Genomic DNA, 50,746 nt, shown 5'->3' with positions numbered 1-50,746 from the left:
TTTTTCTTATATCCACGTCCGGTTTTTAGTGGTCTGTTTTGCATTTCTACAGGTGTTAACATAAAGTTACCTCCTCTATATGTATTTTGATATTATTATTTTGTAACGTTTTTTCTTTGTTTGTTCACTCGCTCCTTGAAAAACAAATTTTCCCATTCCTCGCACTGAAACATTATCTCCCTCTTTTAAAGAAAAACTGTTTGTTTCAACAAGTCTGTTATTTACATATACTTTCTGTCCCTCAATTAAACCAGTAAGACTGTTTCTTGATGTGCGGAATGCAACGGATAAAATAGTATCTAGTCGTAAAGAAGACACAGTACCTGTAATTTCAATAAAATTCGGCTCAAAAGCTTCAATTTTCTCATTTTGTCTTGTAACAAGAACGGTAGTATGCTTAATTCGATTCAAGTTGTCTATAATATAAGGAGTTATATCTTTTTGACAGAAAACGTAAGCTTCTTTGTCTTTTACGATAATATCTCCTACTTTTTTTCGATCAATGCCTAAATTTAATATAGCACCCAGATAATCTCTATGATTAAGTGCATCACTAAACTTTTTGTTCGCAGGCTGGATAAGTAGGCACTGTATTGGAAAGGACATAGTATTAGAAGAGTCATCTTCATAAAAACAGATAACTCTTCTTTCCGCATCATCATACCCTCCCCATAGCCTGTATTGAGAGGTTACGATATCTTTTTGATATTGCAAAAAAAGACTTATTTCATTTATGTTTAAAAAGTCCGAATATGTACGATATCCCCGCTGGTAAGAAATATGAGATAAATCTTTTAAGTGTTTTAAAAGCAAAGCTTCTTCTTTTTTTTGATTCATAATAAATCCCTTCTGTTTATTTTATTAGTTGATAAAAAAATGTTTGTAAATAAGAAAGGATAATAAGTGCTAATAGTGGTGATAAATCTATTGTTTTCACTTGAAAGACCGAATGTCTTAAACAAAATTGTATTGGCAATAACATTGGTTCTAAAAATTCAGATAAAATACTTTTCCACTGTTTAAAACCCGGAATCCATGAACTTATAATGGAAATACAAAGTATGAATTCCAAGACAAAGAAAAACAGGTATAAGCCATGAAAGATTAATTGAACCATTATCAGAACTCCTTATTCAACATTGGAACGCCAAACCCCATATCTTCTCCTACAATATCAGCATAATCTCCTGATATATCAATTGAATCCGGTGAAAAAATAAAGATATAGCGGGAAATCTGACGAAGCTTGCCATTGATTGCGTATACACAACCTGAAATGAAGTCCATAACCCGTTGTGCATCATCCGGATCAAAACCTTCAAGATTTACAACAGCAGCACGTCCGCTTAAAAGCATATCACATATATCCTGAGAATCTTCGAAAGAAGATGGTTTCATAATGCACACTTCCAATCCTCGTGGAGTAGTACGGATTGGTACAATTTTATTACTGCTTGTACGTTCCATTCGAGTAACTCTTCTTGGCTCCTCTGATTCATTGTCATTCCCATAACTCCGTTCCGAGCGGGAAGCACGCTTTGGAATGGAGTCCTCTATTTTTTCAGGTTCTCTTACCGGTTTTCTAAAATTTCGCATATTGCTTCTAGTAGAAACTTCTTCGTCATAATCCTCAATATAGTCTTCTAAATCGTCTTCATCATCACCAAGTTTTAAATAACCTAAAAAATCTTTAATTACATTCGCCATATAAAATCTCCTATCTATTTATAGCAGCTTTCCTCTGCTGTTCTTAAACTATATATTGTTAAATATTATAATTTCGTTCACCAAAAATACCAGTTCCTACACGAACTAAAGTTGCTCCTTCTTCTATGGCAACTTCATAATCACCAGTCATTCCCATAGAAAGGATGTCCATATTCACATTATCAATGTTTTTACTTTTGATGTCAATATTTAATTGATGTAATTTTCTAAAATAAATCCTGTTTTCCTCTGAATTTTCGACATAAGGAGCAATTGTCATAAGACCTTTTATCGAAACATGAGGAAGCTTGGCGATTTCTGTAATCAACGGAAGTGTTTCTTCTACTGTCACACCGTATTTTGTTTCTTCTTTTGCAACATTTACTTCGATTAAAATTGGACATATAATATTTTTCTTAGCGGCCTCTTGTTCAATCTGCTGTGCTAATCGTAAAGAATCGACAGAGTGAATCAGGCAAACTTTATCAATAATATATTTTACTTTATTTCGTTGTAAATGTCCAATCATATGCCAGTTAACTTTGTCTTGTATTACTTGCGTCTTATCAACAATTTCCTGTACTTTATTTTCTCCAAAATCAACGGTTCCATATTCAATTGCCTCTTGAATCATTTCCACCGGCTTTGTTTTGCTGACAGCAATCAAGGTTACTTCATCCCGGTTTCTTCCGACCCGTTTACATGCATCAGAAATTTTTTGTTCTACAAAAGCAAGGTTTTCTTTTACCATGTTCGTCCCCTCCTTATTTTCCGATAATCTGTAATTCATCAATTGTATCTGCGTCAAGTACAATATGGTCATAATTAGAAAGACCATATGGAGTATCTTTACTTACAATGACATATTCTTTATTTTCATAGATTTTCTCAATCACACGAAAAACAGCATATCCTTTATTAACATTATAGACACCCTCTAGTGTACCGGTTTTGCTAAGTTCGTAGTTTTTCTGCGAATCCGGATTATGGATTTTATCACCACTTTTTAATTCGCTTGCTTCGATATAAGCAAGATTATTTTCTTCATCTGTTTTGTAAATAATAGCATCAATAAATTTGTACTCTTTATCACCATTTTCTTTGTAAGTTTCTTTTACAACACCACGACTTCCATTCGATTCTGTTAAGTAATCTAATGGTACAAGCAACACTTTTTTCTTCAGAATCGATGAAGTAGGAATTTTAAGACCTTCTGCAGAAGTTAAAAGTATTTCAATATCAAGAAAGCGCTCATTTAAGTAACGAATCATATAACGGTCTAATGACAGTTTCCCAAAGTAGCTTCCTTCCTTTTTAAATGTTGTAAAGCCTGCTGTAGTAGAAATATCGTCTTTTTTAAAAACAATATTCACTGTTTCGTTTTCCTTTAGTTTACCATATTGTGCTTCATTCAATGGAATAATAATATTCCATTTTTCACTATTAATCATTTTGTAAACAGGGCTTCCAGAAGTAATCGGTTTATTTGTACGGAGCTGAACTCTTGATTCCTCCGATTCTTTAAATAGGCTGCTCGTAATATCAGACTCTTTTAAATCCTCTTTTCCGTCCATGGTATATGTTATGATACCACTCTTTTGTGCCGAAACAATGTCAAAATAATTTTTTGTATTTTTTCCTTTTTTTATTTTCGAAAGGTTAGTTAAAAGGTTAGAATTGTTTAATTCCAAAATAGCATTTTCCATTTCATATTTAAAATCGGATACTTTATGATAAGCACTGTTTTTATAATTTTTATGAAAGGAAGCAATACTATTCCTGATATGTTCTGTATCTTCTGTAGAAATCGTTGTTTCTTCTGTTTGTTCTGAAATCTGTTTGTAGATATCTCCACTTTCATCAATTGAATAAACAGTTGACTTTTTTCCTACTTTTTCTCCTTCACCAATATAATAGTTAACATAGCCGGCTTTTTCTGCGTAATATATCGTTTCATCCCTTAAGATAATTCCTCGAAACGTATTGTCATCAGAAATACTTTTTTCAGCTACCTCATAAATACTTATATGGTCTTTTTGAAAATAACTGCCTGTTATGCAGATAATATATATGAAAATAATTAAAAATACTACAACACCTACATTTAGATGTAAGGGCTTACGATATTTTACAACTTTCTTATTTCTTCTAGTCAATTAAATTGTCCTCCTAATTCCTACTAACCTATCTTTCTATTATACTGATGTTTTTCATCTTTTTAAAGTCCTAAAATAAATTTTTTAGAAAGAATGTATAATTATTTTTGAAAAGCTACATACTAGATGGTATAGAAATAGAATTCTAATGAACAAATAAATATCAAAGGAGGTACCTGAATTGAAAACGATTGACTATATTGCTTTAATTTTTGTTATCGTTGGTGCTATTAACTGGGGATTAATTGGATTCTTTGGTTTTGATTTAGTAAGAATATTATTTGGAGATATGACATTCTTATCAAGAGTAATCTATGCTATTGTAGGCATATGTGGATTATATGCGTTAAGCTATTTTGGAAGAATTAATAACGAGGGATAAAAGAAAAGGATGACCCAGAACTTGATATGAGTCATCCTTGTTTCTATTTTTTATAATGCAACTATAATGTCTTTCTGATATTCACTTGGTATTTTGTCTTTTGGCAATGATATGCTGAGAACAAAATTAATGTGGAATGTGTTAGAAACTTCGGATAACTTATTTAAAACAAGTTCGAGATTCTCTTCTGTTAAGCAGGCTATTTTAAGGAAACTATCTAAATAAACAATCTCTAAATCATGATCTTGAGATATAATACCACATATAAATCCTAAAAACTCGTTATAATTTGTTACCAAAAAATCATTTACATTAATTAGTCTTATTTTATTATTTAGTTCATACATATGCTTTGTATTTTTGTCTAAGTATACACTAGTCCCCGCTACCGACTTAATTTCGGTATTTACTTTGTCTAAAAGAACCTTTGTTTTGCCTTTCCCTTTTTCACCAGCAATAATCTGTATCATTGTAATCTCCTCCTTCATACCTTGTGAATATTCCATCTTTGTAGAATTCACAGAAAATTGTGTTAATTGCATATAATATATTTTATTATATTCTATATTATAGTATAGAATTCATGAAAAGACAATAATTATTTCTGAATTTTTTGTAGTATCATTTCGAAATAAATCGAAAAAAACAATGAATAAATTCTTAAATTTATCCACTGTTTTTTATATGTTTTCTTATGTTAAATTCTAATTATTTCGATTCATATTCTAGCAGACGAGTCATCTGAGCAAATAATTCATTTCCCGTAGAAGCATGAAAGATAATTGATATATAATCATGTCCATTGCTATTTTTACTATATAATGTAAGACAGGATCCTGCTTTACTTGTCGTACCTGTTTTACCTCCAATTACTGTTACATTTTCTGGAGCCTGCTCTCTTCCGACCAGATAACGATTGGTTGATGGAAAAAATGCTGTTTTGCTTTTACCATCTGCTCCTTTGTAATGAGCAGTAAAGCCTTTTGTGTTAATGATATCCAAAAATGTTTTATTTTTAATACACTCTTCAAAAAACAGATATATATCATAAATAGTTGTGTAATGATTATCATCATGTAGCCCATGTGGATTTACAAAATGGGAATCTACAGCTCCCAATTCTTTTGCTTTTTGATTCATTTTTTCGGCAAAAGCCTCTACACTTCCTGATATATGTTCTGCAATTGCAATTCCGGCATCATTGCCTGAATAGATTAAGAATGAATATAATAAATCTTTTAATTTAATCTGATCGCCCTCTTGGAATCCACACTTTTTTGCACCCCACTCAGTTATATTGGCAGCATTATGACTAATTGTAACCATTTCATTTAAATCACATTCTTCTAATGCAATTAAGGAAGTTACAATCTTTGTAACGCTGGCAGGATATAGTCGCTCATATACATTGTCTGCATATAATATTTTATGATCAGTTACATCAAAAATTAAAGAAGCCTTTGCAGTCATAAATGGATCTTTTTTGTTCTGATAATTTACCGGTACAACACACAAATCTTTTGCAAAAGAATCAGCATATTGAATCTCACTGCTATCAGGTGAAATAAAATCAATTATTTGTTGCCCATCTTCAAATTCATTGTACATAGTATTCGAACTGCAGCCCGTCAACAAGATTCCTGCCAGTAAAATACATAACCCTCTTTTATATTTCATTTTATTACTCCTAAGATTTATAAACTTCACGCCAGTCCAAATCTCCCCTGTCAAGGGCCTTGATTAATAATTCAGCCGTAGCCAGATTAGTCGCTAAAGGTATATTATGCGTATCACATAACTGAACTACATTATTGACATCCGGTTCATGAGATTTTGGATTTAATGGGTCTCTTAAAAAAATTACTAAATCAATCTGATTATGTTCAATCTGAGCACCTAACTGTTGTTCTCCACCTAAATGCCCTGCCAAATATTTATGAACATTTAAATTTGTTACTTCCTCAATTAATCTTCCTGTTGTTCCAGTTGCATAAATTTCATTTTTACTCAAGATACCTCTGTAAGCAATACAAAAATTTTGCATCAGTTTTTTCTTTGCATCATGTGCAATCATTCCGATATTCATAATGAAATACCTCCTTATTCTGTTATTTTATTATTATAGCATGGAGAATCCCCCGTATTTACTTCTAGATGTCTGAATTCCAACATTCAGCACAAGTCCAATTCCAAGCATACTGCTTAACATCGAACTAATACCAGAGCTTAAAAATGGTAATGGTAACCCTGTATTTGGTAAAATTCTAGAAGCTACCCCAATATTAGCAAATATTTGAAACATAAACATAGAAGCTACCCCAATTGCAATCAACATTCCTAACCTGTCACTTGCTCTGTTTGCAATTCGTAGGCACATAATAACTACAGTTGCTAATAATCCTATTATAACACAACTACCGATAAATCCAACCTCTTCTCCAATTACTGTAAAAATAAAATCACTTTCAATGACATCAACATAACGATACCCACGGCTATCAGAGGCATTATTCATAAATAATTTTCCGATTAAACGTCCAGAAGCAATCGCCTGAATAGAATAATTTTGCTGATACATAATAGAATTGTCATATAATTCAGGATTTAAAAATCCGACAATTCTCATTTGCTGATAATCAGATATAAGCTTTTGATATGGTTGCTGTATATACCAGAAAACTACTAAAAAAGCTGGTATTCCAACTGCTAATATAGGTGCTATAATCCTATAGCTTAGACCTGCAGCAAAAATCATCATTGCAAAAATAAACATCATAACTACACTAGAAGATAAATCGGATTGAACAAGTACAAAACTTGTCGGAATTGCCATAACAATTCCAGCAAATATAACAATTCGAAATTGATCCATGTAATCTTCATACTTGCATAAAAATACCGCCAGCGATAAGATTAATAATATTTTCATTAATTCTGCAGGCTGAAAATTAAGCCCGGGAAGTTTTAACCACCGATAAGAACCTGTTGAAAGGTCTGTTCCAAGTGGAGAAAATTTTGTTCCTGCAACTAATAAAGTACCAATTATATAATATACAAGTGAAAACTGCGTTATAAAATGGTAATCAACAAGCGACACGAAAATAGCAACAGCAAGTCCAATTATTAAACCAATAATCTGCTTTTTAAAATTGCTGGCACCAAATTCTGTGCCTCCGGCCTGCTTTACAAAATATGAGCTGCAAAGTCCTAAAATAATTACAACAGCAATTAAATAGAAATTATAGCGCTTAAAATTATATAGTTTAAAATTAAACATGGAAAATCATCCTTACATTTTTTGATTTTTTAAATCTTTGATTGGTATGTTAGCAAAAAGTGCAGGAACTGTTCCATTATCCCCTTCTATTTCTGTTTGGGTTATTTTAATATCTAAACCATCGACATCAATCTCCACATATTTTGAGATTACTTTGATGATATCATTTTTCATCTGTTCCATAATCTCGGGAGAACAATTTGCCCGATCGGATACCAAAACAAGTTTTAGTCTGTCTTTGGCAACATTGCTAGAAGACTTCCTTTTAAAGAATTCTGAAAATCCCATAGTACTCCCTCCTTAGTTTTTTTTGAAAATGCCAGCCAATCTTGCCATTAAACTATTTTTTGCATTTAAATCTAAAAATGGTACTTCTTCTCCTAAGAGTCTATGACAAATGTTTAAGTATGCCTGACCGGCTAAGGATTCGTTACCAACTAGTGGTTCACCCTGGTTTGTAGATATAACAACACTTTCATCATCAGGAACAACACCAATCAAATCAACAGCCAGAATTTCAACTACATCATCACTTGACATCATATCACCACGTTTTACCATATCGGATCTTAAACGGTTTACAATTAAATGTGTATTTTTAATTTCATTTGCTTCCAACAAGCCGATAATTCGATCAGCATCACGGACAGCAGAAACTTCTGGTGTTGTAACAACTAATGCTCTGTCCGCACCGGCAATTGCATTTTTAAATCCCTGTTCAATTCCAGCTGGACAATCCATTAATATGTAATCAAACTCTTCTCTTAATTCATCTGAAAGTTTTTTCATCTGTTCTGGAGAAACAGATGTTTTATCTCTTGTTTGTGCAGAAGGTAAAAGGTAAAGATTTGGATATCTTTTATCCTTGATTAATGCCTGTTTAATACGGCAGTTTCCTTCAACAACGTCAACTAAATTATAAACAATACGGTTTTCAAGTCCCATTACTACATCAAGATTTCTTAAACCTATATCTGTATCAATTAATACTACTTTTTTATTTAACTTTGCCAAACCTGTACCTACATTTGCTGTAGTGGTTGTTTTACCAACTCCACCTTTACCGGATGTAATAACTATTACTTCTCCCATTAATTTATATCCTCCTTATTCTTTCCATTTATTTGAAATATCGAATATCATTTACGACATCCTTACTAAATGGTTCTATATAAATATTTCCATCTTCTACATAAGCAATCTTTGGTTCTTTTGGTTCATGCTTTCTTGGTTTCTCATCCGAAGAGCGAGCAATAATATCGGCAATTCGAATCTGCATTGGAAGCATATCAAGCGCCATAACAAATGCTCCCTCATTGCCAGAAGCACCAGCATAGGCTGTACCTTTTAATGTTCCAAGTATTATAATATTCCCCTTTGAAACAATTTTTGATCCGGGATTTACATCCCCAAGTACAATAATACTTGTTTCTGATTCTAATACTTGTCCTGAACGAAGATTTCCCTTGTAAAATTGACCTGAATTGGTTGTCAGCTCCATTAGATGTTCATTTAAACTTTTCTTTAGTAATTCTTCTTTTTCTGCATTAGTTTCTACAACACATGCTATATTTAAATTTGAATTACTGTGAATAATGTCAATGACTTCCATCTGCTCTTTATCAGAAAGAGATTTTCCATCAAAAGTAAGTGCAAGTGTTGCATTACCAAGAAATTTGGAAGAACTTTTAAATTTCTTGGCAATTTCTGTCTTTAGTTCTTCAAAATCTGTTGTTTTATCTAAGACAAGAATGATACCAGATTTTGTTCCCTTTATCATAACTGGGCTGCTACTCATAACTACCTCCTGCTTCATTAATCTGTGTATGTCTGAGTACCCAATTCAGGTGTGTTAACTCCTTCTTCTTTTTCTTTTTCATTTTTTTCATCTGAATCGGATTTAAAATAATATTTATATACATTTCTTGCAACTTCTGCTGCATTGCTTGATGTATAACCATTTTGTATTACAACAGAAACAGAAATTTCAGGATCTTCATATGGAGCAAAGGAAACAAACAAAGCATGGTTTGGCTTTGATTTACTCTCCTGTGCAGTTCCTGTTTTACCGGCAACTTTTACATTAAGCTTACTAAATAAAGAAGAAATAGAGCTTCTTGGTCCATTTACTACTTTATAAGTACCAGAATGTACCGCATCCCATGTAGAATCCTTAATATTTACCTGATTGTGTACTTTTGCCTTATTATTTAATAAGACATTACCATCTAAGTCTTTTACCTTGTCTACAATTGTTAAATCATAACAAGTTCCTCGATTTGCTACTGTTGTAACGTAACGTGCAATCTCAGCGGGAGTATAATTGTTATTACCCTGCCCAATTGCAGAACGTACAGAATCTTCTGTTGAAATATTAGGTTTATATTCATAAAGTTCGATTCCTGATTTTGAATCAAGACCAAACATTTTAGCATATTTGCGAATTCTGGCAAGACCTTTCTTGCTATTATATTCTCCATTATCAAGACTCAATCGATACCCCATTTCATAAAAGAAATAGTTACAAGACACTTGAATTGCATCTGAAATATCTATCTTGCCGTGAGAGCTTCCACTCCAACATTTTGGACCATTATTTGCATCGATTTTTGTAAATTGGTGTTTGTCCAATATTTTTTCTGTTGGTGTCACAACGCCTTCTTCTAAAGCTACTACAGATGTCAACATTTTAAATGTTGAACCGGGTGCAGACGCTGACTGTAAAGGTCGGTTTAGCATTGGGGCAGATGAATTTGACTCTAGATAAGAATAATATTTTGCATCTACGCTGTTTGCCAATTTATTATTGTCATATCCCGGATAGCTTACAAGTGCACGAACCTCACCTGTATTTGGATCAGTCACTACAATTGAACCGGAACAAGGTTCTAATGCAAGTTGTGCCGGTGTAATTTCAAGCTTTTTAATCTTATCGCGTATAAAATTATAAGCAGAAATATTACCTGATTTTAACTTATTAATATCAGCTTCATTATATTTTAACACACCTTGGTCGTATAATAGAAGACAAATATCGGTTCCGGATAATTCAAAATTATAAATTAATGTGTGATATAACTTTTTGCTAAATTCAATGTCGGTTAATAAAAGTTCTTTCATATAATCGACAAGTTTTCCATACAGCTCTTTTGTACTATAAAATTCATCACCAATTTCAAGCTTTGATAAGTCAATCCAGTTATTGGATAACGCATACTGAAGAAATTTACTTAAGCTAATTTTAGAATCCGCATAATCCAGATACATTTTATCTTCTCTGTCAATTTTATCAGAAATTAATATTTCCTTTTTGATTAACATAGAATAAATATAGTTTAAATATTCTTCCATATTTTTACCAGAAGCTTCATTTGATTTATTATAGTCATGAGCTAGTGTTGTATTCAACTTATTTAGTACAGACTTTTGTTCCTGCTGGAATTTTTTATAAACTTTCTTTTCCAAGTTTGTAGCATCTTTATCATTTAACGTTGATATATCAATGGAATTATTGTCAATCAGAGAAAAATAAACATCATAGATTGGAATTTTAATATCTGCTCCAGAAGTCCCTTTGCTTCCGACATCCATTCCATTATTTATTTGTGATAAAAGGATACCGGCAATTTCTTTTTCCAGTATATCATAACATTGTTTTTGTAAATCAGCATCAATTGTCAGATATAAATCATTACCGGCAGTCGGTTCAACCCTCTCTTTTACACCTACAACCCGCTTACTTTCATTTACAACTACTGTTTCTTTTCCTTTTTCACCATGCAAATAGGACTCATATTCTTTTTCTAGCCCTTTTTTACCAATTTGGTCGGTAGAAGTATATTTTTTTCTCTCTTTGCTATCTAATGCCGCTAATTCTTCCGCATTTATTGTTCCAGTGTAACCAAGCATCTGGGCGAAATATTTACTGTCTTTATAAACACGATAAGTCTCTTGAGAAATCTCAACACCAGGCAAATCTGCACTATTCTCTTTGATTGCAGCAACTGTCTTATCACTTACATTTACCGCAACTGTTGTAGGATCATATCGATGATAACGATTTAAATAAAGGGAATACCGAATCGACATAATCTTCAAAGCATCCTGCTCACTGTAAGAATCATCTATTTCAAATTTAGGACTGGATTTTTCAGTAGAGCTTCGAATGTAATGAAACATTTCTTTTGCTGAAATTGAAATCTGTTCATCGCTTAATTTATCAGATGCCTGTAGAGAATATACATCTTTTTTAAACCTTAACAGAGAATTGCCCTCTACTGTAAATTCAAATTCATTATTTTCATTTAGTTTGATTGGAAAATCTGTATCTAATTTATCCCCATGCTCTTCAATCAGTTGAATTAGGTCATAAATCATACGATTTTTTTCTTCATTCGTTTCCAGCTCACCGGTATCTTCGATTGTTACCGAATACGATAATTCATCGTATGCCAATACTTTTCCTTTCCGGTCGAGAATATTACCTCTTGTGCTTTTTAATTCCCTTGGCTTTTCATCTCTATATTCACTTTCTTTTTCATATTGCTCACCATTTACAATTTGTAATACAAAGAGCTGATGAATTAAAATAGAGAACAAAAGGAAAAATATAATAGAAATAGGAAACAGGCGGGATTTTTTTACATCCTTTAGCCAGTTCATAAACGAATCAAACATTCTAAGCCTCCTTTTGTTCTGATTGTTCTAATAAGTTATTTATCGTATGTAGCAATTTATATAATAAGATAGAAATTAATACGGTATATACTAATTCCGGTATAATAATTCTTCTCAAATAAAAGAAAAAGTTTAACCGATTACGGAATAAAAATTCAATTATATAATAGAAGAAGTTATAAATCAAATCACTTAATGCTACTAGTGTAACAGTTACTGTTATGTGTTCACTATAATATAACTTATTACAAAGACCATTTAAGTATCCAACTACCATATAAATCAGACTACATATTCCGATTATATCTCCAAATACACAGTCAATGAGCAATCCACAAAAAAGACCAACGAAAATTCCTTCTTTTTCACCACGCATGTAACCAAATGCAACTGTTACTATGAGTAATAGGTTAGGAACTACGTCAGCTAAAGCAAGTGCCTGAAATATCGTAGTCTGTAATAAAAAACAGATTAATACGGTGAATAGGATTGTAATTACTCGTTTCATTTCTACACTTCCTTGCTTTAATAGTTAATTGCTTCTTTTGGTAATTCTTTTTTCAATTCTGTAATAACTAATACAGTATCCAAAGAATCAAAAGATACGGCAGGTGTTAAATATCCTGATTTTGTCGTGTTAGAAGCATCTACATCAATACTTTTAACATAACCAATTAAAATTCCCTGTAAAAATTTATCGCTAATATGAGATGTAACAATTTCATCTCCTTCTTTTATATCAGCAGCCTTATCTACAAGTTCAATTTCAATCAATCCTTTGTCAATTAATTCTAAATTTCCTTTTACATTACAAATATCAGAAGATTTTAATGACATACCACTGACGTTGCTCTGGTCATCAATAATTGTGCGTACTTTTGACCAGTTACTCCCTACCTCAGTGACAATACCAACCAATCCGTCACCGGCCAAAACATTCATGTTTTTTGAAATACCATCCTTTGAGCCTTTATCAATGCAAAATTGATTATACCAGTTATTGCTGTCTTTACTAATAACTCTTGCAGCAACTTTAGGATAGCTTGCATATTTTTTGTCAAGCTCATATAATTCTCTAAGATCTTCTAATTCATATTTTTCTTGTTTTAATATCTTATTTTCATAAGATATATTGTCTAATTCTTCTTTTAGCTTTTTATTTTCGCCAATTAATGTCTGCATAGACGTAAAGATTTCTTTTTTGTCAGCAATCCAAAGTCCGACATGGTTAATTCCTTTTTGCATTGGTGCAACAATTTCTTCTGCAAGCGTTTTGACAGGAGCAACTTTTTCTTTATATCGATAGGATATGATAATCAATCCAACACATAAAATAGAACATAGAATTAACAGATACTTTGGATTAATTGTTATTTTTGTTCTACGTCTCATTTATATTACCTCCTGCCAGGTTTATTTCTTTTTTCCATTCATAGTCTGGATAATATTAGCAGAAAGTTTATTTGTTCCCAGATTTTCAATTAATTCACCTAGACCATTTGCAACTGTATTTTCCGGATCATCAGATAGATTGACCTTTAATGCTGTTTCATGGTTAAACAAACGATCTAAATCTCTTAATTGAGAAGCACCTCCGGTCAGATATAAACCGGAACGATAAATGTCAGCTGAAATTTCTGGTGGAGTTCTTTCTAAAATAATTCTTACTGCTTCAATAATTGTAATTAAATGTTCTTTTACAACTTCATTCACCTCTTCAGAGGAAATTTCCATTTCACATGGAAGTCCTGTCACAACATTTCTTCCACAGGCAGATACCGTTTCCTTTTCACCTGGAAATGCAGAAACAAGGTTTTGTTTAATAAACTCTGCTGTTTTATTACCAATTACCAAATTATAACGTTTTTTAACAAATAATTTGATTGCCTCATCAATTCGACTTCCACCGATTGGAATAAGTTTACTTAATACAATTCCACCAAGAGAAAGAATTGAAATCTCCGTTGTTTCAGCTCCCATATCTACCGTTAAAATCCCATGGGCATTATAGATATCTAATCCCATTCCTAAAGCTGTAGCAAGAGGCTTTTCAACTACTCCGATTGTTTTTGACTTGACATTTGAATTATTGATTAAATCGTAGAAAGATTTCTTTTCTACCTCTGTAATATCAGTAGGAACTGCTATTAGGAAATCAACTGCATTACCAAAAGTTTTTTTCTTGCCAATCAGCTGATCAAAGAAATGATTGAGAAGCATCTGCATATGAGCGATTTCTGCGATAACACCAAATTTTACCGGATAAGATACCGAAATATTAACAGGAGCTTTTTCACACATTTCATATGCCTCATTACCGGCTGCAAATAAGTTCTTTTTATTTGCAATCGCAATGACATTTTTTTCATCTAAAACAATTCCTTCTCCTTTTTTATAAATCTTTAATTTACTTGTACCTAAATCTATACCAAACATCTTTTTTGACATTATAAAAATCCTTTCTCTCTTAAACTGACATATTTATTATCACCAATTATAATATGATCCATCAATCCAATTCCAATTAATTTACCAGCATCTTTAATCTTTTTAGTAATCTGTATGTCTTCTTTGCTGGGAGTCGGATCTCCGCTTGGGTGATTGTGAATTAATACAATATGCACGGCACTATTTTTTAGAGCACATACATATACCTCTCTTGGTGACAGGATGGAAGCATTCACCGTCCCAACGGAAATTCGTTCTTCTTTTACTATCTGACTTTTTGAATTCATCATAATTAGCAGTATCTCTTCATGTTGAAGATGACGCATATCTTCCATATAATAATCCGCTATTTGTCTAGGGCTGGTAAAACAACTTGTCTGATTTTTTGTTGCTTTTGATATTCTCCTAGCAAGCTCAAAAACTGCCTTTAATTGAATTGCTTTTACTCTTCCAATTCCATTAATGGTCATAAGTTCACGAATTGACATTTGATTTAAACCTAGAAGACCATTTACATTATTAGCAGTTTTTAATATTCTCGATGCGACATCAACAGAGCGTTCTCCATTTGTCCCTGTGCGAATAATAATAGCAAGCAATTCTGCATCGGATAATACTCCTGCACCATAATGTTCCATTTTCTCATAAGGTCGTTCTGAACTTGGCAAATTTTTAACTGTAATATGAACTTGTTTCATGATGTGCTCCTTACTGCACACTCAATCACTTGATATCCGCTCAAACTCCAAATTACATTTTATCACAAAACACTTTATTTGTATACATTACAATTTTATTAAATTTTCTTCATAAAGTTTCTGTAATGACATAAGTATTCCAAACTTTGCATGATACCATGTAAGTCCACCTTGAAAATAGACCGCATACGGTGGTTCAATTGGAGCATCCGCACTTAATTCAATGGAAGATCCTTGAATAAATGCACCAGCTGCCATGATAACATCGGAATGATATCCCGGCATCGCCCAAGGTTCCGGAGTAACAAAGCTGTCAACTGGAGCAGCACTTTGAATTCCTTTACAAAAAGCAATAATTGCTTCTGCAGATCCCAATGTGACTGCCTGTATAATATCATATCTAGGTTCTGTTCCATTTGGAATAACCGGAAAACCTAATTTTTCATAGGCATTTGCAGCAAAAATAGCACCTTTTAAAGCACCTGATACAACTTGTGGAGCCATAAAAAATCCTTGAAAAAGCTGACCATTTAATCCAAGGGAAGCTCCGACTTCTTTTCCAAGTCCCGGTGAAGTTAACCGAAAAGCTGCATTTTCCACATATTCTTCTTTTCCAACAATATATCCACCGATTGGTGCAAGTCCACCACCAGGATTTTTAATAAGTGAACCAACACAAAGATCAGCTCCGACATCCGTAGGCTCTATTGTTTCTACAAATTCTCCATAACAGTTATCTACCATACAAATAATATCTGATTTTATACTTTTAATGAATGAAATTAATTCACCGATTCGCTCAACGGATAAAGTAGGTCTTGTCGCATATCCTTTTGAACGCTGGATTGTTACCATTTTCGTTTTTTCATTAATTGCGTTACGGATTCCATCATAATCAAAGTTTCCATCCGGAAGTAAATCAACTTGTGCATAAGTAACTCCGTATTCAGCCAGAGAACCCTTGGAAGGATTAATGCCGATAACACCTTCTAAAGTGTCATAAGGCTTTCCAACAGGGGATAATAGCTCATCTCCCGGTCTTAAATTGGCAGACAATGCAGTACTAAGCGCATGAGTTCCACATGTAAGTTGTGGTCGTACTAATGCAGCTTCCGCATGAAAAGCCGAAGCATAAACAGCTTCCAACGTATCTCTTCCCAAATCGTTATAGCCATATCCGGTTGTAGCAGCAAAATGGACATCACTTACACGATTTTCCTGCATTGCTTTAATTACTTTAAGCTGATTGTATTCTGCGACTTCATCAATTTTTTGAAAACGTGGTTTTAAATCTTCTAAAATCTTATCGCAATAAGCCAATACTTTTTCGTCAATTGATAAATCCTTATACATAGTATTTAACTGTTCTTTCATTTTACTCATCCTTTAATATTAATTTCTTTTTTAATTCCTGTTTTAATATTGCAAGAATTTCATCTTCTGTTTTATTTTGTTTATCGACCCAAATTACTTCCTTTTCTCTTTTAAACCAAGTAATCTGACGCTTTGCAAAATGTCTTGTATCCCGTTTTAATATATAGACTGCCTCTTCTAAAGTACAATCACCTTCCAGGTAAGAAATGATTTCTTTATAGCCAAGTCCCTGTATAGATACCAAATTTTTCTGATAACCTTTTTCATACAAAGATTTAACTTCTTGAATCAAACCATGTTTTACCATATTGTCTACCCGTTTGTCAATCCGTTCATACAAAACTTTTCTATCCTGATTTAATACAAAATAGGCAAAATTATACGGAGATTCCTTACTTTGTTCTTTTTCATTGTGTTCTGAAATTTTTTTTCCAGTTAATTTATAAAACTCTAAAGCACGTATAACCCGCTTTATATTATTGGCATGAATTTTTTTAGCAGAAGCAGGATCAATTTTTTGCAACTGCTCATGAAGGTAAAAAGCACCTTTTTCCTTTGCCAGGCTCTCTAATTCCATACGATAGGTAGAATCGGTTTGGGTTTTAGTAAAATCAATATCATACAAAACCGACTGAATGTAAAAGCCTGTCCCACCAACTAAAATTGGAATTTTCCCCTTTTCATAAATTTCTTTCATTGCCTGTTTCGCAAGTGTCTGGAATAAAACAATATTGAATTCTTCATCCGGATTTAATACATCAATCAGATAATGTTTTACACCCTGCATTTCTTCTGGTGTAATTTTAGCTGTTCCAATATCCATATGCCGGTAAACCTGCATGGAATCTGCAGATATAATTTCTCCATTTACAAGCTTAGCGAGCTCTATGGAAAGTTCGGTCTTTCCAACTGCCGTTGGCCCTGTTAATACAATTAGTGGCTGTTTCATTTCCATCCTCCGCGTTCTATATAATCTATTATATAAAATAGTTTCATTTATACAATACGTTTAAATTTCTTTTCAATTTCATATTTCGACATTGATACAATTGTAGGTCTTCCATGAGGACAATGATAAGGATTTTCAAGTGTAAGCAATTCATTTATCAACTCTTTCGCCTCTGCATAAGAAAGAGTCTGATGCCCCTTAACCGCTGCTTTACATGACATAGATGCAACTTTCTCCAACAAGATATCCGGTTTATGCTTTCCATCCTCATTTGCTAAATTATCAATTACTTCAATTAATAAATCCCTTTGAGCAATATTATATAAATCATTTGGAACAGCATGTACAGAATATTCCTTGCCTCCAAATGGTTCAATTTCAAAACCTAGCTGTCTAAACATCTCCATATGTGTCATAAGAACCTCTTGTTCCCGAAGATTCAAAGATAATATAATAGGCGGTTTTAACATCTGAGAATTATGCTGTTTATTCTCAAGAGTCTTCATTGTTCTTTCGTATAATACTTTTTCATGTGCAGCATGCTGATCAATCAAAAACATTTTGTCCTGATATTCAACAATCCAATAGGTTGAAAATAATTGCCCAATGATTCGATGCTGTTTTACGGCTTCTTTACTTAACAATCTTTCTTCAAATAAATTTAATTGCTGAGGCTTTGCTTCATAAACTGCCTTATTTTCTTTTATAAGGTCTTCAGAAACATTATTAATATCCTCTCTTTTTATTGATTCTTTGGATAATATCTCAAATGGCGACATATCAAAATTCTTTGGTACATCTGAGATTTTTTCTTTATTGTTTTCCTCCATTCGTCGGTTTACCTCAAATGGTTCAGCTATTTTATTTTCTAATTTTATTTTTTCTTTTTTTTCCAAACCTAATTGAATCTCTGGTATTAATTCTCTTTGCCTTAAACACTCAGAAAGAACATCATATAGAATTCGGAACAATTCTTCCTGGTGGGTAAACCGTACTTCCATTTTCGTTGGATGAACATTAACATCAATCCGTTCACTTTCAATCTCAAATAAAAGGCAGGTAAACGGATATCGGTGAGCCATTGTATAAGGTTTATATGCCTCCTCAATTGCCTTATTTATTACAGAGCTTTTAATATAGCGCCCATTTATAAAATAATTCATGTAATTACGGTTTCCCCGGGAAATAATTGGCTTTCCTATAAATCCGGATATTTTTAAAAAGCCATCTTCAAAGAATACAGGAAGTAATTGGCTGGCAATCTCACGACCATAAATATGATAAATAACTTCTTTCATTTGTCCGTTTCCTGAAGTATGAAGCTTCAACTGATTATTGTTTAAAAATTTAAAAGAAATATTCGGATGGGAAACCGCCATACGTTCTACCAGATCAGAGATATAACTTGCTTCGGTCATCGAAGATTTTAGGAATTTTCTTCTTGCCGGCGTATTATAAAACAAATTACGCATAAGAAATGTTGTACCTTCCGGACAGCCAATTTCCTCTAACGATTTTTCTTCTCCGCCTTCAATTAAATACCGCGAACCTGTTAAAGAACCATTTGTTTTTGTTACAAGTTCAATTTGAGAAACAGCAGCTATACTGGCAAGTGCTTCCCCACGAAAGCCCAGACTTGATACAGTAATTAAATCCTCAACCGATCGTATTTTACTTGTAGAATGCCTTTTGAATGCAATAGGAATCTCACTTTTCTCGATACCAGTTCCGTTATCCGTTATGCGTATAAAGCTTATACCACCTTCTTTTATTTCTACTGTGATAACATTCGCTTTTGCATCAATTGAATTTTCTACTAATTCTTTTACAACCGCTGCTGGACGTTCTACTACTTCTCCGGCAGCAATTTTATTGATTGTATTTTGGTCAAGCAAAGTGATATGATTCATATAATTATCTCCTCTTTACCATCGTTCTTTTACTTTCTTCTGAAGCTCGTAAAGTCGATTTAAAGCATCAATTGGTGTCATTGTTGCCAATTCCAGTTCCCGAAGTTCTAATAGAATGTCTTCAGAAGCATTTTTATTATTCATTGTATCAAAAATCGACATTTGAACTCCATCTTCCAATTCATCTTCTTTTGCCATTAATGAATCATCGCTTGTATCATCCATCTCATTTTTGATATTAATTTTTTTCGCATTTCCGGCAATGTCGTTCTCAGATAATTGCTGGGCAATTTCTGTTGCACGATTTAACACACTTGATGGTACTCCAGCTAATTTTGCTACCTGTATTCCATAGCTTTTGTCGGCACCGCCTTTTACTATCTTTCTAAGGAAAACAATATCTTCTCCCTGTTCTTTTACAGCTATACAATAGTTATTTACACTGTCAATTTTTCCCTCTAGCTCCGTTAATTCATGATAATGTGTTGCAAACAATGTTTTTGCTCCAAGTAGCTTTGGATTACTTATGTGTTCGACTACAGCCCATGCAATACTCAATCCGTCAAACGTACTAGTTCCTCTTCCAATTTCATCCAAAATAAGAAGACTGTTCTTAGTTGCATTTCTTAATATATTCGCAACCTCTGTCATTTCTACCATAAAAGTACTTTGACCGGATGCTAAATCATCCGACGCACCCACTCTTGTAAAAATTCGGTCAACAATTCCAATATCTGCTTCACTTGCAGGAACAAAGCTTCCAATCTGTGCCATTAGTACAATAAGTGCTGTCTGGCGCATGTAAGTTGATTTGCCTGCCATATTAGGTCCTGTTATAATTGATACCCTGTTTTTCTCATTATCTAAATAGGTATCATTTGCTACAAACAATCCATTTACAATCATTTGCTCTACAACAGGATGTCGTCCGTTCTTTATATGTATCACGCCCTTTTGATTGATATGAGGACGGATAAAATTGTTTCGTTCCGCAACTAATGCAAGTGATGCATAGACGTCAACTGCCGCAACTGCTTTCGCAGTCTTTTGAATTCTTATCATTTCATCTGCAATCTGATCTCTTATCTGACAGAATAAATTATATTCTAAATTAAATAATTTATCTTCTGCACCAAGAATAATATCTTCTAATTTTTTTAATTCCTCTGTTGTATAACGCTCTGCATTAGCAAGGGTCTGTTTACGAACCCAGTTAGCCGGTACAAGCTCTTTATAAGAATTGGTTACTTCTAAATAATAACCAAATACTTTATTATATTTTACCCGTAAATTTTTGATTCCCGTCGCTTCTTTTTCCCGTGCCTCTAATTCTGCAAGCCAGGTTTTACCCTCTGTTTTTGCCTTTTTTAAAGTATCAACTTCTTCTGAGAAACCATCTTTTATCATTCCACCTTCCCGAATTGAAATCGGCGGATCATCAATAATCGACGCTTTGATTAACGAGCAGATATCTTCTAACGTATCTAAATTCTTATCAATTTCATGAAGCTCTTTGCTTTCCATACCTTCTAATAATAATTTTATTGGTGGTAACATTTCCAAAGAAGATTGAAATGCAATTAAATCTCTTGGATTAGCACTTTTATAACTGATTTTACTAATTAGCCGTTCTAAATCATAGATTGGATTCAAATATTCTCTTAGTTCTTCTCGGGTAATTCCATGCGTTTTTAACTCTTCAATTGCATCTAATCTTGCCGTTATCTGTTTCTTTTCAATCAATGGCTGTTCTATATAAGTACGGAGTAGTCTTGCACCCATAGCTGTCTTTGTTTTATCTAGCACCCAAAGAAGAGAGCCTCGTTTTTGTTTTTCCCGCAAAGTTTCTACAAGCTCTAAATTTCTCCTTGTGGAACTATCTAATAGCATATATTTACTTGTAATATATGGTGTCAGCTTTGTAAGATGGGCTAATGAATTTTTTTGGGTTTCGTACAGATATTGCATAATTGACCCGGCAGCAATAATACCAATCGTAAAATCTCCTAATCCAAGTCCATTTAAATGTTCTACATTAAAATGCTCTTTCAAACTGCGTTCACATAGGGAATCGTCAAAATACCATGGTTCTAAAGCTGAAATAGAAATATTTAGCCGTTCCCTTAAATCCTCAATATCAACTCCGGATACATAAAAAGAATCATTACAAATAATTTCGGATGGTACAAATTTGTTAATTTCATCAATCAGTTTTCTCTCCGAATCTAGTTCAGTAACATAATAATCACCGGTTGTAATGTCTACAATAGAAATACCATAAGCATTTGTCGTGTATACAACGCTCATTAAATAGTTGTTCTTCGTTTCATCAAGTGCCTGTGTATTAAGATTAGTTCCAGGCGTTACAACTCGGATTACTTCTCGTTTTACAATTCCTTTTACGCTCTTTGGGTCTTCAACCTGCTCACAGATTGCAACTTTATATCCTTTACTAATTAACTTACTTAAATAACTGTCTACAGCATGAAAAGGAACTCCACACATGGGAGCTCTCTCTTCTAAACCACAATTTTTTCCTGTCAGGGTAATTTCCAGTTCTTTCGAGCAAGTCAACGCATCATCATAAAACATTTCATAAAAATCGCCAAGCCGGTAAAATAGAATACAGTCTTGGTAATCTTTTTTTATTGATAAATATTGTTGCATCATTGGTGTTACTTGTGCCATATTTTTTCCCTCTTTTGTCTATTTAAATTTCATTTATTATGTCATCAATTAAATTGCAACCATCAGCTGCAGTAGTGGCAAGTTCATCACAACGTTCATTTTGTGCATGCCCATCATGCCCTTTTACCCATATAAAAGTTACCTGATGTTGTTCTTTTGCAGCAAGCAATCGTTTCCATAAATCTACATTTTTAACCGGTTCATTTTTTCCTCGTTTCCATCCTTTTTTGATCCATCCATCAACCCAATGTTCATTAAAAGCTTTCACAAGGTATTGGGAATCGGAGTATAAATGAACCGTACAAGGTTTAATGAGAGCTTCCAATCCTACAATCGCAGCCATTAATTCCATTCTGTTATTTGTCGTTTTTTTATAACCTTGGGAAAATTCTCTAATATGTTCTGTACCTTTGGAATCAATATAGCTTAAAATTGTTCCATATCCTCCTGGTCCATCCGGATTACCTCTTGCAGCTCCATCCGTATATATATTTACTAACATTACAATTCTCCATCCTTTCAAGAAAGTACATTCCAATTATTGTTCTTTATAAAATAACTTACTTCAGCATCTGCATCTGCAATGATTGAATCATCATAGCCTAACATTCCCAAAAGCCGAATTGCATTTCTGGAAGTAGCTCTGTTTCTATATAATTTATAATCAAATACCACTTCGTTATTTTTAATTTCCTCTTGAAAATGATAATTGGAATAAAATTTTTCTAAAATATAAGTAAGCTCAATATCATGAGTTGCAGCAAAACACATCGTATTCCTATTTGTAAATGTCTTTAAAATTTGTGAAGAAGCTGCAATTCGTTCTATTGTATTCGTTCCGCGGAGCACTTCATCCACGAAACATAGCATAGGAATATCACGATTGGTTAAATCTAAAATTCGTTTTAATGATGTAATTTCAACAATGTAATAGCTTTCCTTTGTCTGCAGACTATCCTGCAGTGCCATAGAGGAATAAACCATAAAATAATTTGCATGATAGGATTTACTTAAACTTGTAAAAATCGTCTGAGACAAAATTGCATTGATTGCAATTGTTTTTATAAACGTGGATTTTCCTGATGCATTTGAACCGGTCAACAAAACACATTGATTCTCTTTGATTGTATTTTTCACAGGATTATGAATAAGTGGATGATATACTTCTTCTACTTCTAAATGATTTGTTTTTTCGTTTTTCAACTGTGGAATGCAGTAATTACCATTTAAAGAAGCACGGAATGAAGCAGCTGCAAGCATGGAATCAAGAAAACCGATTATTTCAAACATTTCATTCAAGTAATTCTTTTTTTTCTGCACTTCTGATAACATAGTGTCGAATTTTATTAAATCAATGTGAAAGAGCATTCGAATATAATCGAGTATAATATCTTGTAAGCTTCCGCTCATATTACGCCCTGCGATTAAAAAATAAGAGTGTCTTCGAAACTTTTTAAATTGTTTTGCTATCTCGTTTAGACGATTTGTATAATCAGAAATCCCATCAAAAGAAACAGCATCTAAATCATCTACATTTGAAAGCATGCGAAGAATATAGGAAAACACCGAAAGATAGCGTTCTATTTGTCCTTTCCGCTTATAATAATATAAAATATTAAAAACGACAAATCCTAACATAACCAGAAACCCTATTTTTAATGCTCCGGGAATAAAAAGGAGTCCAGCTGTCCCTAATAGACCAAAACAACAAAAATAATGAATCCATGGTTTATGTGGTACAATCTCGTCTACAATATTTACATATTCATAAAATGAAATTTGATTCAATTTTCCCATTTTTGCAAAACACTTTTGCAGATTCAAGCGGTTTTTTTCTTCTGCTATAAAACATTCCATCAGCCGATTACGCTCTTTTAGCTCGGAATCTTCAAATTTTAATTGGTGAAGAAGTGCATAAAGATATTCTTCACCAATAGAACATTGTGTATTATTTATTAAGAGAAAAACTTCATCCATGTCAATATCGTTCCAAGTAATTGAATCTACATTTGTAATGGATTTTTTTTGCCGTTCATAATATTTTTTCAAAGAATTAAATTTTTCATACGAATAGTCACAATTAGGTTTCTGCCCCCATTGACTTAATAAACGTTTTTCAAGTTTCTTTTCATATTCTTTCTCATCTAAAACAGACTTTATTAATAATACAATTAATAAAATAACTGTAATTATTACAATTACCATAGTGATAACCCCTCCATTTCCGCATACCTATGTAGTAGTATACCATAAGTATTTTCTTGAAAACAAGTGTTAAATCTTAAAAAGCAAAAAGAACAGCCTAAAGATTGTCTTTAAACAATTCACTTAAACTGTTCTTGCCTTTTGTAAACAATTCTGCTTTATATAAGTTCTCTTAGTTATTTACAAATCTTCCCACTTTAATTGGTGTACGATAAAAAGCATTAGAAATTTTAATTCCTGTTCTGCGGTTACTTGCATGAATAACTAATCCATTACCAATATACATAGCTACATGACTAACATGTCCATTATTTCCATAAAAGAATAAATCTCCCGGTTTTGCCTCCGATGAATTAATTGTTGCAGAAGCCTGTGCCTGTGCACCAGACGTTCTAGGAATAGAATAACCAAAATGTTGGTAGATTCTCATTGTAAAACCGGAACAATCGATTCCATTCGTTAAACTTGTTCCACCATAGACATAACTGTTTCCTAAATATTGTTTTGCAAATTCTACCATAGACGCACGGACAGATGTAATACCATTTTCCTTGTCTTCTTTTACTTCTTCTGCTTTTACTGCTCTTTCTAATTTAAAAGAAATATCAACATAATCTTTCGAAATAAAAAGTTTTTCATCATCGACTTTTACACAAATCCAATTATCAAGGTTGTCTAACATCTCATTCATGTTAACACCTTTTTTAATTGATTTATCATCTTGCTTTTTGATATAATTTTTTACATATTCTTCGGTAAGATTTTCTTTTACAACATCTAACTCTTCATCCATTGGAACTAATGTAGATACAATAGAATCGGTAGATGGTAATGCTCTTACTTTCAAAGTTTCTGTATTGACAGTTGCCTGTTTGGTAGCAACTTTTTTTGCATACTCTTCAGCCTCTTTATCTGTTACAAGATAATCGGCGCTAACCCAGCCTTTTACTTTACCAGATACAATTTTAGCCCATCCGTTTTTAATTTTGTAAACATTGCATCCTGCATTTTTTGTTAATTTACCTACAATTTTAGAACTTTCATTTGGTTTTTTACGAACGTTCAAATAATTATTTACTTTTGCAACACCTAAACGATCATATACTAAATTTAATTTAAATTCTTCCTCTTCTTTTTTTTCTGCTTTTTGTTTGGAAGAAGCTTTTTTAGTTTGCGTATTTTTTACATTTTCTTCTACATAGTTATTTAAGCTTAGGGTAATACCAGCAACCTCCATACTATTTAATACATTGGCTGTGCTTGCTGAACATACATTATTAGACACTAATGCAGTTCCCACCAATCCTAATGCTATAAAACGAACTATATGCTTGTTCATTGGAACCTCCTAAAGATCATAATCTATCTTTTTGTATTATTTTCTCTTTTAATTATTACAAAATTATTAAATATATTACGTGGCTATTATAACAATATGTAATATATTTGTCAAGTACTAGGAATTAGTATCCAAAGTAAGTTCATATCAAAGAACAAAGTGGAGCGTTTTTGCTTTATAGGAGACGAAATTTCCTATAAAGCAAAAAAGTTCCCTACCATAGACATCATGCAATGTACTATAATTTAGGGAACTATTTGAACCTCTTATCACTAAAATAAAATTATATAATAATGCAAACAAGCCCGCCATTACTATCATTAATCACTTTTTGTATTGTTTCTTGTAATTTAATTTGGCTTTCATCTGTAAGTTTATTTACTTTTGTATGTATACCATCATCAACTAACTGTTTTATAGATTTTCCAAAAATATTCGTATCCCATATTCCGTTTTCCACGCTAGAAGAATTACTTTCAATATAATGAATTAAATCTTCCGCCTGTTCTTTCGTTCCTACAATAGGAGCAATTTCGGTTTCAATATTCGCTTTTATCATATGAATAGAAGGTGCAACTGCTCTAATTTTAACACCATATTTATTGCCATGTTTGATTACTTCCGGCGTTTCAACTGAAATTTCTTCCTGTGATGGAGTAACAACACCATATCCTTTGACACGAACTTCTTCGCAGGCATTTCCTACCTTTTCATATTCAGTCTTTTTTTTCGCCAGTTCCCGAAGAGTAGAAATCAATTGATATTCTCCATCAATTGGTACACCTATCATATCACTTAATATTTGATAATAATATTGATCATCAAAATCTACATGAATATCAACCTCTCCATTTTCAAGTTGCATTTTATCAAGTTTTAGACGTTTCATATACTCATTCTCTACCATGAGATTTTCTTGTGTTACATCTTTAATTAAAGTTAACTTTTCCAATAATATTTGGACCGATTCAATAAAGCTCTTTTTTAACCAATGTTCATTTGATAACATTTCTGCCCATTTTGGTAAAAAGAAATTTAATCTTGAAATTGGGAACGCAGACAATATTTGTTCCATTATCATATGAATATCATCTTTTCGCAATTGTTCACAATTTGTAGGCAATACTGTAACATCATACTTTAGAGCCAGTTCATTTGCTAAATTAACAGCTTCTTCCGAATAAGGCTTGTTTGTGTTTAACAATACGATAAAAGGTTTCTTTAATTTTTTTAATTCTTCAATTGTTTTTTCTTCTGCTGGTTGATAGCTTGTTCTTGGAATATCGCCAAAACTTCCATCTGTTGTAATTACAATTCCTATTGTCGAGTGATCATTAATAACCTTTTTTGTTCCCAATTCTGCTGCTTCTGTAAATGGTATCTCATGATCAAACCAGGGTGTTTTTACTAAACGTTCTTTATCATCCTCAATATGCCCACCTGCACCCTCTACCATATATCCGACACAATCAATTAAACGCACAGAAGCTTTTGCATCATTACCAAAGGCAATTTCAACTGCTTCTTTTGGAATAAATTTTGGTTCTGTTGTCATAATTGTTTTTCCGGCAGCAGATTGTGGCAGTTCATCAATTGCCCGCTCTTTATTATGTACATCTTCGATATTAGGAATAACAAGAAGATCCATAAAACGTTTTATAAAAGTAGATTTTCCCGTCCGTACAGGACCTACAACACCAATATAAATTTCTCCATTTGTCCTTGCCCGAATATCTTTGTATAAATGAAAGGTATCCATAAAAAATTCCCCCTTGCAATAAAATAAAACAATCTCTGTTTTTATATGTATATGCAAAGGGGCATCTATATATTAATTTTCTTTCCACATCTTTCGGAAAACAAAAATATAACCAATAAATGAAATAATCATAAAAACTGCACTAATCATTATCATAACAATTGAATAACTTTCTGGAATTGATGGAAATAAAATCAAAATAACCATAAAGAAATCGAAAATAGCAGTACTTACTTTTCCAAACCATTTCGCTCCATCTAGTTTTTTCTGCTTCTTTTTCAACATAATAATTCCCATGATACCCATAAAACTTTCTTTTATAATTACAAGTGCTAAAAAACTTAACATCCAGCGATAGCGAACAGACAGGCAGATTACTAGTGCAATATGTGTCAATTTATCAGCCACTGGATCTAATGCTTTTCCAAGTTCAGTTATCATGTTAAGTTTTCTTGCAATAAATCCGTCAAGCATATCTGTAATTCCTGAAACTGCCACAATAACTGCCACAATTCGATAATCTTTAACAGAACTTGCATGAAGATATTTAAAAATAATAACTGGTATCAAAAGAAGCCGAATATAACTCAAAATATTAGGAATTGTAAAAAGCTGTTCTCTTATTGAAAATTTATATAACTCTCCTTTTTCGTTTGTTTCTGTCATAGAACTCTCTCCATTCTGTTTCTCATATGATTTATAGCACTTTCCTTTATATTCCAAAAACTTTCATTTGTCAATTCTATAACTCTAAAAACCATATAAAATATTTATTAAATGTTTTAGTACTATTTATTCAAAGAAATATGGACATGCTTTTTATACATTTTTTCTGGTACCGCTAGTTGATAAATATGTTCTAATTCATGCTTTATTTTCTTGTCAGAATAATCTTTTTGAATCGGTAAATACAAAATATGATAAGAAACATCAAATGCTGTTCCTGTTACATTGGTTCTTCTTGCTCCATTTCGCTCATAAAATGCAATCCTGCGTTCACGTTTTATTCTATCAGCCTCATCTACTGCCTTTTCTGGCATTTCTGTTTCTAAAATAATGCCATCAAGAGGATATTTCTTTAGCGCAGTCAAAAATTTGCTCCCATACCCTCCATTCCGTTCCGATGGAATTACGGCAAAATAATCTAACATCGCACATGGACTTAAGTTTGAGCGCAAAAGATTTGCATATGCAATTAGCTTTCCTTTTTTCCAAATACCTGCACATAAATACTGTTTTTTCAGCAAAAGCAGTGCAATTGACCAAAATGGTCTGATTTCGTCCTTTGGAAAGTCACGGTTCATATCATGATAATATAATCTTACAAACTCACGAAACTTCATATTTCTAAAAGTAAGTTGTTCCATTGTACTGGCTCCCTTTTTATTTATTTTACAATATATCTTTTTATAGTATAACACTACAAATTACTTATTTCCATATATTCACTTTAATATTTTTAATAAATTAGCTCGTTCTTTTGCTCGTTTACTATCATTTAATTGCTCATATCTAAAAAACATATATCCATCTACCTGACCAGATTTTCGTCCAAGCAAAATCTGATCGCTGATAACCTGATTAGAAGTTGACCAATCGGTATCATTTTTATCAGCTTTACTTCCACACTTATACACGGCAAGTCCTATATATACCTTTACTGTATCACTTGTTCGGATATCAAGAAATTCATTCATTTTCTTTTCAAATGGTGCTGTTTTATGATGAATTCCCCAATAAATCTGAGGGCAAATATAATCTACATAATCAGATGAAGATAACCAAGTTTTTATGTCAACATAATAACTTTGATTTGATAGTAAATTACTTATATTTCCCTGTGGACTAATTCCAAACTCGCAATTGGAATCAGAAGCTTTTACTGTTTGATATACTGCTTTTACCAGACTATTTACATTGTTTCTTCTCCATGTAACGATATCAGAAGCTTTCTTTCCATTTCTTTTACAGTCTTCTTTATAATCCCTGTATTCTTCCGCATCAAACTTGCTGGCATAGGAAGAACCTAAATTTGGATAAAAATAATCATCAAAGTGAATTCCATCTACATCATAATGATCAACAATTTCTTTTACGCCATTTACAATTAAGTTTTGAACATCTTTCGTAGCAGGATTATAATAAAGTGCATTTGCATAAGTTATCACATTCCGTTTTTTATCTTCCTTTTGACGCCATTTTTTAGCTGGATGATTATCAGGTAAGCTATTTACATTCGTTCCACTTGTTGTAATACGGTATGGATTAATCCATGCATGAAACTCGAGATTTCTCTCATGGGCTGCTTCAACCATATATTCCAGTGGATCATATCCCGGATTTTTTCCCAATGTTCCAGAAGCATATTTAGACCATGGAAAATAGGAAGAGTCATACATTGCATCACTAAATGCACGCACTTGTACAACAACAGCATTCATATTCCATTTTTGGCAATTATCAAACATTTCATCTACCGCTTTTTTAAATGCAATTTCATTTTTTGCAATACTCTGGAATTCAAGATAAGAAATCCAAACAGCTCTAAATTCAACATTTATATTAATGGATTTAACTGTTTTGTTTCCAGCCCTATCTGTTGCAAGAACACTATATGTTCCTCCATCTGAAACTGTAAATTTATTATTTATAACCTTTTTCGCATTTTTTGACCATTTTGGTGAAGTGGTATCCGTCACTTTTCCTTTTAAATAGATAATAGAATCAATACCTGATTCTTTATCAACTGCTTTAACAGCTACGTTTGCTTTTTGATTATAAACAAAATAAGAAATTGATATCTTTGGTGATTTTTTATCGTTAGAAGTCGTTTTCGCGTAAATCTTTGGACTAATACATATCGTTGACAGCACAAAAACAGTTAATATCATTAAATAAATTCTTAAAGACTTTTTTTTCATAGTAAACCTCCTCTATATTATCGACCTGTCGGATATTTTTGAAAACATGTTAACGCTGCATCATAAATAGCCTTTGCCGCTTTTTCTTGAAAAGTATCATCTACTAATTTTGCAACATCAGAAGAATTGGAAATGAAGCCAAGTTCAATTAGGACAGAAGGCACACTATTTTTATATAATACTATTAATCGCGTTCTGTCTTTTACGCCTCGATCTGTCATATTCAAATCTTCTATTAACTGTTGCTTAAAAATCTCAGCCATTTTTTTGCTATTTAATCCTGACATTGTGTTTTTGTTATTAGAAGCATACAAAACTTCCAACCCTTTTGCGGTTGAACCTGCCGAATTCATATGAAGACTAATAAATAAATCTGCTTCTACACTTTTGGCAAATTCTGCACGTTTTGACAATTCTACAAAAGTATCATCTGTTCTTGTCCAGTAAGCTTTTATTTCAGAATCTTTTGCATTAAAATATGTTTTCGCTTTGTCATAAATAATTTCTAAATTTAAATTTTTCTCATAGGCAGCTTTTTTAGAGTTTACTGCCCCACTGTCTTTTCCACCATGTCCAGCATCTAAGACAACAATATTTTTATAAATTTTACTTGGATTTGCTATTTTCACACCTATATAGCTTCCACAATCCAAATACTTATATCCATATAATCTTTTGGTAGTAACAGTTACTTTTGTATTATTAGAAGAAGTTACAGAAACTGCTACTTTACTAACGATTGCCGAATCATAAGTAATTGGATGTGTATCAAAATATGATTTATAATTTCCCTTTATCGTAATAATAAATTTTTTATTATAATATTGATCCTGATCCGTTATTGCAGAAAAATCTACTGTATCTGGTACGGGTATCTTCAACTGATAACCACTTATTGATTGATTGGAAGAATTATTTTCGCAAATTATAACAGACAATGTATTTCCGGAACATGATGTATAATAGCTTGCTTTACTTGTCTTCTTTACTGTTAACCGAATTCCGGTTCCCTTTTTGGAAATTGTTAATGAGTTTATAAAGTAACCATCCGAAATAGAATGACTAATTTCTTCAAAATTTTGATAAATATTTGGAATATCAATATATAGTGTCTTTTTTGTATCAGATTGACTCACTGTATATTGAAAATTTTCTTTTCCTTTAATCACAATGCTATCTTTATAATCATTATATTTTGCGGATACACTAGTAACTATATTATCTTCCGTTAAAGAAGAACTCCAATCATAACTACAATAAGTTGTACTCTTTTTTTCGATAACCGATGTTTTTGTAGCTGAATTCCATGTATAAGAATATCCCAGTTCTTTTACAGTAAAGCTTCCCGGTACCATAATATAACTTTTATTTGTTGCCTTATTTGTAACAAGTCTTGCTTTTGTACCCATTGTTTTAGCTTTTCCATTTACAAGTGCCTGATTGCTATTCACTTTCATTTCAATCAAAACATCATCTTTCGAAATCGTTATTTTTTTAGTTCCACTGTCATATTTATATTCCGCACCAAGCGTATCTTTTATTACTTTACTTGCTCGTAATAACGTAGTACCATCAAGTACGATACTTGGCATATCTGTCTGATTGACAGATTTATTGTTGAATGTTACTTTTCCTTTTGTACCTTTGTAAACAATCCAATCTTTATCATATCTAATGATAAATGGAGAAACTATCTGAGCCGTTTTTTTAGAAGTATTCCATGTATAAGAATATCCTAACGTTTCAGCAACAAACCGAGATGGTACATAAATTTTAGTTACTTTTTTTGCATTAAATGTAACTTTTTTAGGTGCAACTTCCAGTGTCTTTTTTAAACCATTTACATAAGCCGTTTTACTGTCCAGTGTCATATGAATTGTTGTATCATATTGCCGTATTGTGATAGTTCCATTCTTGCTGTCATATTGACAGGAAGCTTTTAAACCAATTTGAAATACCTCTTTATACGATACCAAACAAGTTCCATCTATAATAATACCAGGTGTTCCTCCAAGCGATACCGATTTCCCATCCAAAGTCACTTTGGCTTGTGTTGATGTATAATCAATTGTTTTTCCATCATATTTTATAGAAAGCCCTGCCGCTGATACTTTTGCAATCGGAAACAAGACTAATAAAAGTAAAAAGAAAATGGATATGACTAATTTTGTAAAATTTCCTATTATTTGCTTTTTCTCTTGTGTACACATTAAACCAACTGTTTTGTTCATTTTTAACCACCTTTATCTAAATTTTCGTAACCTATCAATAATACTATTTGTAAAAAGTGTTAAAAATGTGTCATATTATGCTATGTATTGGTTTCTTTTCTGCCTAGTTTTTTATGTTGTTATGTAATGTGGGATTAATATTTTTTGCCCTACTTTAATATGTTCTGTAATTCCATTGCATTTTTTTATTTCTCTAATATAGAGATTCATCGTTTTATAATCATCTGTGTAATATTGTTCCGCAATCTTCCAAAGGGTGTCACCTTCTTTTATTTCAACGCAGATAATTACTTTTTCTTTTTCTCCAGAAAAAGAAGCAATTGCCGGCTCAGAAATAATAAATAGCGTAATAAAAAGAGCCGTAAAAAATATCATAATTAGGGTAAAAGTTATTTTCTTTCTCATAGTAAACCTCCAAAATTCAACGAATATATTTTCGGAACATTTGTTTGTTCTTAGTATAGCGAATGTTTGTTCCTCTGTCAAGATTATTTTGCAAAAAACAGAACATTCGTTTGACACGACCATATTCTTTGTGTTATACTATAGGCAGTATAGAAAACACATGGTTGGAGGTAGCATTATGAGCTATGGTAAGATAAGTACAAAGCAAAAAGAAATTTTAGAATATATCAAAACTGAAATCATAAACAAAGGGTATCCACCTGCTGTTCGTGAAATTTGTGAAGCAGTTAATTTGAAATCAACTTCTTCTGTACATTCTCATTTAGAAACATTGGAAAAAAATGGATATATTCGTCGGGATCCTACGAAACCAAGAGCAATAGAAATTGTTGATGATAGTTTTAATTTAACACGAAGAGAATTAGTTAATATTCCTATTATTGGAACTGTAACTGCCGGTCAGCCAATTTTAGCTGTAGAAAATATTGAAGGATATTTCCCATTGTTAGCAGAAGATACTCCAAAAGGAGAGTCTTTTATGTTAGCAGTAAAAGGGGAAAGTATGGTTAATGCAGGGATATTAGACGGAGACCATATTATCGTTCGCAAACAGTCAACTGCAGAAAATGGCGAAATGGTTGTTGCTTTAATTGATGATTCCGTAACTGTAAAAACATTTTACAAAGAAGATAATCTGTTTCGTCTTCAACCGGAAAACGATTATATGGATCCTATCATTGTTGAAGAGGTGGAGATTTTAGGAAAAGTAATTGGATTATACCGCCGATATCAATAGATAAAATAAACCCTCCAAATGACACGAGTTTCATTGGAGGGTAACGTCTATTCTAAACTTTTTAGTATCCGACTCTTTTTTAATTCTAACGATTTCTTTTATTAAATATTAAAGCTTCAATAAAAGGATTTTACAATCCAAGCTCTTCTTTTGTAACTACTTTTCCATCTTTCCAAATTCGTTCTAAGTCATAAAACAGACGATCCTCTTCAGAAAATACATGAACAATGATATCACCGTAATCCATTAGTACCCAACTGGAATTACGAATTCCCTCTATTCTTTTTGGTTCATAGCCATGTTTTGAAAGAGTTTCTTCTACATTATCTACAATCGCCTGAACTTGAGAAGCATTTGTTCCATTTGAAATAATAAGATAATCTGCAATTACAGAAATTGTTCCAATTTCAATTACTTGAATATCTTCACCTTTTTTATCTTCCATTGCGGAATATGCAAGTTTTACCATTTCCTTTGATTCATTCATTTTATAACCTCGCATTTCTATTCTTCATTTTGCTGTTCCATAATACCGCTTTTATAGTATTCATAAGCATTTAAAGTCATTTTGTCGATTTCTTTGTGCTGACCATTCGCAATCTGCTTATTCAAATATTTTAATGTATTTTCTAACGCCATATATACTGCTTTATCTAAATCATGAAATACAATATTTCTTATTTCAGATAAACCCGAAATTTCTTTTCTGCCTGCTTCTATATAATCTGCAATAAAGATAATTTTTTCTAATAAACTCATGTTAGGACGTCCGGTTGTATGATAAATGATTGCATTTAAAATATCAGAATCTTTAATTCCATAGTTTATTTTAGCATAATAAGCTCCCAACTTTCCATGAAGCAGATAAGGATTTCTCTCTTCCACATCTGTCATATCAATTTGGTATTCTTTGCATCTTCGTTTTATTTCTTCATCAGGCAGACATTTTGCGCAATCATGAAGAATTCCTGCAATAGAAGCTTTCTTTATATCAGCTCCATAACACATAGCTAGACATGCAGCAGTATGACAAACTCCTAGTGTATGCAGGAATCGTTTTTCTGTTAATATATCTTTTAGTTTTTCTTGAAGTTCATTTAATTGCTGATCCATTTTAATCACTTCTTTCCTGATATAAGTGATACTTTTTTACATATTGTTCCACTTCTTTTGGAAGATATTCATTTATTGGTTGTTTGTTAAAAATCCGTTTTCGAATATTCATGGAAGAAATTCGAATTGGTTCCATTGAAATCAGTTGAATATCCGCATGATATTGTTCCGATAACATGTCTTTTCTTTCTATTTCTTCTTCCTGTGTCATTGGATATCTTGGAGCAGACAATATATGAGCCAACTTCATAACTTTTTCTGGTGATTTCCACGTATGGATATGAAAAAGTGAATCTGCTCCTAAAATAAAATAAAAATAGTCGTTTGGGTAATCCTTTTCTAATTGACATAAGGTATCAACTGTATACGTGGTTCCTTCTCGTTCTAACTCAATTTTAGATAAGTAAAAGAAAGGAATCTTCTTTATTGCCAACTCAATCATTTTTACTCTATGGTCATCTGATATAATCTCTTTTTCAGCTTTATGCGGTGGATTTTTTGTTGGCATAAACCATACCTCATCTAACTGAAACTGTTTATAAGCTTCTAATGCCATTTTTAGATGACCATTATGAATTGGATTAAAAGTTCCACCCATAATACCTATTTTTTTCATCATTACTCCTTTTATGGAAGAATAATTTTTTTCTTCGTCTTAGATTCACGATATAATACAATTTTTTTCCCAATAACCTGAACGACCTGGGAATGTGTTCTTTCCGCGATAACTGAAGCAATTTCTTTTGGATCATCAATGCAGTTTTTCAATACAGCAATTTTAACTAATTCTCTTGCTTCCAATGCCTCACTTACCGCTTCTACAATCTCAGGTGTTAAGCTTGCTTTCCCTATATGAAAAATAGGGTCCATTGTCATAGCCAGTCCTTTTAAATAGGCTCTTTGTTTACTTGTCATATTTCACCTCGTATATGCACTTTTTCTATTTATAATAATCAAACTCTAATCCATACATCCGTACGGTATCGCCTTCGCAAATTCCAAGTTCTTCCAATTCTTCAATGATATTATTATCACGCAAAAATCTCTGAAAGAATTCGAATCCTTTTTCAGAATCTAAATTAGTATAACCGAGCATTCTCTCAATTCGAGGTCCCTCTACTGAATAAAGTCCATCTTCGACTTTTTCTACGGTATATGGTTCATTTGAGTAATCAACTTCATCTGGGAAATATTCTCTTTCGAATGTAATAGGTTCCTGATCTAATTTGTTTAATTGCTCTTTCACATAATATAAGAGTTCTTTTACACCCTTTCCACTGACAGCAGAAATTGGGAATACTTTTATTCCTTTTGGTTCAAATTCTTCCTTTAACAGTGTAATTACTGTTTCTTCCTCTGTTCCATAAAAAACATCACATTTATTAGCCCCAATAACTTGTGGCTTATTTGCAAGCTCAGGATTATAGCTTACCAGTTCCTCATTAATTGCTTTAATGTCCTGAATAGGATCTCTACCTTCCGTAGAAGCGGCATCCACCATGTGAATGATAACTTTTGTACGTTCGATATGCTTCAAAAATTCATGACCAAGCCCAACTCCTTCAGATGCACCTTCAATTAAACCTGGAATATCTGCAATTACAAAACCATCTGTACCCTCTAGATCCACCACACCTAAATTAGGATTTAGAGTCGTAAAATGATAGTTTGCAATTTTAGGCTTTGCATTTGTTACACGGGATAAAAACGTTGATTTTCCTACATTTGGGAATCCAACTAATCCAACATCCGCAATAACTTTTAATTCTAATGTTACATTCAATTCTTTTGATGGCTGACCTGGCTGTGCATACTTAGGTACCTGCATTGTCGGTGTTGCATAATGCTGGTTCCCTTTTCCTCCATTTCCACCTCTAAGAATAATTTCTCTTTTATTATCATGTGACATATCAGCTATAACTTTGCCGGTTTCTGTTTCTTTTATTATAGTTCCAGGTGGAACTTTTATTACTAAATCTGCTCCATCTGCTCCGTGGCAGCGTCTTTTACCGCCTGGTTCACCGTCTTTGGCACAATATTTACGAACATGGCGAAACTCGTTCAAAGTATTTAAACCTTCATCTACTTCAAATATTAAATCTCCACCTCTGCCACCATCGCCGCCATCGGGACCGCCTGCGGGTACATAAAGTTCACGACGAAAGCTGACATGACCATCGCCGCCCTTGCCAGACCGAATATATATTTTTGCACTATCTGCAAACATGTTAATCACCTCAATCAAAGGATTCACCGCAGGAAAGCGGTATGTCTAGTCAAAAAAGCCCCAATAGCAGTGCCATTGGAGCCTTCATTAGTTACAAATTATTTTGCTTCAACTGGGTATACAGAAGCTTGTTTCTTATCTCTACCCTTACGTTCGAATCTTAATACACCATCTACTAATGCAAATAATGTATCATCTCCACCACGTCCTACATTAACACCTGGATGAATCTTAGTACCACGTTGTCTGTAAAGAATATTACCAGCTAAAACAAATTGTCCATCAGCTCTTTTTGCTCCTAATCTCTTAGATTCGGAATCTCTACCATTCTTTGTAGAACCAACTCCCTTTTTATGAGCAAAAAATTGAAGGTTCATATTTAACATAGTCTTACACCTCCTCTAGTATAAGTAATTAGCTAAATTTAATATATTGCCCGCCATATTGTTCTTCGATTCCTTGTAATCCAAGCAATAAAGAATCAATCAATAAGCGTGATTCCCGGCTAATATCGGAAATCATGTTTAATTCAATTGTTCCTGTTTCTTCATCATTTCTTACCGTAAACTTATCATCGGTAAAGGTTTCAATTGAATTAATCGTATTTATAACTAAGACTGAAACAGCTGCACAAATAATATCTTTCCCATATTCATCATATCCAGCATGTCCATTTATTATCAATCCGTTACAAATACCTTTTTTATCAGTCCGAATGGTTATCTCAATCATGATTATGCATTAATCTTGTCGATTTTAACCTGTGTAAACTGTTGTCTATGACCGTTTTTCTTGTGATAACCAGATTTTCTCTTATATCTGTAAACGATTACTTTTTTACCTTTTCCTTCTTTAACTACTGTTGCAGAAACTGTAGCTCCGGAAACAGTTGGATTACCAACTTTTACTTCACCGTTATTTACAACAAGAACTTGATCAAAAGTAACAGTTTCTCCAGCTCCTACACCAAGTTTTTCTACATTAATGATATCGCCTTCGGCTACTTTGTACTGTTTACCACCTGTTGCTATAATTGCGTACATATGGCACCTCCTATTATCATTACTCGCCAGCTATGGTGATGCATCCACATACTTAAGACCTCGCTGTGCGGCACACGAGATATATTACAACATATTTCCATGTATTTGTCAACCATTTTTCGCAAACTTTTTTAAATTATTTTTCTCCATGAGTTCCATCTGAAAAACGTATGTTACGAACATCAAATTTATTCTTTTCCAGTGATTTTATTACTTTAGAAAAATCTTCCGCATCAATTCGTATATAAACTTCTTGTAATCCCATTACCTCTGTATCAACCTGAACAATGTTCTTAATATTTCCATGGGCATGCTCAATTACTTCTGCAATTTTTGCTAAAGCACCTTTATAATCATGACAAAGAATTGTCAAAGAATTATACTTCGTTCCAAATAGTTTTTGATATTGTTTGAAGATTGCCTGCTGGGTAATAATACCTTCTAATTCGCCCTTCTCATTTGTAACCGGAATAAAACGGACTTTTGATGAGATAAATAATGCCGCAGCCTCTTCGATTGGCATATCTTTAGAGATTGTTTGAATTTTACTTTTCATCATCTCTTTTACTTTTAAATTGAGAAACTCGTCTTTTGAACAATTATATTCTTTAAAATATGTTTCATAAGTATGTTGTTTTGACAAAACACCGATAAATAACTTACCATCTACAACAGGCATAGATAATAAATGATATTCATCAATTATCTTCATTGCATTACCAATTGTATCATCAATCGAAATACATTGAATCTCCTTTAGTGGCATCATAATTACTTTTACTCTCATAATTGGCACCCCCATATTGTGTTTTTGAGTTATATTTATTATACATCACAATTCATGTGTTGTATATATTACTTTTTACTTTCCTTCCAAGTTTGTATCAGCTTTTTTTCCTTTGAAGTTAACGAAGCTTTTTCGATCAAATCCGGACGGCGTTCTAATGTTCTAAAAATAGATTGTTCTCTTCTCCATGTTTCAATATTTTTATGGTGTCCAGACATCAATACTTCAGGAACTTTTTTTCCGTTCCATATTTCAGGACGGCTATATTGGGGATATTCTAACAAATTATCATGAAATGATTCTGTTTCGGCTGAAATATCATTATTTAGCACACCGGGAATTAGTCTTGAAATCGTATCCATCATTACCATTGCTGGTAACTCTCCACCTGTTAAAACATAATCACCGATTGATACATGATCGGTTACGATTTCTTCTAAAACCCGTTCATCAATTCCCTCATAATGACCACACAAAAATACTAAATTTTCTTCCTGTGCAAATTCTTCCGCCATTGTCTGATGAAAGGTCGCTCCCTGTGGAGTAAGATAAATAACTCTTGGTTTCTTTTTTACTTGCTCTAAAACAGCCTTATAAGCTCCATATACAGGTTCTGCCTGCATAACCATACCTGCTCCGCCGCCATATGGATAATCATCCACCTTTTTATGCTTATTGGTAGAATAATCCCTTATATCAATTGCAGTTAAATGTATTAATTCTTTTTCGATTGCTCTTCCAGTAATACTTGTATTCATTCCTTCCTCAATCATTTGAGGAAATAGTGTTAAAACATAATAATTCATTTAATCCACCAATCCGGGTAAAATTTTTGCGACTACTTTTTTTTCTTCTATGTTAATGTCTAAGATACATTCATCAATTACTGGAAGTAATACTTCTTTTTTATCTTCTGTTTCTACAACATAAACATCGTTTGCTCCAGTTGTAAGTACTTCTTTTAAAGTTCCTATCGGTTCTCCATTTTCATTTACAACTTCTGCATCTATAATATCATAAATAAAGTATTCATTTTCTTCTAATGGTACTGCATTTTCCCTTGTTACAAGTAAATCTTTTCCTTTATACTTTTCTATATCATTAATATTATCAATTCCCTTAAATTTCAAGATAACTAATTGCTTAAAAAAACGTACCGACTGTACTTCCAGATTTATATATTCTTCTCCGGTATCTAATATTACTTTTTTCAATTTTTTAAATCTTTTTGGATCATCCGTTGTTGGAAAAACTTTTACTTCCCCACGAACTCCATGTGTATTTGAAATAACGCCTACTCTTAATAAATTTTCCATCTTACTTACTATAGTATCCTTTTCTTCTTTATTAATATGTTTTATTCTTCTCATATTGTACAAGAAAATTAAAAAAGTGGCAAGTATTTGGATAAAAATATAGCCTACAAACCACTTTTTGGCTGTAGGCATACACTTTCCAGTTATTTAAATAAACAATAACAGTACTATTGAATTTCCACAATAACTTTCTTGTCATCTTTTGATGCAGCTGCTTTCACAACTGTACGAATACTTTTGGCAACCCGACCTTGTTTGCCGATTACCTTGCCCATATCATCAGCAGAAACTTTTAATTCAACAACGATTGTTTTATCATTCTCGGTTTCTGTCACTACAACTTCTTCCGGATGATCTACTAGGGATTTAGCAATTACTTCAACTAATTCTTTCATTACCTTTTACCTCCACTAACATACGCTGTTATTATTTTGTAATTCCTGCATTTTTGAATAATTTCCCAACTACTTCAGTAGGTTGAGCACCATTTGATAACCATTTTTTAGCTGCTTCTTCATTTACATTGAAAGCGCTTGGTTCTTGATTTGGGTCATAAGTACCGATTTCTTCGATGAATTTACCATCACGTGGAGATCTGGAATCAGAAACTACAATTCTATAGAAAGGAGCTTTTTTCTGTCCCATTCTTTTTAATCTAATCTTTACTGCCATTGTTTTCACCTCCTTAAAAATGTTAAAGCCTAAGCTTAATCTATATTTAGAAGCCAAAAGGCATCCTAAATCTACCTTTCTTACCTTTGCCTTTCATCATTCCAGGCATCTGTTTCATCATTTTTTTCATTTGTTCCATCTGTTTTACCAAACGATTTACTTCACTGATGTCAACGCCGGCACCAGTTGCAATCCTTTTCTTTCTGGAAGGATTCAAAATAGCCGGATTGCTCCGTTCTTCCTTTGTCATAGAGAAGATAATCGCTTCTACACCTTTAAAAGCATTATCATCAATTTCAATATCACTTGGAAGACCAACACCTGGAAGCATACTGAGAATACTGGACAAACCGCCCATATTTCTCATCTGTTCCATTGCATCAAGGAAATCATTAAAATCAAATTCTGCTTTTTTAATTTTCTTTCCTAGTGCTTCTGCTTTCTCTTCGTCAATTGTAGCTTCTGCTTTTTCAATTAATGAAAGCACATCGCCCATTCCTAAAATTCGAGAAGCCATACGGTCCGGATGAAACTGTTCTAAATCAGAAAGTTTTTCTCCCATACCAACATAGAGAATTGGTCGTCCGGTAACTGCACGAATAGATAAAGCAGCACCGCCTCGTGTGTCACCATCTAATTTTGTTAAAATGACACCATCAATGCCAATTTTATTATTAAACATTTCAGCTACATTAACTGCATCCTGACCTGTCATCGCATCAACTACTAAAATAGATTGATGTACGTCTATGTTTTCCTTTATCTCAACAAGTTCTGTCATCATATCTTCATCAATATGAAGACGACCTGCTGTATCCAAAATCACTATATTGAAACCATTTTTTTCTGCATGTTCAATCGCTGCTTTAGCAATATTTAATGGTTTGTGTCCACTTCCCATGGAAAACACAGGAACCCCCTGTTTTTCACCATTTACCTGAAGCTGTTCAATCGCAGCCGGACGATAAATATCACACGCAACTAAAAGAGGTTTCTTTCCTTTTTGCTTAAACTTCCCTGCTAATTTAGCAGTCGTCGTTGTTTTACCTGCACCTTGAAGACCGCACATTAAAATAACTGTGATTTCACTTCCTGGTTTTAAAGAAATCTCGGTTGTTTCATCTCCCATCAGATTTACTAACTCATCATTTACAATCTTAATAACCATCTGTCCGGGAGTCAGACTATTCATAACATCTTGCCCAATTGCACGTTCTTGTACAGTCTTTATAAAATTCTTAACAACTTTGAAGTTTACATCTGCTTCTAACAAAGCCATCTTAACTTCTTTCAATGCAGCTTTTACGTCTGATTCCGTTAAACTGCCTTTACTTCTTAAGTTTTTAAAAACATTTTGAAGTTTTTCTGTTAAGCTATCAAATGCCATCTGGTTACATCCCTTCTGTTACAACTCATCCAATATCCGATTGGATAACTGCACGATTCTTTGAATCTTATCTATTTCATCATGTTCCTTTATCGAAGCTGCAATGCTCTGAATCTCATGAACATCTTGCTTCACCGATTGAAACTTTTTAATTAAACTAAGTTTTTCTTCATATTCTTCTAACTCTTTTCTGCACCGTTTCACCGTATCATGAACTGCCTGACGGCTAATTCCCCGATCAGAAGCAATCTCACTTAAAGATAAGTCATTCAGCACATAGTCTTCGAATATCTGGCGTTTCTGTTCTTTAAGTAAAGCACCGTAAAAGTCAAACAATAAAGACAATTCTACAATTTCATTCAATGTATCTTGCTTTAACTGTTCATTTTTTACCAGCCTAGAAGATTCTAACACATGAAACACCACCTGTCAAGTTTTTTTCTTTACAGGTGGTAGTATAAATAGAATTTTCTTATTTGTCAAGTATTTTTTTATTTTCAAAATACTTTTTTGTCCATTCTAATACTTCAAATTCCATTTCAGCTTCCCCCTTGATGCAAAAATTTTCTTTATTTTGCCAAGCACATGTATAAATTTTGTTTGCTTTTTCTAAATCCTGATCTATTACAACCGCACAGGCATATCTAAGCTTTTGTTTATTTATCATAAACTTCATAGCTTCAATATATCGTATTAGCTCTTTTGTATATAAAGAATGAATGACTTCTTCTCTTTGAAATGAAACTAATTCAAAAAATAAAAGTTCACATAATAATTCTCGTTTTAATACATTAAGTATTGTAACAGAGGAATTTAACAGCGTTTCATAACATATTCTGGCTTCTTCAAATTGTAATTTGTCATAGTACCAATTTCCTTCTAAAATACGTATCGAAGCATTAATCGGATTACTTAAATCTGCTTCTTCCGGAAGCAAAAACCATTCATAAGGCAATTCTCCAATTCGTTTTCCTTTTACCTGTAACGCATTCGTTTTTAACATAACATAATAGGATTTTTGTACAATCCGACTCTTTTTTAGAGACATTATATGATACCCATCATTTACCATTGCATTTGAATAGTATGGAATTCCATTTGTTATTGCACAAAAAAAACCAGTCAAAGTTAATGCGAAGCAGAATAAGAGCATTACACTTAAATGGGTGTAGGATCGTGTCTGTTTTTCAATTAAAATGCTTATAATTGATACAGATAAATTAATAATGACACCGCCTAAATTATACCATAGATATGGAACAAAACCGTTTTTCAATTCTGGAGGAAGCATAATACACTGCCCTCCTGTTCCCTGCAATTTATATCGCCCTTTTACAATCTTTTCATTGTTCTTTATCCATATTATGTTTCCAATTCGAAATGAAATAAATTTGTATCCTGTAAGGAGACCGAACAACAAATGTCCGAGTTCATGTAATATAATTTGAAGTTGATAGCATAAAATAAGAAAAACAAAAAAAATTAAAACGGTAATCAATGGATTACACTCATTTTTATCTATATATCTTTCCAAAATATAACTTATGAACCAACCAAGTATTCCTCCAAGTAAAAAAAGAGGAAAAATATGTTTTATCTTTTTTAGAAATTTTTTCATATGTGTATGTTCCTTTGTTTTATTTTAATAATGAAATGGTGATGTGATTTGCAAAGCTTTTACGCATATTACGAATAATATAGTATTAGTATGCAAGATATAGGTAAAACACTTCTTTCCCTATTATATTAAATAATATACCTATTTTCCACTATAAAAGTAACTATCCTACAAATATGAGAATAGTTTACTATTTCAGCTGAAAATGAGACAATTATTCATTAATAGAACAATACGAAAAAACTGACCTTCAATCGTTAGATTTCTAGGTCAGTTTTTCTATCCAAATTATACCGGATAAGCCTTATTTTCTTTATCTGCTATACTTTTATCAACTTTCTTTTGTTGTGCTTCCCGATATTCAAAGAATTCAGTAGCAACTTGTGGGAACAAGGCGTAGGTTAATACATCTTCATCCTGTTGTTTATATCTTGCCATCTCTTTTTCAATTTCTTTTAACTGTGGTTTAATTAAATCTGCCGGGCGGCAAGTAATTGGCTTTGTATTACCAATACATTTCTTCTGTACTTCTTTATTAAATGGTTTCACTGTCTGTCCAAACTCTCCTGAAAGTAACTTTTTAGACTCTTTCGTGACCATCTTATATCGCTCGCCTGTTACTACATTTAATACCGCCTGAGTACCAACAATCTGAGAGGAAGGTGTAACTAATGGTGGTTCACCAAAGTCTTTACGAACTCTAGGTACCTCTTCCAATACTTCATAATATTTGTCTTCCTGTCCCATTTCCTTTAATTGAGATACTAAATTCGATAACATGCCTCCAGGAACCTGATACATTAAGGTTTTAATATTAACACCTAGTACTTTTGGATTTAATAAGCCTGTTTCTAAAGCATGTTCCCGAATTGGTCTGAAATATTCTGCAATTTCAGCTAATAAAGCCTGATCAAACTTAGGATCATATGGGGTTTCTTTAAACACTTCCGCCATAACTTCCGTTGCCGGCTGGCTTGTTCCTAATGCAAATGGTGACATCGCTGTATCAATAATATCACATCCTGCCTCTACTGCTTTTAAGTAAGTCATTGATGCAACACCAGATGTATAATGGGTATGTAAGTCAATTGGAATCGAAACACTTTCTTTTAATGCTTTTACAAGTTCTTCTGCTTTATAAGGTGTTAAAAGCCCTGCCATATCTTTAATACATAAAGAATTTGCACCCATGTCTTGAATTTTCTTTGCAATATCCGTCCAATAATCTAACGTATAAGCATCACCCAAAGTGTAACTAAGTGCAACTTGTGCATGCCCCTTCTCTTTATTTGCCGCTTTTACTGCGGTCTGCAAATTCCGAATATCATTCAAACAATCGAAAATACGAATAATATCAATACCATTTGCAATTGATTTTTGAACAAAATATTCTACAACATCGTCTGCATAATGATTATAACCTAGTATGTTCTGACCACGGAACAACATTTGAAGTTTGGTATTTTTAAATCCATCTCTTAGTTTACGTAATCTTTCCCATGGATCTTCTTTTAAGAAACGGAGAGAAGCATCAAATGTAGCTCCACCCCAACATTCTACGGAATGATAACCAACCTTATCCATCTTATCTATAATTGGAAGCATTTGTTCTGTTGTCATTCTTGTTGCTATCAACGATTGATGTGCATCACGCAATATAGTTTCCGTAATTTTTACGGGTTTTTTAGCTTGTTTTGCCATTATTCTACCTCCTAGTAATTGATATTCTCATAACTAAACTCCAAAAATTGCCATAAACACACCCGCTGCTACTGCGGTACCAATAACTCCGGCAACATTTGGACCCATTGCATGCATTAACAGGAAATTCGTTGGATCTGCCTCTGAACCAACTTTCTGCGATACACGGGCTGCCATCGGAACGGCAGACACACCTGCTGAACCAATTAATGGATTGATTTTTCCATGTGTTACTTTGCACATCAACTTACCAAATAGTACTCCGGCCGCTGTTCCTACAGCAAAGGCAATCAGACCAAGAAGTACAATTTTTAAGGTAGTTATTTTTAAGAATGCTTCTGCACTCGTTGTTGCTCCAACCGATGTACCAAGTAAAATAACTACGATATACATCAGTGCGTTCGAAGCGGTTTCTGTCAACTGTTTTACAACGCCTGATTCTCTAAACAAATTACCCAACATTAACATACCAATCAATGGTGCTGTCGATGGAAGAATCATGACTACAACAATAGTAACCGTAACAGGGAATAAAATCTTTTCCAGTTTTGATACCGGACGTAATTGTTCCATCTTAATTTTACGTTCTTTTTCTGTTGTAAGTAATCTCATAATTGGTGGCTGGATAATTGGTACTAAAGACATATAAGAATAAGCAGCAACAGCAATTGCTCCCATATAAGTTGACTGACCAAGCTTACCGGCCAAGAAAATAGAAGTAGGACCGTCAGCACCACCGATAATAGAAATCGCTGCGGCAGCCTTTCCATTGAATCCCATTAAAATTGCCATTATGTATGCTGTAAATATACCAAATTGAGCAGCCGCCCCTAATAAAAAACTACCTGGGTTTGCTATTAGCGGACCAAAATCTGTCATAGCTCCAACTCCTAAGAAAATAAGCGATGGAAGAATACTCCATTCATCTAAAAGATAAAAGAAATGCAGTAATCCTCCCTCCTCCATAATAGGAGGATACATATTAACTAAAAGCATACCAAAAGAAATTGGTACCAAAAGGAGTGGTTCGTATTCTTTTTTTATTGCCAGATAAAGAAAAATAAGGGCAATTACAATCATTAAATAATTTTTCCATGTAAGGGAGCAAAATGCTGTCTGACCCATTAAATTCTCTATCGTATTTATAATATAATCCATGTAATTTGATACCTCCCGGTTCGATTTATCATAAATCCTAGTTTAATGTGGCCAAAACTTCTCCTGATTCTACGGAATCTCCAACTGCTACATTAATACCGGCAATTGTTCCGTCCTCTGGAGCTACTACTTCATTTTCCATCTTCATAGCTTCCAAAATTAAAATAACTTCGCCACGTTTTACAGATTGACCGGCTTTTGCTTTTATATCAAGTATTTTACCCGGCATTGGTGCATTTACTTTCACCGTTCCTTCACCACCTGCCGGTTGTGTAACTTTTTTTGCAGGAGCTGACTTAACAGGAGCCTTTGGAATATTCACAGAACTTCCATTTCCTGTCCCCTCTTCTACAGTAACATCATAAACAGTTCCATTTACAGTAATTGTATAATTTTTCATATTTATACCCATGCCTACCACAAACTTTTGTGATACTGCCCTATAAAATCGGTTAAAAGAGCTGGGCAGATGCATATTTTCCTTTCCTTTGTTCTATTCTTTTAACCCTCTTTATTTTCATTTTAACTTTTAAAATTTAGTGTCTACGACGAATTGAACGCACAATCAATCCATCTTCAGGAGCTTCCTCTTCCATTGACGCCATAATTGCAGCCGTAATAACTGCTACTAATTCTTTGTCATTACTAAGCTCCTCTTGTTCCTTTCCGATTACATTCGAAGTCGTTGAAACTCCAATCTCCTCTTTCTTTTCAACTTCTTTCTTTTGTAATAACTTAGGAACAAATTTTAATAATGATATTAAAAATGAAATGAAAATTAATATAATAAATACCGTTCCCATTCCCATTAATGTGTTCGCAGCAGCATCTGTAAGACTTGCATTACCGCCAGTTTCAGCTTTTTCTACTGTTACCTGTGTAACTGCATTATACGCGTTTGTATCAGCAATTGTCTTATCAAAGCAAACAGTTAAAATAACACTTCCTTTTTCAAATTTTACCGTTTCCTTTACATAAATCGTTCCGTCTTTTTCTTCTACTGCAGTATCCGTAATTGAATCATATTTTCCAATTTCATTTTTTAAATTTTGCCAACTTGTAAACTGCTCTAATGTCTGGTCATCTAGTGAACCTGTGTCAATATATTGTTGAAAATCTGTACTATTCCAATTGGATACATATTGCTCTGCAATATAAGTAATTTCCTCTTCATCATAAGCGTAAACAGTCACTCCAAAACCGACAGACATTGTAAGAATCATGGCTAGCATACATAATTTTAACCAGAATTTCTTCATATTCGCCTCACCTCATCTAAATCGTTCCATGCTTTTTGCCGGGACGACTCTCTCTTTTTGTAAATAACATATCAAATGCATATGCTAAATGTTTTCTTGCCTGCTCTGGCTCAATAATGTTATCAACATAACCACGTTTTGCCGCCGATTCTGCACTGCTTTGCATTGCACTATATTCTGCAGCTTTTTCATCTATTAGTTCAGAAGCATTTTTTGCCTTTGCAATTTCCCCTGCATACATAATTTCTACCGCATCTTTTGCTTCCATCATTCCAATTTCTGCTGTAGGAAGAGCAAAGACTAAATCTGCTCCAATATGTTTCGAGTTCATTGTTATGTAAGCACTTCCATATGCTTTTCCTGTAATCAGGTTAATTTTTGCAACTGTAGCATTAGCAAATGCAAATGTAAGCTTTGCTGCCGCATCAGCAATACTTCTTTCATCGTGCATGGTTGCCTTATATCCGTTTACATTCGTAAGTGTAAGGATTGGAATATTAAAGGCATCACAGAAGTTTACAAATCCTGCTGCTTTTTTACATCCCTTTGTTGAAAGACCATCAAACTCCTCAATTGGCTTATTTTCTTCATCCAGACATGCCAAACGATTCGCAACTACTCCAACCGTCATGCCATTTAAACGAATAAAGCCAACAACCATATCTTTTGCATATTCTTTTTTTACTTCTATAAAATAATTGTCATCCGATAATTCTCGCAATGCCTTTTCTGGATCTGCTGTTAACATTCCAAAAGAAGGCACTAAACGATTTAGACTGTCGGTACATTCTTCATAAGAATCATCATCTTCGTTGTTCGTCGGAAGAATCGTAATTAATTCTCTAACTTTTTCTAACACTTCTTCTTCATCCGCCCCAACAAAATCAACGGTACCTGATTCTGCTTGAAACTTTGCGGAACTCGTATCACACTTTTCTTTATAATTACCCGCCAAAGCGTTTGGTGAGTTAACAAATAATCTTCCATTGCTCTCTTCCATAATTGTAAAATCACTTAAGGAAGATGAAATAGCAACACCGCCACCGCATGTTCCAAAGATTGCTGTAATCTGTGGAATTACACCAGAAGCCATTGTTTGTTTTAAATACAATTCACCAAATCCTGCCAATGCATCAGTTGCTTCTTGCAGACGAAGTCCCGCACAATCAATTAATCCAATAACCGGTGCACCAACTTTTAATGCTAAATCGTAAATACGAGCAATTTTCTTTGCATGCATTTCACCAACAGATCCGCCAAGTGCTGTAGAATCTTGACTATAAACATATACCAAATTACAATCAATTACCCCATATCCTGTAATAACACCATCTGCTGGCACCATTTTTTCCTGCAAATTAAAATCTGTACTTCTCTTTGTTACTTGAGCACCAATTTCAACAAAACTATTTTCGTCTAACAATGCCTCAATTCGGCTCATCGCAGACGTTTGTGAAGTCTTACTCATTATCAGCCCTCCAATTCAATTTATGGTAAAAATAAACCAATTTTTCGCAATTTTAATTGTATACTTTTTGATGGCAAAGTGCAACCTGTTTTATTTGCAATTCCACATAAAAAGTGAAATATTATAACTTCTTTTTTTAAAAAATCTATATTTTTGATAGTTTCTAAGTATAATTATTCAACCTTTTGTACACTTTGACAATTTTTTAACTAAAATTCAACTTTCTAGTATTTCTTTTTACATATAATGCTAAAAATATTTTGTGAAAAATAGATAAATTTCACTTGATAATTTTTTATCAAATCTGCTTATTATCCATCCTAACAAGGACGCAGACAACAGCAATTACAAATTGCATTTATTAAACACAATTTCCAACAAAATCCACTTGCATCCTCAATCGGACTGCCATAAACATTTCCCCTTGTCTGATACCATTGTCCACCATTTTCCAGCTGATATAAAAGTTGACGGTATTGAAAATTGTCCGGTTCCATGGCAATTGCCTGTCTTGCATATTCTAAAGCTTTAATCTGATTTCCTAACCCATTTTGGACAATTGCACTGTAATAATACCAAATCGCATTTCGTTCTTTTATTTCAGAAAGTACATGGTATGCTTCATTAAAATATCCATTTCGAATATAATTTGCTGCTGCCTGATATTCAACAGATTCTGTTTGTCCTTGCTGATAGGTATTCTGACTTCCATAAAAGTCAGCTCCACCATACCCATGTTCCTTTTCTTTCATAATTTGATCATATGCCTGCTGAATTTCTTTAAATTTTTCTTCTGCTTCGCCAGCATTCGGATTATTTACATTCGCGTCAGGATGATATCTCCGACTAAGATTCCGATACGCCTTTTTCACTTCCTCATCCGAAGCACCTCTTTGTATACCTAGTATTTCATATGGATCTTTCATCTTTTTTATCCTCTTTTTTCTTTCGGTAGTGTCAAAAACTACCCGTATTTTATTTTAAAAATTCTTTTAAAACCTTAATTTATTGGAGGTTTGCAAATAAAAAGAGCATTTACCTCCCATTTTTGATATAATGTCCTCGACCAAAATTC

Annotated in this window: 54 protein-coding genes; 2 read left to right on the top strand and 52 right to left on the bottom strand. The window is 33.0% G+C overall.

Translation table 11 applies throughout. The features are described from left to right. Window positions 1–75: 75 nt before the first annotated feature. Genes FYJ58_RS11025 through FYJ58_RS11005 form a run of 5 tightly spaced genes read right to left on the bottom strand, consistent with a single transcriptional unit; the run spans window position 76 to window position 3,863 of the window. A complete protein-coding gene (locus FYJ58_RS11025; protein WP_154519780.1) occupies window positions 76–837 on the bottom strand; it encodes a YlmH family RNA-binding protein in 762 nt (253 codons plus the stop codon). A gap of 16 nt (window positions 838–853) precedes the next feature. After that, complete coding sequence (locus FYJ58_RS15370; RefSeq protein WP_154519779.1) at window positions 854–1,117, bottom strand: YggT family protein; 264 nt, start codon at window positions 1,115–1,117, stop codon at window positions 854–856. Between the two features lie 2 nt (window positions 1,118–1,119). Continuing rightward, window positions 1,120–1,707 (bottom strand): cell division protein SepF, encoded by a 588-nt coding sequence (locus FYJ58_RS11015; protein ID WP_154519778.1) that lies wholly within the window; start codon window positions 1,705–1,707, stop codon window positions 1,120–1,122. Between the two features lie 58 nt (window positions 1,708–1,765). Continuing rightward, entirely contained in the window at window positions 1,766–2,458 is a 693-nt protein-coding gene (locus FYJ58_RS11010; RefSeq protein ID WP_154519777.1) for a YggS family pyridoxal phosphate-dependent enzyme, read from the bottom strand. Between the two features lie 13 nt (window positions 2,459–2,471). Beyond that, on the bottom strand, window positions 2,472–3,863 hold the full coding sequence (locus tag FYJ58_RS11005; RefSeq protein WP_154519776.1) for an HlyD family efflux transporter periplasmic adaptor subunit: 1,392 nt from the start codon (window positions 3,861–3,863) through the stop codon (window positions 2,472–2,474). Between the two features lie 181 nt (window positions 3,864–4,044). On the opposite strand from FYJ58_RS11005, the gene FYJ58_RS11000 reads away from it, so the two are divergent. Beyond that, window positions 4,045–4,245 carry a DUF378 domain-containing protein gene (locus tag FYJ58_RS11000; RefSeq protein ID WP_154519775.1) on the top strand — a complete coding sequence of 67 codons (201 nt, stop codon included), beginning with the start codon at window positions 4,045–4,047 and terminating at the stop codon, window positions 4,243–4,245. 50 nt (window positions 4,246–4,295) lie between these two features. Here FYJ58_RS11000 and FYJ58_RS10995 read toward each other — a convergent pair whose 3' ends face one another. The 25 genes from FYJ58_RS10995 to FYJ58_RS10875 form a co-directional block, all read right to left on the bottom strand. After that, window positions 4,296–4,715 (bottom strand): twitching motility protein PilT, encoded by a 420-nt coding sequence (locus tag FYJ58_RS10995; RefSeq protein WP_154519774.1) that lies wholly within the window; start codon window positions 4,713–4,715, stop codon window positions 4,296–4,298. A 238-nt stretch (window positions 4,716–4,953) separates the two neighbouring features. Next, window positions 4,954–5,922, bottom strand: a complete 969-nt coding sequence (locus tag FYJ58_RS10990) for a D-alanyl-D-alanine carboxypeptidase family protein (protein ID WP_154519773.1) — start codon at window positions 5,920–5,922, stop codon at window positions 4,954–4,956. 10 nt (window positions 5,923–5,932) lie between these two features. Next, window positions 5,933–6,331 (bottom strand): methylglyoxal synthase, encoded by a 399-nt coding sequence (locus tag FYJ58_RS10985; RefSeq protein ID WP_154519772.1) that lies wholly within the window; start codon window positions 6,329–6,331, stop codon window positions 5,933–5,935. A gap of 33 nt (window positions 6,332–6,364) precedes the next feature. Then, complete coding sequence (locus tag FYJ58_RS10980; protein ID WP_154519771.1) at window positions 6,365–7,522, bottom strand: FtsW/RodA/SpoVE family cell cycle protein; 1,158 nt, start codon at window positions 7,520–7,522, stop codon at window positions 6,365–6,367. Between the two features lie 12 nt (window positions 7,523–7,534). Beyond that, a complete protein-coding gene (minE, locus tag FYJ58_RS10975) occupies window positions 7,535–7,810 on the bottom strand; it encodes a cell division topological specificity factor MinE (protein WP_154519770.1) in 276 nt (91 codons plus the stop codon). Window positions 7,811–7,822: 12 nt separating this feature from the next. Then, on the bottom strand, window positions 7,823–8,614 hold the full coding sequence (gene minD / locus FYJ58_RS10970; protein ID WP_154519769.1) for a septum site-determining protein MinD: 792 nt from the start codon (window positions 8,612–8,614) through the stop codon (window positions 7,823–7,825). A gap of 28 nt (window positions 8,615–8,642) precedes the next feature. Then, window positions 8,643–9,320, bottom strand: a complete 678-nt coding sequence (gene minC, locus FYJ58_RS10965; RefSeq protein ID WP_154519768.1) for a septum site-determining protein MinC — start codon at window positions 9,318–9,320, stop codon at window positions 8,643–8,645. Window positions 9,321–9,337: 17 nt separating this feature from the next. Beyond that, on the bottom strand, window positions 9,338–12,199 hold the full coding sequence (locus tag FYJ58_RS10960) for a penicillin-binding transpeptidase domain-containing protein (RefSeq protein WP_154519767.1): 2,862 nt from the start codon (window positions 12,197–12,199) through the stop codon (window positions 9,338–9,340). Window position 12,200: 1 nt separating this feature from the next. Further along, entirely contained in the window at window positions 12,201–12,707 is a 507-nt protein-coding gene (gene mreD, locus FYJ58_RS10955) for a rod shape-determining protein MreD (RefSeq protein WP_154519766.1), read from the bottom strand. 17 nt (window positions 12,708–12,724) lie between these two features. Beyond that, window positions 12,725–13,591, bottom strand: coding sequence for a rod shape-determining protein MreC (gene mreC / locus FYJ58_RS10950; protein ID WP_154519765.1), 867 nt, complete (start codon window positions 13,589–13,591; stop codon window positions 12,725–12,727). Window positions 13,592–13,612: 21 nt separating this feature from the next. Further along, complete coding sequence (gene mreB / locus FYJ58_RS10945) at window positions 13,613–14,647, bottom strand: rod shape-determining protein (protein WP_154519764.1); 1,035 nt, start codon at window positions 14,645–14,647, stop codon at window positions 13,613–13,615. Beyond that, window positions 14,647–15,345, bottom strand: a complete 699-nt coding sequence (gene radC / locus FYJ58_RS10940) for a RadC family protein (protein WP_154519763.1) — start codon at window positions 15,343–15,345, stop codon at window positions 14,647–14,649. The genes mreB and radC overlap by 1 nt, the downstream gene beginning before the upstream one ends. An 87-nt stretch (window positions 15,346–15,432) precedes the next feature. Beyond that, window positions 15,433–16,719: a methionine gamma-lyase family protein gene (locus tag FYJ58_RS10935; protein WP_154519762.1), complete on the bottom strand. Its 1,287-nt coding sequence runs from the start codon at window positions 16,717–16,719 to the stop codon at window positions 15,433–15,435. A 1-nt stretch (window position 16,720) separates the two neighbouring features. Further along, a complete protein-coding gene (gene miaA / locus FYJ58_RS10930; RefSeq protein WP_205839241.1) occupies window positions 16,721–17,668 on the bottom strand; it encodes a tRNA (adenosine(37)-N6)-dimethylallyltransferase MiaA in 948 nt (315 codons plus the stop codon). 47 nt (window positions 17,669–17,715) lie between these two features. Beyond that, complete coding sequence (gene mutL, locus FYJ58_RS10925; RefSeq protein ID WP_154519760.1) at window positions 17,716–19,578, bottom strand: DNA mismatch repair endonuclease MutL; 1,863 nt, start codon at window positions 19,576–19,578, stop codon at window positions 17,716–17,718. Window positions 19,579–19,593: 15 nt separating this feature from the next. After that, entirely contained in the window at window positions 19,594–22,266 is a 2,673-nt protein-coding gene (mutS, locus tag FYJ58_RS10920; RefSeq protein WP_154519759.1) for a DNA mismatch repair protein MutS, read from the bottom strand. 22 nt (window positions 22,267–22,288) lie between these two features. Continuing rightward, window positions 22,289–22,768: a ribonuclease HI gene (gene rnhA, locus FYJ58_RS10915; protein ID WP_154519758.1), complete on the bottom strand. Its 480-nt coding sequence runs from the start codon at window positions 22,766–22,768 to the stop codon at window positions 22,289–22,291. 17 nt (window positions 22,769–22,785) lie between these two features. Beyond that, the gene (locus FYJ58_RS10910; RefSeq protein ID WP_154519757.1) at window positions 22,786–24,471 is read right to left on the bottom strand and encodes a MutS-related protein; all 1,686 of its coding nucleotides are present in this window, start codon (window positions 24,469–24,471) and stop codon (window positions 22,786–22,788) included. A gap of 172 nt (window positions 24,472–24,643) precedes the next feature. Beyond that, the gene (locus FYJ58_RS10905) at window positions 24,644–25,810 is read right to left on the bottom strand and encodes a C40 family peptidase (protein ID WP_154519756.1); all 1,167 of its coding nucleotides are present in this window, start codon (window positions 25,808–25,810) and stop codon (window positions 24,644–24,646) included. 283 nt (window positions 25,811–26,093) lie between these two features. Then, the gene (spoIVA, locus tag FYJ58_RS10900; RefSeq protein ID WP_154519755.1) at window positions 26,094–27,569 is read right to left on the bottom strand and encodes a stage IV sporulation protein A; all 1,476 of its coding nucleotides are present in this window, start codon (window positions 27,567–27,569) and stop codon (window positions 26,094–26,096) included. Between the two features lie 72 nt (window positions 27,570–27,641). Then, window positions 27,642–28,235, bottom strand: a complete 594-nt coding sequence (locus tag FYJ58_RS10895) for a CDP-alcohol phosphatidyltransferase family protein (RefSeq protein WP_154519754.1) — start codon at window positions 28,233–28,235, stop codon at window positions 27,642–27,644. Window positions 28,236–28,357: 122 nt separating this feature from the next. Further along, window positions 28,358–28,936 carry a GNAT family N-acetyltransferase gene (locus tag FYJ58_RS10890; RefSeq protein WP_154519753.1) on the bottom strand — a complete coding sequence of 193 codons (579 nt, stop codon included), beginning with the start codon at window positions 28,934–28,936 and terminating at the stop codon, window positions 28,358–28,360. Between the two features lie 78 nt (window positions 28,937–29,014). Beyond that, window positions 29,015–30,490: a glycoside hydrolase family 10 protein gene (locus FYJ58_RS10885; RefSeq protein WP_154519752.1), complete on the bottom strand. Its 1,476-nt coding sequence runs from the start codon at window positions 30,488–30,490 to the stop codon at window positions 29,015–29,017. 17 nt (window positions 30,491–30,507) lie between these two features. Then, window positions 30,508–32,721 carry an N-acetylmuramoyl-L-alanine amidase gene (locus FYJ58_RS10880; RefSeq protein ID WP_154519751.1) on the bottom strand — a complete coding sequence of 738 codons (2,214 nt, stop codon included), beginning with the start codon at window positions 32,719–32,721 and terminating at the stop codon, window positions 30,508–30,510. A 111-nt stretch (window positions 32,722–32,832) separates the two neighbouring features. Continuing rightward, on the bottom strand, window positions 32,833–33,126 hold the full coding sequence (locus FYJ58_RS10875) for a LysM peptidoglycan-binding domain-containing protein (protein ID WP_205839240.1): 294 nt from the start codon (window positions 33,124–33,126) through the stop codon (window positions 32,833–32,835). 178 nt (window positions 33,127–33,304) lie between these two features. Between FYJ58_RS10875 and lexA the strand changes: the two genes are divergently transcribed. Beyond that, window positions 33,305–33,922 carry a transcriptional repressor LexA gene (lexA, locus tag FYJ58_RS10870; RefSeq protein WP_154519749.1) on the top strand — a complete coding sequence of 206 codons (618 nt, stop codon included), beginning with the start codon at window positions 33,305–33,307 and terminating at the stop codon, window positions 33,920–33,922. A 130-nt stretch (window positions 33,923–34,052) separates the two neighbouring features. Here the strand turns inward: lexA and rsfS are convergent, their stop codons facing one another. The 22 genes from rsfS to FYJ58_RS10760 all read right to left on the bottom strand — a co-directional run bounded on the left by rsfS (window position 34,053) and on the right by FYJ58_RS10760 (window position 50,597). Continuing rightward, window positions 34,053–34,409, bottom strand: coding sequence for a ribosome silencing factor (rsfS, locus tag FYJ58_RS10865; protein WP_154519748.1), 357 nt, complete (start codon window positions 34,407–34,409; stop codon window positions 34,053–34,055). Window positions 34,410–34,426: 17 nt separating this feature from the next. Further along, window positions 34,427–35,035, bottom strand: a complete 609-nt coding sequence (gene yqeK / locus FYJ58_RS10860; protein WP_154519747.1) for a bis(5'-nucleosyl)-tetraphosphatase (symmetrical) YqeK — start codon at window positions 35,033–35,035, stop codon at window positions 34,427–34,429. A 1-nt stretch (window position 35,036) separates the two neighbouring features. Continuing rightward, the gene (gene nadD / locus FYJ58_RS10855; RefSeq protein WP_154519746.1) at window positions 35,037–35,654 is read right to left on the bottom strand and encodes a nicotinate-nucleotide adenylyltransferase; all 618 of its coding nucleotides are present in this window, start codon (window positions 35,652–35,654) and stop codon (window positions 35,037–35,039) included. An 8-nt stretch (window positions 35,655–35,662) separates the two neighbouring features. After that, window positions 35,663–35,950 (bottom strand): ribosome assembly RNA-binding protein YhbY, encoded by a 288-nt coding sequence (yhbY, locus tag FYJ58_RS10850; RefSeq protein WP_154519745.1) that lies wholly within the window; start codon window positions 35,948–35,950, stop codon window positions 35,663–35,665. A 25-nt stretch (window positions 35,951–35,975) separates the two neighbouring features. Beyond that, a complete protein-coding gene (gene obgE, locus FYJ58_RS10845) occupies window positions 35,976–37,262 on the bottom strand; it encodes a GTPase ObgE (RefSeq protein ID WP_154519744.1) in 1,287 nt (428 codons plus the stop codon). 98 nt (window positions 37,263–37,360) lie between these two features. Continuing rightward, entirely contained in the window at window positions 37,361–37,648 is a 288-nt protein-coding gene (gene rpmA / locus FYJ58_RS10840; RefSeq protein ID WP_058351808.1) for a 50S ribosomal protein L27, read from the bottom strand. Between the two features lie 28 nt (window positions 37,649–37,676). Beyond that, window positions 37,677–37,994: a ribosomal-processing cysteine protease Prp gene (locus tag FYJ58_RS10835; protein WP_154519743.1), complete on the bottom strand. Its 318-nt coding sequence runs from the start codon at window positions 37,992–37,994 to the stop codon at window positions 37,677–37,679. Window positions 37,995–37,996: 2 nt separating this feature from the next. Next, window positions 37,997–38,305 carry a 50S ribosomal protein L21 gene (gene rplU, locus FYJ58_RS10830; RefSeq protein WP_154519742.1) on the bottom strand — a complete coding sequence of 103 codons (309 nt, stop codon included), beginning with the start codon at window positions 38,303–38,305 and terminating at the stop codon, window positions 37,997–37,999. A gap of 136 nt (window positions 38,306–38,441) precedes the next feature. Beyond that, the gene (locus tag FYJ58_RS10825; RefSeq protein WP_154519741.1) at window positions 38,442–39,092 is read right to left on the bottom strand and encodes a CBS domain-containing protein; all 651 of its coding nucleotides are present in this window, start codon (window positions 39,090–39,092) and stop codon (window positions 38,442–38,444) included. A 68-nt stretch (window positions 39,093–39,160) separates the two neighbouring features. Then, complete coding sequence (gene trmD, locus FYJ58_RS10820; protein ID WP_154519740.1) at window positions 39,161–39,898, bottom strand: tRNA (guanosine(37)-N1)-methyltransferase TrmD; 738 nt, start codon at window positions 39,896–39,898, stop codon at window positions 39,161–39,163. Next, window positions 39,899–40,408, bottom strand: coding sequence for a ribosome maturation factor RimM (gene rimM / locus FYJ58_RS10815; protein ID WP_154519739.1), 510 nt, complete (start codon window positions 40,406–40,408; stop codon window positions 39,899–39,901). It abuts the gene before it with no gap. Between the two features lie 167 nt (window positions 40,409–40,575). After that, a complete protein-coding gene (locus tag FYJ58_RS10810; RefSeq protein WP_154519738.1) occupies window positions 40,576–40,803 on the bottom strand; it encodes a KH domain-containing protein in 228 nt (75 codons plus the stop codon). 31 nt (window positions 40,804–40,834) lie between these two features. Then, window positions 40,835–41,080, bottom strand: a complete 246-nt coding sequence (gene rpsP, locus FYJ58_RS10805; protein WP_154519737.1) for a 30S ribosomal protein S16 — start codon at window positions 41,078–41,080, stop codon at window positions 40,835–40,837. Between the two features lie 46 nt (window positions 41,081–41,126). Continuing rightward, window positions 41,127–42,467 carry a signal recognition particle protein gene (gene ffh, locus FYJ58_RS10800; protein ID WP_154519736.1) on the bottom strand — a complete coding sequence of 447 codons (1,341 nt, stop codon included), beginning with the start codon at window positions 42,465–42,467 and terminating at the stop codon, window positions 41,127–41,129. Between the two features lie 18 nt (window positions 42,468–42,485). Beyond that, complete coding sequence (ylxM, locus tag FYJ58_RS10795) at window positions 42,486–42,881, bottom strand: YlxM family DNA-binding protein (RefSeq protein WP_328597845.1); 396 nt, start codon at window positions 42,879–42,881, stop codon at window positions 42,486–42,488. A gap of 58 nt (window positions 42,882–42,939) precedes the next feature. Further along, window positions 42,940–43,758 carry a hypothetical protein gene (locus FYJ58_RS10790; protein WP_154519735.1) on the bottom strand — a complete coding sequence of 273 codons (819 nt, stop codon included), beginning with the start codon at window positions 43,756–43,758 and terminating at the stop codon, window positions 42,940–42,942. Between the two features lie 615 nt (window positions 43,759–44,373). After that, window positions 44,374–45,786, bottom strand: coding sequence for an oxaloacetate decarboxylase subunit alpha (locus tag FYJ58_RS10785; RefSeq protein WP_154519734.1), 1,413 nt, complete (start codon window positions 45,784–45,786; stop codon window positions 44,374–44,376). Between the two features lie 33 nt (window positions 45,787–45,819). Then, entirely contained in the window at window positions 45,820–46,944 is a 1,125-nt protein-coding gene (locus tag FYJ58_RS10780) for a sodium ion-translocating decarboxylase subunit beta (RefSeq protein WP_154519733.1), read from the bottom strand. Between the two features lie 37 nt (window positions 46,945–46,981). After that, a complete protein-coding gene (locus FYJ58_RS10775; RefSeq protein ID WP_154519732.1) occupies window positions 46,982–47,344 on the bottom strand; it encodes a biotin/lipoyl-containing protein in 363 nt (120 codons plus the stop codon). 136 nt (window positions 47,345–47,480) lie between these two features. Next, a complete protein-coding gene (locus FYJ58_RS10770; RefSeq protein ID WP_154519731.1) occupies window positions 47,481–48,203 on the bottom strand; it encodes an OadG family transporter subunit in 723 nt (240 codons plus the stop codon). A gap of 16 nt (window positions 48,204–48,219) precedes the next feature. Continuing rightward, complete coding sequence (locus FYJ58_RS10765; protein ID WP_154519730.1) at window positions 48,220–49,671, bottom strand: acyl-CoA carboxylase subunit beta; 1,452 nt, start codon at window positions 49,669–49,671, stop codon at window positions 48,220–48,222. Window positions 49,672–49,991: 320 nt separating this feature from the next. After that, the gene (locus FYJ58_RS10760) at window positions 49,992–50,597 is read right to left on the bottom strand and encodes a J domain-containing protein (RefSeq protein WP_154519729.1); all 606 of its coding nucleotides are present in this window, start codon (window positions 50,595–50,597) and stop codon (window positions 49,992–49,994) included. Window positions 50,598–50,746: the final 149 nt, after the last annotated feature.

This window comes from Velocimicrobium porci (assembly GCF_009696045.1).
Classification (GTDB): Bacteria; Bacillota; Clostridia; order Lachnospirales; family Lachnospiraceae; genus Velocimicrobium; species Velocimicrobium porci.
Note: the sequence above shows the minus strand (reverse complement) of the source record. Positions and strands in the feature narration are given on the sequence as shown.

Coding starts and splice junctions, on each gene's coding strand:
- FYJ58_RS11025 (WP_154519780.1), bottom strand. CDS start 837: ATGAATCAAAAAAAAGAAGAAGCTTTGCTTTTAAAACACTTAAAAGAT.
- FYJ58_RS15370 (WP_154519779.1), bottom strand. CDS start 1,117: ATGGTTCAATTAATCTTTCATGGCTTATACCTGTTTTTCTTTGTCTTG.
- FYJ58_RS10790 (WP_154519735.1), bottom strand. CDS start 43,758: ATGCTTCCTCCAGAATTGAAAAACGGTTTTGTTCCATATCTATGGTAT.
- mutS (WP_154519759.1), bottom strand. CDS start 22,266: ATGGCACAAGTAACACCAATGATGCAACAATATTTATCAATAAAAAAA.
- mreD (WP_154519766.1), bottom strand. CDS start 12,707: ATGAAACGAGTAATTACAATCCTATTCACCGTATTAATCTGTTTTTTA.
- FYJ58_RS10960 (WP_154519767.1), bottom strand. CDS start 12,199: ATGTTTGATTCGTTTATGAACTGGCTAAAGGATGTAAAAAAATCCCGC.
- mreC (WP_154519765.1), bottom strand. CDS start 13,591: ATGAGACGTAGAACAAAAATAACAATTAATCCAAAGTATCTGTTAATT.
- FYJ58_RS11015 (WP_154519778.1), bottom strand. CDS start 1,707: ATGGCGAATGTAATTAAAGATTTTTTAGGTTATTTAAAACTTGGTGAT.
- FYJ58_RS10910 (WP_154519757.1), bottom strand. CDS start 24,471: ATGGTAATTGTAATAATTACAGTTATTTTATTAATTGTATTATTAATA.
- minD (WP_154519769.1), bottom strand. CDS start 8,614: ATGGGAGAAGTAATAGTTATTACATCCGGTAAAGGTGGAGTTGGTAAA.
- minC (WP_154519768.1), bottom strand. CDS start 9,320: ATGAGTAGCAGCCCAGTTATGATAAAGGGAACAAAATCTGGTATCATT.
- FYJ58_RS10990 (WP_154519773.1), bottom strand. CDS start 5,922: ATGAAATATAAAAGAGGGTTATGTATTTTACTGGCAGGAATCTTGTTG.
- FYJ58_RS10835 (WP_154519743.1), bottom strand. CDS start 37,994: ATGATTGAGATAACCATTCGGACTGATAAAAAAGGTATTTGTAACGGA.
- ffh (WP_154519736.1), bottom strand. CDS start 42,467: ATGGCATTTGATAGCTTAACAGAAAAACTTCAAAATGTTTTTAAAAAC.
- FYJ58_RS10780 (WP_154519733.1), bottom strand. CDS start 46,944: ATGGATTATATTATAAATACGATAGAGAATTTAATGGGTCAGACAGCA.
- FYJ58_RS10995 (WP_154519774.1), bottom strand. CDS start 4,715: ATGATACAGATTATTGCTGGTGAAAAAGGGAAAGGCAAAACAAAGGTT.
- miaA (WP_205839241.1), bottom strand. CDS start 17,668: ATGAAACAGCCACTAATTGTATTAACAGGGCCAACGGCAGTTGGAAAG.
- FYJ58_RS10880 (WP_154519751.1), bottom strand. CDS start 32,721: ATGAACAAAACAGTTGGTTTAATGTGTACACAAGAGAAAAAGCAAATA.
- rpsP (WP_154519737.1), bottom strand. CDS start 41,080: ATGGCAGTAAAGATTAGATTAAAAAGAATGGGACAGAAAAAAGCTCCT.
- FYJ58_RS10895 (WP_154519754.1), bottom strand. CDS start 28,235: ATGACAGAAACAAACGAAAAAGGAGAGTTATATAAATTTTCAATAAGA.
- FYJ58_RS10935 (WP_154519762.1), bottom strand. CDS start 16,719: ATGAAAGAACAGTTAAATACTATGTATAAGGATTTATCAATTGACGAA.
- FYJ58_RS10885 (WP_154519752.1), bottom strand. CDS start 30,490: ATGAAAAAAAAGTCTTTAAGAATTTATTTAATGATATTAACTGTTTTT.
- rpmA (WP_058351808.1), bottom strand. CDS start 37,648: ATGTTAAATATGAACCTTCAATTTTTTGCTCATAAAAAGGGAGTTGGT.
- FYJ58_RS11010 (WP_154519777.1), bottom strand. CDS start 2,458: ATGGTAAAAGAAAACCTTGCTTTTGTAGAACAAAAAATTTCTGATGCA.
- FYJ58_RS10770 (WP_154519731.1), bottom strand. CDS start 48,203: ATGAAGAAATTCTGGTTAAAATTATGTATGCTAGCCATGATTCTTACA.
- trmD (WP_154519740.1), bottom strand. CDS start 39,898: ATGAATTATTATGTTTTAACACTATTTCCTCAAATGATTGAGGAAGGA.
- FYJ58_RS10825 (WP_154519741.1), bottom strand. CDS start 39,092: ATGAGAGTAAAAGTAATTATGATGCCACTAAAGGAGATTCAATGTATT.
- FYJ58_RS10810 (WP_154519738.1), bottom strand. CDS start 40,803: ATGAAAGAATTAGTTGAAGTAATTGCTAAATCCCTAGTAGATCATCCG.
- FYJ58_RS10980 (WP_154519771.1), bottom strand. CDS start 7,522: ATGTTTAATTTTAAACTATATAATTTTAAGCGCTATAATTTCTATTTA.
- yqeK (WP_154519747.1), bottom strand. CDS start 35,035: ATGGATCAGCAATTAAATGAACTTCAAGAAAAACTAAAAGATATATTA.
- obgE (WP_154519744.1), bottom strand. CDS start 37,262: ATGTTTGCAGATAGTGCAAAAATATATATTCGGTCTGGCAAGGGCGGC.
- mutL (WP_154519760.1), bottom strand. CDS start 19,578: ATGAATCATATCACTTTGCTTGACCAAAATACAATCAATAAAATTGCT.
- FYJ58_RS10875 (WP_205839240.1), bottom strand. CDS start 33,126: ATGAGAAAGAAAATAACTTTTACCCTAATTATGATATTTTTTACGGCT.
- FYJ58_RS10985 (WP_154519772.1), bottom strand. CDS start 6,331: ATGAATATCGGAATGATTGCACATGATGCAAAGAAAAAACTGATGCAA.
- rimM (WP_154519739.1), bottom strand. CDS start 40,408: ATGGAAAATTTATTAAGAGTAGGCGTTATTTCAAATACACATGGAGTT.
- rplU (WP_154519742.1), bottom strand. CDS start 38,305: ATGTACGCAATTATAGCAACAGGTGGTAAACAGTACAAAGTAGCCGAA.
- FYJ58_RS10785 (WP_154519734.1), bottom strand. CDS start 45,786: ATGGCAAAACAAGCTAAAAAACCCGTAAAAATTACGGAAACTATATTG.
- yhbY (WP_154519745.1), bottom strand. CDS start 35,950: ATGACAAGTAAACAAAGAGCCTATTTAAAAGGACTGGCTATGACAATG.
- FYJ58_RS10765 (WP_154519730.1), bottom strand. CDS start 49,671: ATGAGTAAGACTTCACAAACGTCTGCGATGAGCCGAATTGAGGCATTG.
- FYJ58_RS10760 (WP_154519729.1), bottom strand. CDS start 50,597: ATGAAAGATCCATATGAAATACTAGGTATACAAAGAGGTGCTTCGGAT.
- lexA (WP_154519749.1), top strand. CDS start 33,305: ATGAGCTATGGTAAGATAAGTACAAAGCAAAAAGAAATTTTAGAATAT.
- spoIVA (WP_154519755.1), bottom strand. CDS start 27,569: ATGGATACCTTTCATTTATACAAAGATATTCGGGCAAGGACAAATGGA.
- FYJ58_RS10890 (WP_154519753.1), bottom strand. CDS start 28,936: ATGGAACAACTTACTTTTAGAAATATGAAGTTTCGTGAGTTTGTAAGA.
- FYJ58_RS10905 (WP_154519756.1), bottom strand. CDS start 25,810: ATGAACAAGCATATAGTTCGTTTTATAGCATTAGGATTGGTGGGAACT.
- mreB (WP_154519764.1), bottom strand. CDS start 14,647: ATGTCAAAAAAGATGTTTGGTATAGATTTAGGTACAAGTAAATTAAAG.
- FYJ58_RS10775 (WP_154519732.1), bottom strand. CDS start 47,344: ATGAAAAATTATACAATTACTGTAAATGGAACTGTTTATGATGTTACT.
- nadD (WP_154519746.1), bottom strand. CDS start 35,654: ATGATGAAAAAAATAGGTATTATGGGTGGAACTTTTAATCCAATTCAT.
- minE (WP_154519770.1), bottom strand. CDS start 7,810: ATGGGATTTTCAGAATTCTTTAAAAGGAAGTCTTCTAGCAATGTTGCC.
- rnhA (WP_154519758.1), bottom strand. CDS start 22,768: ATGTTAGTAAATATATATACGGATGGAGCTGCAAGAGGTAATCCGGAT.
- rsfS (WP_154519748.1), bottom strand. CDS start 34,409: ATGAATGAATCAAAGGAAATGGTAAAACTTGCATATTCCGCAATGGAA.
- radC (WP_154519763.1), bottom strand. CDS start 15,345: ATGAAACAAGTTCATATTACAGTTAAAAATTTGCCAAGTTCAGAACGA.